General features: G+C 42.7%; 45 protein-coding genes (1 of these 45 cut by a window edge). 24 read left to right on the forward strand and 21 right to left on the reverse strand.

The features are described 5' to 3' along the window. The coding region (locus R8N49_RS05340) for a VWA domain-containing protein (protein WP_318189875.1) at positions 1 to 3726 on the forward strand (3726 nt) is incomplete at its 5' end. 52 nt (positions 3727 to 3778) lie between these two features. Here the strand turns inward: R8N49_RS05340 and R8N49_RS05345 are convergent. Beyond that, the gene (locus R8N49_RS05345) at positions 3779 to 4972 is read right to left on the reverse strand and encodes a class I SAM-dependent methyltransferase (RefSeq protein WP_054579311.1); all 1194 of its coding nucleotides are present in this window, start codon (positions 4970 to 4972) and stop codon (positions 3779 to 3781) included. 160 nt (positions 4973 to 5132) lie between these two features. Next, the gene (locus R8N49_RS05350) at positions 5133 to 6536 is read right to left on the reverse strand and encodes a methyl-accepting chemotaxis protein (RefSeq protein WP_017821867.1); all 1404 of its coding nucleotides are present in this window, start codon (positions 6534 to 6536) and stop codon (positions 5133 to 5135) included. Between the two features lie 90 nt (positions 6537 to 6626). Between R8N49_RS05350 and yccX the strand changes: the two genes are divergently transcribed. Further along, on the forward strand, positions 6627 to 6899 hold the full coding sequence (gene yccX / locus R8N49_RS05355; protein WP_017634611.1) for an acylphosphatase: 273 nt from the start codon (positions 6627 to 6629) through the stop codon (positions 6897 to 6899). 2 nt (positions 6900 to 6901) lie between these two features. On the opposite strand, the gene R8N49_RS05360 is transcribed toward yccX, so the two are convergent. Beyond that, on the reverse strand, positions 6902 to 7231 hold the full coding sequence (locus R8N49_RS05360) for a TusE/DsrC/DsvC family sulfur relay protein (protein WP_005377396.1): 330 nt from the start codon (positions 7229 to 7231) through the stop codon (positions 6902 to 6904). A 408-nt stretch (positions 7232 to 7639) separates the two neighbouring features. On the opposite strand from R8N49_RS05360, the gene R8N49_RS05365 reads away from it, so the two are divergent. Next, positions 7640 to 8014 carry a chromosome partitioning protein ParB gene (locus R8N49_RS05365; protein ID WP_005377398.1) on the forward strand — a complete coding sequence of 125 codons (375 nt, stop codon included), beginning with the start codon at positions 7640 to 7642 and terminating at the stop codon, positions 8012 to 8014. A 76-nt stretch (positions 8015 to 8090) separates the two neighbouring features. On the opposite strand, the gene R8N49_RS05370 is transcribed toward R8N49_RS05365, so the two are convergent. The 6 genes from R8N49_RS05370 to R8N49_RS05395 form a co-directional block, all read right to left on the reverse strand. After that, entirely contained in the window at positions 8091 to 8759 is a 669-nt protein-coding gene (locus R8N49_RS05370; RefSeq protein WP_186585018.1) for a Bax inhibitor-1/YccA family protein, read from the reverse strand. Between the two features lie 249 nt (positions 8760 to 9008). Continuing rightward, a complete protein-coding gene (locus tag R8N49_RS05375) occupies positions 9009 to 9758 on the reverse strand; it encodes an amino acid ABC transporter ATP-binding protein (protein WP_005377400.1) in 750 nt (249 codons plus the stop codon). A gap of 23 nt (positions 9759 to 9781) precedes the next feature. Beyond that, positions 9782 to 10879, reverse strand: coding sequence for an amino acid ABC transporter permease (locus tag R8N49_RS05380; RefSeq protein ID WP_005389988.1), 1098 nt, complete (start codon positions 10877 to 10879; stop codon positions 9782 to 9784). A gap of 1 nt (position 10880) precedes the next feature. Then, a complete protein-coding gene (locus R8N49_RS05385; RefSeq protein WP_005377402.1) occupies positions 10881 to 12086 on the reverse strand; it encodes an amino acid ABC transporter permease in 1206 nt (401 codons plus the stop codon). A gap of 19 nt (positions 12087 to 12105) precedes the next feature. Then, the gene (locus R8N49_RS05390; RefSeq protein ID WP_277987590.1) at positions 12106 to 12231 is read right to left on the reverse strand and encodes a hypothetical protein; all 126 of its coding nucleotides are present in this window, start codon (positions 12229 to 12231) and stop codon (positions 12106 to 12108) included. Between the two features lie 73 nt (positions 12232 to 12304). Further along, positions 12305 to 13333 (reverse strand): amino acid ABC transporter substrate-binding protein, encoded by a 1029-nt coding sequence (locus R8N49_RS05395; protein WP_005377403.1) that lies wholly within the window; start codon positions 13331 to 13333, stop codon positions 12305 to 12307. A gap of 460 nt (positions 13334 to 13793) precedes the next feature. Here R8N49_RS05395 and R8N49_RS05400 point away from each other — a divergent pair, with 460 nt between their 5' ends. Then, on the forward strand, positions 13794 to 14714 hold the full coding sequence (locus R8N49_RS05400) for a bifunctional precorrin-2 dehydrogenase/sirohydrochlorin ferrochelatase (RefSeq protein WP_005377406.1): 921 nt from the start codon (positions 13794 to 13796) through the stop codon (positions 14712 to 14714). A 102-nt stretch (positions 14715 to 14816) separates the two neighbouring features. Here the strand turns inward: R8N49_RS05400 and R8N49_RS05405 are convergent, their stop codons facing one another. Next, the gene (locus tag R8N49_RS05405) at positions 14817 to 15299 is read right to left on the reverse strand and encodes a YajQ family cyclic di-GMP-binding protein (RefSeq protein WP_005377415.1); all 483 of its coding nucleotides are present in this window, start codon (positions 15297 to 15299) and stop codon (positions 14817 to 14819) included. A 21-nt stretch (positions 15300 to 15320) separates the two neighbouring features. After that, a complete protein-coding gene (locus R8N49_RS05410) occupies positions 15321 to 16379 on the reverse strand; it encodes a 3-deoxy-7-phosphoheptulonate synthase (protein ID WP_005390197.1) in 1059 nt (352 codons plus the stop codon). Positions 16380 to 16751: 372 nt separating this feature from the next. Between R8N49_RS05410 and R8N49_RS05415 the strand changes: the two genes are divergently transcribed. Further along, positions 16752 to 17249 (forward strand): DUF4442 domain-containing protein, encoded by a 498-nt coding sequence (locus tag R8N49_RS05415; protein ID WP_005377418.1) that lies wholly within the window; start codon positions 16752 to 16754, stop codon positions 17247 to 17249. Between the two features lie 33 nt (positions 17250 to 17282). Here the strand turns inward: R8N49_RS05415 and R8N49_RS05420 are convergent, their stop codons facing one another. Further along, the gene (locus R8N49_RS05420) at positions 17283 to 18635 is read right to left on the reverse strand and encodes a hypothetical protein (protein ID WP_005377421.1); all 1353 of its coding nucleotides are present in this window, start codon (positions 18633 to 18635) and stop codon (positions 17283 to 17285) included. A gap of 192 nt (positions 18636 to 18827) precedes the next feature. On the opposite strand from R8N49_RS05420, the gene R8N49_RS05425 reads away from it, so the two are divergent. Beyond that, the gene (locus tag R8N49_RS05425) at positions 18828 to 19661 is read left to right on the forward strand and encodes a S1 RNA-binding domain-containing protein (RefSeq protein ID WP_054576876.1); all 834 of its coding nucleotides are present in this window, start codon (positions 18828 to 18830) and stop codon (positions 19659 to 19661) included. Between the two features lie 285 nt (positions 19662 to 19946). On the opposite strand, the gene rsmF is transcribed toward R8N49_RS05425, so the two are convergent. The 4 genes from rsmF to R8N49_RS05445 form a co-directional block, all read right to left on the reverse strand. Next, positions 19947 to 21383 carry a 16S rRNA (cytosine(1407)-C(5))-methyltransferase RsmF gene (gene rsmF, locus R8N49_RS05430; RefSeq protein WP_170890642.1) on the reverse strand — a complete coding sequence of 479 codons (1437 nt, stop codon included), beginning with the start codon at positions 21381 to 21383 and terminating at the stop codon, positions 19947 to 19949. A 150-nt stretch (positions 21384 to 21533) separates the two neighbouring features. Continuing rightward, positions 21534 to 24182, reverse strand: a complete 2649-nt coding sequence (locus R8N49_RS05435; RefSeq protein WP_017634276.1) for an MlaD family protein — start codon at positions 24180 to 24182, stop codon at positions 21534 to 21536. Next, positions 24175 to 25425, reverse strand: coding sequence for a paraquat-inducible protein A (locus R8N49_RS05440; RefSeq protein ID WP_005377429.1), 1251 nt, complete (start codon positions 25423 to 25425; stop codon positions 24175 to 24177). The genes R8N49_RS05435 and R8N49_RS05440 overlap by 8 nt, the downstream gene beginning before the upstream one ends. Positions 25426 to 25449: 24 nt before the next feature. Then, on the reverse strand, positions 25450 to 27246 hold the full coding sequence (locus R8N49_RS05445; protein ID WP_033905326.1) for an ABC transporter ATP-binding protein: 1797 nt from the start codon (positions 27244 to 27246) through the stop codon (positions 25450 to 25452). A gap of 92 nt (positions 27247 to 27338) precedes the next feature. Here R8N49_RS05445 and R8N49_RS05450 point away from each other — a divergent pair, with 92 nt between their 5' ends. The 14 genes from R8N49_RS05450 (at position 27339) to rmf (ending at position 48475) form a co-directional block, all read left to right on the forward strand. Beyond that, the gene (locus R8N49_RS05450) at positions 27339 to 27812 is read left to right on the forward strand and encodes a GAF domain-containing protein (RefSeq protein ID WP_017634278.1); all 474 of its coding nucleotides are present in this window, start codon (positions 27339 to 27341) and stop codon (positions 27810 to 27812) included. A gap of 97 nt (positions 27813 to 27909) precedes the next feature. After that, positions 27910 to 28536, forward strand: coding sequence for an RNA chaperone ProQ (gene proQ / locus R8N49_RS05455; protein WP_005377435.1), 627 nt, complete (start codon positions 27910 to 27912; stop codon positions 28534 to 28536). Positions 28537 to 28553: 17 nt separating this feature from the next. Beyond that, on the forward strand, positions 28554 to 30560 hold the full coding sequence (prc, locus tag R8N49_RS05460) for a carboxy terminal-processing peptidase (protein WP_062730581.1): 2007 nt from the start codon (positions 28554 to 28556) through the stop codon (positions 30558 to 30560). Positions 30561 to 30755: 195 nt separating this feature from the next. Beyond that, positions 30756 to 31421, forward strand: a complete 666-nt coding sequence (locus R8N49_RS05465) for a hypothetical protein (protein ID WP_186584239.1) — start codon at positions 30756 to 30758, stop codon at positions 31419 to 31421. Between the two features lie 223 nt (positions 31422 to 31644). Beyond that, positions 31645 to 34251 carry an aminopeptidase N gene (gene pepN / locus R8N49_RS05470; RefSeq protein ID WP_186584240.1) on the forward strand — a complete coding sequence of 869 codons (2607 nt, stop codon included), beginning with the start codon at positions 31645 to 31647 and terminating at the stop codon, positions 34249 to 34251. A 65-nt stretch (positions 34252 to 34316) separates the two neighbouring features. Continuing rightward, a complete protein-coding gene (locus R8N49_RS05475; protein WP_005377440.1) occupies positions 34317 to 34535 on the forward strand; it encodes a DUF2835 domain-containing protein in 219 nt (72 codons plus the stop codon). 201 nt (positions 34536 to 34736) lie between these two features. Next, positions 34737 to 39578: an NAD-glutamate dehydrogenase gene (locus R8N49_RS05480; protein WP_005377441.1), complete on the forward strand. Its 4842-nt coding sequence runs from the start codon at positions 34737 to 34739 to the stop codon at positions 39576 to 39578. A gap of 311 nt (positions 39579 to 39889) precedes the next feature. Further along, a complete protein-coding gene (gene pyrD / locus R8N49_RS05485; protein WP_017634281.1) occupies positions 39890 to 40900 on the forward strand; it encodes a quinone-dependent dihydroorotate dehydrogenase in 1011 nt (336 codons plus the stop codon). Between the two features lie 168 nt (positions 40901 to 41068). Further along, on the forward strand, positions 41069 to 41611 hold the full coding sequence (locus tag R8N49_RS05490) for a cell division protein ZapC (protein WP_005377444.1): 543 nt from the start codon (positions 41069 to 41071) through the stop codon (positions 41609 to 41611). A 486-nt stretch (positions 41612 to 42097) separates the two neighbouring features. Further along, complete coding sequence (gene rlmKL / locus R8N49_RS05495) at positions 42098 to 44218, forward strand: bifunctional 23S rRNA (guanine(2069)-N(7))-methyltransferase RlmK/23S rRNA (guanine(2445)-N(2))-methyltransferase RlmL (protein ID WP_186584245.1); 2121 nt, start codon at positions 42098 to 42100, stop codon at positions 44216 to 44218. A 21-nt stretch (positions 44219 to 44239) separates the two neighbouring features. Next, positions 44240 to 44482 carry a glutaredoxin family protein gene (locus R8N49_RS05500; RefSeq protein WP_017821808.1) on the forward strand — a complete coding sequence of 81 codons (243 nt, stop codon included), beginning with the start codon at positions 44240 to 44242 and terminating at the stop codon, positions 44480 to 44482. Next, the gene (locus R8N49_RS05505) at positions 44460 to 46379 is read left to right on the forward strand and encodes an ABC transporter ATP-binding protein (RefSeq protein WP_186584247.1); all 1920 of its coding nucleotides are present in this window, start codon (positions 44460 to 44462) and stop codon (positions 46377 to 46379) included. Before R8N49_RS05500 ends, R8N49_RS05505 begins: the two co-directional genes overlap by 23 nt. A gap of 7 nt (positions 46380 to 46386) precedes the next feature. Continuing rightward, positions 46387 to 48120 (forward strand): DUF3466 family protein, encoded by a 1734-nt coding sequence (locus R8N49_RS05510; protein ID WP_186584249.1) that lies wholly within the window; start codon positions 46387 to 46389, stop codon positions 48118 to 48120. 181 nt (positions 48121 to 48301) lie between these two features. Then, positions 48302 to 48475, forward strand: a complete 174-nt coding sequence (rmf, locus tag R8N49_RS05515; RefSeq protein WP_005377453.1) for a ribosome modulation factor — start codon at positions 48302 to 48304, stop codon at positions 48473 to 48475. A gap of 140 nt (positions 48476 to 48615) precedes the next feature. On the opposite strand, the gene fabA is transcribed toward rmf, so the two are convergent. Further along, entirely contained in the window at positions 48616 to 49134 is a 519-nt protein-coding gene (gene fabA / locus R8N49_RS05520) for a bifunctional 3-hydroxydecanoyl-ACP dehydratase/trans-2-decenoyl-ACP isomerase (protein ID WP_005390081.1), read from the reverse strand. A gap of 70 nt (positions 49135 to 49204) precedes the next feature. After that, a complete protein-coding gene (locus tag R8N49_RS05525; RefSeq protein ID WP_186584250.1) occupies positions 49205 to 50845 on the reverse strand; it encodes a S16 family serine protease in 1641 nt (546 codons plus the stop codon). Between the two features lie 210 nt (positions 50846 to 51055). Here R8N49_RS05525 and matP point away from each other — a divergent pair, with 210 nt between their 5' ends. From matP to R8N49_RS05540, 3 genes are all read left to right on the forward strand, one after another. Continuing rightward, complete coding sequence (gene matP / locus R8N49_RS05530) at positions 51056 to 51505, forward strand: macrodomain Ter protein MatP (protein ID WP_005396497.1); 450 nt, start codon at positions 51056 to 51058, stop codon at positions 51503 to 51505. Between the two features lie 15 nt (positions 51506 to 51520). After that, positions 51521 to 51832 carry a DUF3634 family protein gene (locus tag R8N49_RS05535; RefSeq protein ID WP_005377468.1) on the forward strand — a complete coding sequence of 104 codons (312 nt, stop codon included), beginning with the start codon at positions 51521 to 51523 and terminating at the stop codon, positions 51830 to 51832. A 114-nt stretch (positions 51833 to 51946) separates the two neighbouring features. After that, the gene (locus R8N49_RS05540; RefSeq protein ID WP_025766620.1) at positions 51947 to 52270 is read left to right on the forward strand and encodes a hypothetical protein; all 324 of its coding nucleotides are present in this window, start codon (positions 51947 to 51949) and stop codon (positions 52268 to 52270) included. Between the two features lie 614 nt (positions 52271 to 52884). Here R8N49_RS05540 and R8N49_RS05545 read toward each other — a convergent pair. The 3 genes from R8N49_RS05545 to R8N49_RS05555 form a co-directional block, all read right to left on the reverse strand. Continuing rightward, positions 52885 to 54606, reverse strand: a complete 1722-nt coding sequence (locus tag R8N49_RS05545) for an ATP-binding protein (RefSeq protein WP_132937252.1) — start codon at positions 54604 to 54606, stop codon at positions 52885 to 52887. Next, positions 54596 to 55777: an FIST signal transduction protein gene (locus R8N49_RS05550; RefSeq protein ID WP_017634895.1), complete on the reverse strand. Its 1182-nt coding sequence runs from the start codon at positions 55775 to 55777 to the stop codon at positions 54596 to 54598. Before R8N49_RS05550 ends, R8N49_RS05545 begins: the two co-directional genes overlap by 11 nt. Before the next feature lie 113 nt (positions 55778 to 55890). Further along, positions 55891 to 56247, reverse strand: a complete 357-nt coding sequence (locus R8N49_RS05555) for a hypothetical protein (RefSeq protein WP_005377473.1) — start codon at positions 56245 to 56247, stop codon at positions 55891 to 55893. A 257-nt stretch (positions 56248 to 56504) separates the two neighbouring features. Between R8N49_RS05555 and ccoN the strand changes: the two genes are divergently transcribed. Continuing rightward, positions 56505 to 57671, forward strand: the 5' portion of a protein-coding gene (ccoN, locus tag R8N49_RS05560; protein WP_005396488.1) for a cytochrome-c oxidase, cbb3-type subunit I. Its footprint extends 261 nt past the window's final position; only the first 1167 of its 1428 coding nucleotides appear in the window; it begins with the start codon at positions 56505 to 56507; the stop codon falls past the right edge of the window.

The raw sequence follows: 57671 nt of genomic DNA on the forward strand, positions 1-57671 counted from the left end.
GATGTGCGTATTGCTTCCATTGATGACGCGGTGTACGAAGGCCCAGAAGATTTCAGTGTGACGGTGACTGGCATTGGTGCAGTGCAAGGCAGCGATACCGGTACGGCAACGATAGTGGATGACGGCACGGGTCCGGGCCCTGATCCGGATGATGACCGTCCAAGCGTGACTATCTCAGACGCTGGCACCATCAATGAGGGGGATACAGCCAACTTCAAAGTGACGCTATCGAACGCCTCCGAGTCTACAGTACAAGTCGAGCTAGGCCTCAACTTAGGTGACACCGAAACCGGTGACTTAGGCACCCTAGAATACAACACCGGGAGCGGTTGGGTGGCAGTGCCAAACGATGGCATTGTGACCGTTTCTGCTGGGCAAACTGAGTTTGATGTGCGTATCGCTTCCATTGATGACGCCGTTTATGAAGGTCCTGAAGATTTCAGTGTCACGGTGACCGGCATTGGCGCAGTACAAGGCAGCGATACCGGTACGGCAACGATTATTGATAATGATGCTCCTCCTTCTATTTCAAATGTTGTGAATGCAGTTGTTTCGGAAGAAGGTTTAGCTAATGGTATCCCTGATAATACAGGATCACCTTCAGACACCACTAACTCCGCAAGTTTCTCAGGAACATTCACAGTTGCCGATCCAGACACGGCGAATGTTTCAGTGGTATTGGCAGGCCCTAACAACCTAACATCAAGAGGGGAGCCTATATCGTGGACGTGGGACAACAGTACTCAAACGCTGACTGCGAAAACTGCTCACCTGAGCGTTGTTGCTACTGTTGTGCTGAGCGAGCCTTCAGCTTCAGGTCAAGGCTCTTGGGACTATACTATTACTCTGTTTGAGCCACTTGATCATCCTGTTAATGATGTGGAAGACATCATCAACTTTGATTTACAGATTTCTGTAAGTGATGGACAAACAACAACATCTCAAAGCTTAAATGTGGCCGTTGAAGATGATTGCCCATACGTGCCTGTTGTTGTTCAACCCGTCGATGTGTCGCTTACTGGTGCACCTAACGTTCTGACAGGGCGCATAGATTTTGCAGGAAGTGAGGCAGACGCAACCAGTCGAACATTTGGGGATGTTGTTGTGACTGCAAACGGTTTTGTGTCTGACGAATCTGTGATGCTGGGAACAGCTGAAATCAATCAATCATCAGAAGGGGTTGGCGTTAAAAGTTCTGGTAACAACGGCTTCCAATTAGAAAACGAAGTCGATTATCGATTCGCGGGTAATGAGGGTGTATCAGAGCAGTTAATCATAGACTTAGGCAATAAAGTTGCTTACGGAGCAGAAATAGAATTTGAGAAAATGTTTGGTGGTGAACTTGAGAAAGGAATCGCATCTTTTTATAGAGATGGTGTATTAATTGCTCAGCAATCGTTCAGCTCTGACGCAAGCAGTGGTGATTACGCGGCAAATTTCAATGTTCAACAGGGAGGCTTTGATAAAATCATCCTCGAGGCGACCAGTAATGGCAATGGCCCGGATACTGAAGACAACAGTGACTTTACCGTTAAATCAATAACCTTTACAGGTGCGTACTCTGGCGTGCCAATTGCTAGTGCGGATGGGAACCTCGGTGCTGTATATGGAGCTGATGGCCCTGGTTCTATAGTCTTAAATGGAGGTGAGGCTGGTTTAGAGACTCTAGATGGTAAAGACGTGTTGATATACGTCGATCCACAAAACTCTAATAGACTGATTGCAGAGGCTGATGGAGAGCTTGCATTCGAAGTTCAACTTACACCTAGCACTGGAAAATGGGAGTTCTTCCAATACTTACCTTTGACCTCACCTTATGGCGATGGGGATATCGATTTTAACTACACGATTACTGATAATGATGGAGACAGTAAAACGGGGTACTTTTCTGTCAACCCTTACGCCCCACCAATCGTAGAAGGTGTAACTCTAAACGTTTCTGAGGAAGGCTTAAGCAACGCCATTGCTGATGACTCTGCTCTAAACGGCTTTGATGACACAACTGACTCGAGTACTGATGTAGAACAATTGACGCTGGGTCAAACCGTTGATTCTGTTACGCTCAGTGAACCATCTACAGCTCTTACTAGTAACGGTATCTCTGTAACGTGGACGTTATCAAATAACGACCAAATGCTTATCGGTTCAGCGAACGGTGAAGAGGTTATCAAAATATCAGTCAATGATACTGGAGTGGTATCTACGGAGCTTCTTGGTCCGATTGATCACACCAACCCATCTGGAGAAGACACCTTAAATATTGAGGTGCCTGTGCTTGTCTCGAAAGCTCGTGGTCTTACTAACTCCACAACGGTCAACGTTATTGTGGAAGATGACTCACCAGATTCTGCATCTATTATTCACGATGTAGTTGCAGAAACTAAAGAAAGTGCCAACGTTCAGCTCATAATGGATGTCTCGGGTTCTATGCGAACGGATAATCGCTTGCAGATAATGAAAGATTCGGCAACTCAGTTATTGAATCAATATGAGTCTATCGGTCAAACGCGAGTTCAAATTATTACTTATAGCAGTACAGCATCCACTTACGCTATAGGTGCTGCGACGTGGCTGACGGTCGAGGAGGCCAAAGCGTATATTGAGACGCTAACTGCGGGTGGCGCGACTAACTATAACAACGCGCTAAATGAAGCAAAACAGTCATGGGATGATGTAGGTAAGTTAACCAGTGCGTCGAATGTTAGTTACTTCTTGTCAGATGGTCAGCCAAACCCTGCGTCATCATTTATAAACGACGCTCGCGAGCAGAGTTGGATTGATCACCTAACCGATCCTGATAATCAGATAACAGCCCTAGCGTATGGTATGGGCGTTAATCTTATGCCGGAGCAATTAGATCGCGTAGCATATGATGGCTTTTTGAATCAAGACCTTGATGGTGTTGTGGTTCCTGACGTAACTCAATTACCTCCGGTTATGTTGCAGTCAGTGATTCAACCTGTTGGGGGGAACTTGATGTATACCACTTCTCCAGATACAGGTATTGGTGCAGATGGTGGTTATATTAGCGAAATAGAACATGACGGTGTCACTTATTCGTTTGATGGTACAGACCTAATAGTAACTGACAATAACGATGGTATTTCGCATGCATTTGACGACACAACGATGCAGCTTACTATCTATATCGACAGCAAACATACTCTGGAAATCGACCTAAACGATGGTGCGTATGCATTTTATGGTGCAGTGGGTGATACAGTTGAAACGTTAGACTTCGATTATGTATTGACGGATAACGATGGCGATCAAAGTGAGAATACCCTGCAATTCGTTATTGATGAAAACGGAGGAGTAAATGCTTCAAGTAATGGCTCTGCAAATATTATTGAAGCTGAAGTAGACGTAAGTCATGACATCTTGATCGGTAATGATAACGAGGCAGATGTCTTTAAATGGGTCAACGACTCCTTGGATACAGGAACAGATCTAATTAGAGGTTTTGAGAGAGATTTGGACACCTTAGATCTGAGTGAAGTCGTTGAAGATGCAGGGCACAATACGATAGAAGAACTTCTTAATAGTATTGACTTGAACATTGATGGCGATGACTTATCTCTAGAAATAACCCATAACGATGGAAACTCAATTCAAACTATCGTAATAGAAAACGGGGCGACAGAGTTTAGTGATTTAATCGTGGGAAATGCGGACTTTGAGAGAGATGTGTTATCCGCACTAACTAAGGTTAACTTAGAGCCATAATGAAAAGGGCCAGTAGGCCCTTTTCTTCTGCTTTGTCTTACTTATTCGTAGCCTAAAGCACTTTACATGCAAAACCTTTTAAGTAGAAGCCTTCTGGATATGCTGTATCGGTTGGGTGGTCAGCGGCTTGCTCAAAACGCTCCACAAACTTTACTTGGCGGTTAGCGTCTACGGCTGCATCAGCGATGATTTTCTGGAACAGAACTTGATCCATCAAGCCAGAGCACGAGTAGGTCAGTAGAGTGCCGCCCGGTTTTAGAATTTGCATTGCTAGCATGTTGATGTCTTTGTAACCACGACATGCACCGTTTAGTTGTGCTTTGCTCTCTGCGAACTTCGGTGGGTCCATAATAACCACATCGAACTGAGTTCCTTGATCACGATACTCACGAAGCAGCTTAAACACGTCTGCATTTAGGAACACGGCACGCTTCTTCGAAATATCAAAATCGTTTAGCTCTGCGTTGAATTTTGCGGTATCTAAAGCAGGTTGCGACACGTCAGCGTTAATCACACGCTTTGCATCACCTTTTAGAGCGTAAAGTCCGAAGCCACCTGTGTAAGAGAAGCAGTTAAGAACTTCTTTGCCTTTCATATATTTCATCGCTTGCTGGCGACTATCACGTTGATCTAGGTAGAAACCTGTTTTGTGTCCGCCAACGATATCTACACTAATCTTTACGCCATTTTCTTCGATGACGACCGATTTAGGTGGCTCTTCGCCATGCAAAACGCCCGTGCTCTCTTTTAAACCTTCTTTTTTACGAACGGCCACGTCAGAGCGCTCGTACACATTACAATCAGGGAAGCACTCAACCAGAGCGTCAACAATAGCCTGCTTATTGTGTTCTGCGCCAGCACTGAGAAGTTGGCACACAAAGAAATTTTGGTAACGGTCGATCGTAACGCCAGGTAAGCCGTCAGACTCTGCTGCGATAAGGCGATAACCCGTAAGGCCATCACGTTTGATAATGTCTTCACGAAGAAGTTGTGCGTCTTTAAGTCGTTTAACGAAAAACGCGGTGTCGATTTCTTCTTTATCAAAACTCCAAATACGAGCACGAATTTGTGAAGCTGGCGAATATGCCGCCTTAGCTAGCCATTTACCGTCGTGAGTGAATACATCAACCGTTTCGCCAAGAGCAGGTTCGCCCTCAACTTTGTTGATGCCTCGAGAGAAGATCCAAGGGTGCTTGCGCTTGACCGATTTCTCACGACCTTTAACCAAATAGATAGCAGCTGTCATTTCATTAGCTCTTGTTGAATTTTGAAAGGGGCGTATTGTCCGGGATGTAAATGGTAAAAGCAATATCCCTCGGCAATCCAGTACATTGTAGTGACTTTTAAATACAAAAAAGGTCACTAAAGTGACCCTTTTATTGAATTTGCTGTAATAGATTCCGTTGCTATGCTTTAAGTCCAGTAAGTAGTGCTTCCATTGTGTCGCTTTGCTTACGCAGTTGATCAACGTTTTGTGAAGTCGTGCTTATCATATTGCACACGTTATCTGCTTGAACTCGAATTTCTTCAACGCTTGAGGCGATATTGTCCGCGACTACACCTTGCTCTTCAGCTGCTGTTGCAATTTGAATGCTACTGTCGGAGATAGTTTGATTTTTATCTGCCAAAGAGCCGATTTCGTGATTCACTTCCGTCATGAGGTTTTGTCCCTCATTTGCGTTATTAACTGTCACTTCCATCAGCTTAGTAAGTGACTGACTGTTACGCTGTAACGATTCAATCATCGTTTGGATTTCCACTGTCGCTTGCTGAGTGCGTCCCGCAAGAGCGCGAACCTCATCCGCAACGACCGCAAATCCACGACCTTGTTCTCCAGCACGTGCAGCTTCAATAGCCGCGTTCAGAGCAAGTAGGTTGGTTTGCTCGGAGATCCCATTGATGGTTGTCACGACTTCATCAATTTGTGCTGCATTGGCATCTAACTCGGCAACGGCTTGAGACGCAGATTGAATCTCATTAGAAAGGTTCGAAATCGAGTGAAGCGTATTCTCAACTTTCACTTGTCCAGACTGAGCCACGTTTCGCGCATCATCGGTTTGCGTGCTTGAATCGTGAGCTAGTGTCGCGACTTCTCGAATCGTTGATGCCATCTGTTCAGTTGCACTCGCAAGAGAGTTGAGGTGTTCCTGCTGAGTCGCTGAAATATCTGAACTGTGATGAATCGATTGATTCAGGTCTGAGCTAATTTGTTGCATTAACGCCACAGACTCTTGAATCGACAGCACCATTTGTTGCTCTCGTTCTGCAACTTTGTCTATCGTAATAGCAATTTCACTAAACTCGTCGCGAACAGGGAAGAAGTTCATTCTCGCAGTTAAGTCGCCACCCGCAAGGGTGTTTAATGCTTTGTTCATCGTGAACATCGCGCCGCCAATAAACGTCATGATGTAGTAAACGCCAAGAGCGAGAATAAACAAGCTCACACAGATGATGCTCACTTGAGTCGTTGATAGGGCAGTCCATAAAGAAAGTTCATGGTTCGCAACCAAACTGTACGCACCATTTAAAACAGACACGGATTGCGAACCAGAGCCAATAGAAACGGTTTCTGAACCCGCTATGAGGCTTGCTACTTGAGATTGAGAAAGGTTGCCTGCCTCTATCAGACCTTTCATAAGCATGAGCTCTTCTTGGTACATACTTGAGATCAGTGTATTAGCCGCGCTATTAAGGACGAGAGTGAGAATGACTAAAGCAAGAAGAGGGAGAACGAAGAGCAAATAGAACTTTTCTTGAATCTTTAAGTGAATGAGATACTTATCAATCCAGCGGAATGGAATTTCTTTCATAATTATAATAACCGTGCAAAAACCCACTATCCTTAGTGGGGTGAATAGACGAAAAGAATATATCACTCAGTAAAAAGAAGCGGTACAAAGATGAACGTAAAGTGTGAGAGATTTATAGTAAAAGGTCATGTTCAAGGCGTGGGCTTTCGTTACCATACTTCCCATCAAGGATTGAAGCTAGGGTTAACAGGTTATGCGAAGAACCTAAACAATGGTGATGTTGAAGTGATGGCGTGTGGAACAGACGCGCAAATAGTTGCGTTTTCGGAATGGTTACAAGAAGGACCGCGAACGGCAACAGTAGAGCATGTGATGCAGGAGCCTGCGTCGTATAAGCCGTTACGCGGTTTTAAAATTTTATGAATCTACAAGCATTTAGCTGGCTTTGGTAGGCCGGCTAATTTGGTTGCTTGTTTGGCTGGCCCCTTTTTAAACAGCTTGAATAGATACTTACTGTTACCTTTTTCCGGGCCGTGCGCTTTTTCCATCGCTTTCACAAGCATACGCACTGCAGGGGAGGTATTAAACTCTTCATAAAAGTCTCGCACAAAATGCACAACTTCCAAATGAGCATCCGTAAGCTCGATGTCTTCTTCTTTTGCTAAAAGCTCAATCATACCTTCTTCCCATTGAGTATGATCCAATAAGTAGCCTTGAGCATCCGTTTCAATTTCTTTGCCGTTGTAAACGAACATAACGTTTTATCCGTTAAGTAAACATGGATGTTTATAGATTAGCGACAGCCGAGAATGTTCTCAACAAAAGAATCTCGAAGTAGTGCCGAGCGAAGCAAAAGCGTACAAAATGGTGAGTGTTTTTGACTGAGCTAGGCACTTTGATATAAATGCTCTTTTATTCAAATAAATAGGAAACTATTCAGTTTGTTAGAAATTTTACGGGGTGAGTACCAACGAAATTGCATGGATATCCAGGCTTATTCATTTTTGTTTTGGTTTTTTCTTGGCTACTTGTCTGATTATGGGATTTTATGGGTGAATGAATAGCTGACAACGTTGTGTTTGTTTTCATAGACCGATATTCTCATTGGATTAATGAAAGCCTGTATTCAGGTTAGAAACAACAATGATGACAAGGAGTTAGTCATGTCGAAACAACGTTACATTGAGATTAATGACAATGTAAAATCCACTTGGTCCATCGAGCGTATTTGGCAACTTGCAGAATCCTTACCTGTAGAAGAAATTTCGATTGATGATATCAAAGGCCCAAATGAAGTGACTTGGTTTAGTCATGAAGGGCCACAGCCAACCTGCCGTGAAATTGCAAAACATTGCCAACGAATCAACAATGCTGATTTGTCGTATCCGGTAATCTTAACCAGTGACTATCGTGTTTTTGACGGTATGCACCGAATCGCCAAGCAAATCATGTTAGGAGAGGAAACGATCAAAGTGAGACGCTTTAGAGAAAATCCAGAAGCTGACGAAGTTATCGAGTTGTCAGTAGAGCAGGCGTAATACACTGAATTGCACACAAAGAAAAAGCCCGAAGGAATTACCTTCGGGCTTTTTTATTCTACTTAACGAGAAACGATTAATCGTCGTTCATAATACCTAGAATGCTTAGTAGACTAGTGAACAAGTTAAGGATGTTTAGGTACATCGAAATTGTTGCACTGATGTAGTTTGTCTCTTCGCCACGAACGATACGACTTGTATCGAATAGGATGAAACCAGAGAACACGAGTGCAGAAACACTGCTGATTACTAGGTGAGCCATTGTTGAAGCAACGAAGATGTTAATCAGCGCTGCAACGATCACAATGATCAAACCCGCCATCAGGAAGTTGCGCATGAAAGAGAAATCTTTCTTGCTTGAAATGGTGTAAGCCGATAGGCCAAGGAACACCATACCAGTCAAACCTAGAGCTTGAGCAATGATAGTAGGACCGTTTGGAATTGATGCGTAGTAGTTAAGCATTGGACCTAAAGCACCACCCATTAGAGTCGTGAAAACGAATGTCCAAACGATACCAGATGATGAGTTGATTGCCTTTGGCATAACAAAGAACAAAATACCAATCGCTGCAAGCTGCATCACAATTGCCATGATTGGTGAAATTTGCATTGCCATAGTCGCGACTGCTGCGATAGCACTGGTCATCAGTGTCATCGACAGTAGGAAGTAAGTGTTTTTCAGTACTTTGTTAGTTTCTAGTGTATTAGGAACACTTGTTGAACGAGTAAACATTGGACTGTTCATAATTATCCTCAATAAGGGAGTTTACTATTGGTACATTTATGGGGCTGAAAGTTCAAAAAATCAAGCCCTTTTCATGCATATCCTAGATAAAATGATAATGGAAATAAGATGTTATGTATTTGGCAACTTGTAACACAATATTACTGCCTAGCATAGCTATGTTGATTCTCACACGGATTTTTGAATTTAGTAACAAAAAGCACTGGCTTCATAGAAACCAGTGCTTTTTTATGTCGATTCGGCTAAATCTTAGTGGTGTAAGATTTGCGCTAGGAAGTTTTGGGTCCTATCCGATTGAGGATTCTCAAAGAAGTCGACCGGGTTGTTTTCTTCGATGATCTCTCCTGCGTCCATGAATATCACGCGATCGGCAACCTCTTTAGCAAAGCCCATTTCATGTGTCACACATAGCATAGTCATGCCTTCCTCGGCGAGTTCGACCATTACATCCAGTACTTCGCGAACCATTTCCGGGTCGAGTGCAGATGTTGGCTCATCAAAAAGCATGACTTTAGGGTTCATACACAAAGAGCGAGCAATCGCCACACGTTGTTGCTGGCCACCAGACAGCTGACCGGGATACTTCTCCGCTTGGTCTGGAATTTTTACACGTTCCAGATATTTCATCGCAACTGCTTCTGCCTCATCTTTTGGCATCTTCTTCACCCAGATAGGCGCGAGCGTACAGTTTTCCAGTACGGTTAAATGAGGGAAGAGATTAAAGTGTTGAAAGCACATGCCCACTTCTCGGCGTACTGCTTCAATGTTCTTTAAGTCTTCAGTTAATTCCGTACCAGAGACGTAAATGCTGCCTGCTTGGTGTTCTTCAAGGCGGTTAATACAGCGAATCATCGTTGATTTTCCCGACCCAGATGGGCCACAGATAACGATTTTCTCGCCGCGCTTAACGTCGAGGTTAATATTTTTTAGTACGTGAAACTCACCATACCATTTATTCATGTCCTTCAATTGGATCATGTAATCTTGTTGTTGCGTCATAATACGTCCTTGATCTTGATGAGTTATCGTTTGTGACCGGTATGAAGTTTGTTTTCAAGCCATATCGAATAGCGTGACATGCCAAAACAAAATACCCAAAACACTAACGCGACAAATACATAACTTTCAGTAGCAAAACCTAACCATTCAGGGTCGGTATTTGCTGCTTGTCCTATACCGAGTACGTCAAACATGCCAATGATGAGTACTAAACTGGTGTCTTTAAACAAACCGATAAAGGTGTTCACGATAGAAGGAATAGTAATCTTTAGCGCCTGTGGCAAGATAATAAGCCCAGTCTTTTTCCAGTAACTTAACCCAAGCGCATCAGCGGCTTCATATTGACCTTTCGGAATGGCTTGTAGACCACCGCGTACCACTTCTGCCATGTAAGCGGAGGCAAACATAACCACACCGATAAGGGCGCGAATCAGTTTATCTGTCTCTGAACCTTCAGACATAAACAATGGAAGCATAACCGAAGCCATGAACAAAACCGTAATAAGCGGAACGCCACGCCAAACTTCAATGTAGACGGTACAAATGCTGCGAATGATCGGCATCTCTGAACGTCTACCAAGCGCAAGCACCACACCAATTGGCAGTGAAACTACGATACCAACTAACGCAATAATGAGCGTAACGAGTAATCCACCCCATTTGTGTGTATCGACCACTTCTAGTCCAAAGACACCCCCGTATAACAGCCCAGCGATGATGAATGGATAGATGTTTACGAAGAAAAGCCAAATCCACATCCGTTTCGGTGTCTTCTCATACGCGAGTAAAACGGTAAATATGGCTAATGTGATATAGAAAAGGCGAGGGCGCCATAGTTCGGACTCTGGATAAAAACCATACATGAACTGCTCCCAGCGCACGCTGATAAATACCCAGCAAGCACCATCTCGGCTACAGTCGTCACGCGTTGAGCCAATCCAGTCTGCGTTAATAAACGCCCAATCCACGATATACCATATTGCAGTTACGACAATATACGCAAGAATGACAGTAACAATGGAATTGATAGGGCCATTAAATAGATTTTTCCGCATCCAACCAACGAAGCCTACAGTATTGGCGGGTGGTGGGAGATCCGGTTGAAATTGATGAGTACTCATATTATCTCTCCACCAGCGCGACTTTACGGTTATACAAGTTCATTAATGCAGACGTAATCAGACTTAATGTCAAGTACACGCCCATCGTCATCGCAATGATCTCAATCGCTTGTCCCGTTTGGTTCAGGGTAGTACCAGCAAACACAGAGACAAGATCTGGGTAACCAATCGCCATCGCTAACGATGAGTTTTTGGTGAGGTTGAGATATTGACTGGTTAAAGGTGGAATAATAATTCGTAACGCTTGAGGAATGACAACAAGCTTTAAAGTTTTCGAGCGTGGTAAGCCTAGCGACATCGCTGCTTCGGTTTGACCATGGCTAACCGCATTAATACCAGAGCGCACAATCTCAGCAATGAAAGAAGCTGTATAAACACTCAATGCCAAAAGTAGCGCAGCCAATTCAGGAATAATGCTAATACCACCTCGGAAATTAAACCCTTTTAGTTCAGGATAATTCAGTGAAATTGGCATACCAGCAAGGAAGTACACAACCAATGGAAGGCCAACAACTAAACCCAAAACTATTCTTCCCATTGGGGTTTGTTGCCCAGTGAGACGTTGCTTATTATTCGCCCATACATTAATTAATAAGCTTGCGATTACCCCGAAGATTAACGCGGCAATAACGTAGCTACTGCCAGGTTCCATAGTCGGTGCAGGGAAATATAAGCCACGAACGTTCAAGAAAATAGCTTCACCAAGACTTAAGCTTTGGCGTGGTGAGGGTAATGCTTGAAGAACAGCGAAATACCAGAAGAATATTTGCAGAAGAAGGGGGATATTTCGGAAAGTTTCGATATAAACTGCCGCTAAACGACTAACTAACCAGTTAGAAGAAAGGCGGGCAACCCCCATGGTAAAGCCAATCACAGTAGCCAGAATAATACCTAATACGGAGACTAACGCCGTATTAAGAAGGCCGATGATAAATGTTCTACCGTAAGAGTACGTTTCATCGTATTCAATTAATGTTAACCCAATACCAAATCCGGCTTCTTGATTCAGAAAACCGAAGCCCGTTGCAATACCACGAGCATCTAAGTTATTGAGAGCGTTGTTTACAATCGTGTAAAAGAAAAATACCAGTGCAGCAATGGCAATGATCTGGAAAATAGCAGAACGAAAGGCAGGATTATAAATCAGGCTCTTGCTTCCGCTTGGTTTGGACATCGTACTTGGCGATGCATCTTGTGTCGGTTTCATACAGCGATAACCTCAAACCTTAGTTATAGATATCGGCCTGTATAAAGAAGTTTCGTCCTTGCTGGCTAAAGAATAACGCTCCCATGTCTGGTGACTTACGAACCTTTAAAGCCGTTCCACCAAGCGAGCGCTTTTCGCCATCCAATGAGCGATCCTTACTCATACAGTGAGATATAATCAAGAAAAAGGGCGGCATGAACCGCCCTGATTAACTCTTTCTATCGGATTGGTGGCGCGTACATAAAGCCGCCTGCATTCCATAGCGCATTAACGCCACGAGAGATTTCTAACGGCGAACCAGTACCGACTGTACGTTCGAAGCTTTCACCATAGTTACCAACTTGTTTGATAACCTGGTAGCCCCAATCGTCGCGGATACCCAACCCTTTGCCTTTAGGGCCATCAACACCAAGGATACGCTTGATGTTTGGATCTGTTGACTTCAGCATTTCATCCGCATTCTTCGAACTAATACCGTATTCTTCAGCGTTAATCATCGCAGACAATGTCCACTTAGCGATGTTAAACCATTGATCATCGCCTTGACGAACGACTGGACCTAGTGGCTCTTTAGAGATGATTTCTGGAAGAACGGCCGCAGAGGACGGATCTTTCAAATTCAAACGTAGTGCATAAAGGCCAGATTGGTCAGTTGTTAATACGTCACAGCGTCCCGCATCAAAACCTTTCGAAGTTTGCGCCGCTGTGTCGAATACCACTGGTTTGTACGCCATGCCTTGGTTGCGGAAATAATCTGCAAGGTTTAGCTCGGTTGTTGTACCTGATTGAACACATACCGACGCACCATCAAGCTCTTTAGCACTTGATATACCAAGCTCCTTCTTCACCATAAAACCTTGACCGTCGTAGTAGTTCACACCTACGAAGTTTAGGCCCAGTGCAGTGTCGCGGTGGAGAGTCCAGGTCGTGTTACGGGAAAGCACATCAATCTCACCAGATTGAAGCGCAGTGAAACGTTCTTTTGCGGTTAGGGGTACATATTTAACTTTCGTTTTATCCCCAAGAACAGCTGCAGCCAGTGCTTGGCAATATTCTACGTCGATACCTTCCCATTCGCCTTTTGAGTTAGGGTTAGAGAAACCAGGTAGACCGGTACTTACGCCACAAGTAAGAAAGCCTTGTTTTGTGACTTTGTCCAGAGTAGTGTCTGCTGCTTGAGCTGATGTTGCCATCATCGCAGTAGAAGCCGCTACGACGGAAGCAAGAACTGTGAGTTTATTTGCCATTTGTATCCTTCCTGTATGATCCATGTTTAATCAGGAGTGACCTGAAATAACGTGTCCAATTCGTTAGAGTTATCGTCCTACGTGATTGATTTTCGAAGAAACGGCATTCGATAGATCAACCAGTTATAAGCGTAGGAAAGGATCTGTTAATTCTCAAATATATAATTTAAATGAAGTTTTGAGAGAACTTACAAAGTGCCTTGAGATTTAGAATGACGAAATGTTAATTGTTTGTAAATAGTGCAATTCATGGACAATTTGGTGCATCAGAACAATCAATAGAAGAGTGAACAATACAAAAGAATAAAAAGTTGTTATTAAAACTGTCATTAGCTGAGCAAGGTGAAGTTCAGTAAAAATTCAAACAAAAATTATTTGTGATACCGAAACAGGGTGATGAGCTTGCCCCATTTTTGGTAGCATGGTCTACAACAGCTAATTAGAGTAATCATGGATTGAAATGCGATATTTTCCTCTGTTCTTAGATTTAATTAATAAACCCGTTCTCGTCGTGGGTGGCGGTGAGGTGGCAAGCCGAAAGGTGGAAGCGTTGCTAAAGGCTGGGGCGGATGTGACTATCGTTTCTCCGACGTTGGTTGATTTTCTGTCTAAGCTTGCTTCTGAGCATCAACTGCGCTGGGTACAACGTTTCTATTCGAGTGACATTGTCACTAAAAACTTTGTTCAAGTGTGGGCGACGACAGACAATCCTGAGCTAAATCACCAAGTGTACAAAGATGCCAAAGAGCTAGGCATCTTGGTTAACGTTGTGGATGATAAGCCTTATTGTGATTTCATCACGCCGTCTATGATTAATCGTGGCCGCATCCAAATCGCTATCTCTAGTGGTGGAGCTTCGCCAGTTTTAATTCGAAACATCCGTGAAAAACTTGAATCGATACTGCCACAAAACATGGGGTTGATGGCGGATTTTGCTAACTCAAAGCGAAACTCAATTAAAGAGGCGCTGCCTAGTGTCGATTTACGCCGCAAGTTTTGGGAGCAATTCTTCTCGAATCCCGAGGTGGAAAACGCGCGAGATAATCGTGAGTTAGAAGCAATTTACCAAGCGACCATGGCAACACCCTTAGATGAAAAGGGAAGTTGTACTTGGGTTCATGTTGGGAAAGATGTTGAGATGTTGCCAATAAAAGCCGTACGCTATATGCAACAAGCGGAGCTGGCTCTGTACTCAACTCGATGTGAAGCGAATGTGTTAGAACTAATACGAAGAGATGCAGAAAGAGAAGCTTTCTCGAGCGCTGCTGAGCTTTCGGATATGCTGGCCAAGGCTAAAGCTGAAAAGCTTCGAATTTGCGTGTTCATACCACAAGGAACGAGCGAATTCGTATTGCTGCAAGGGCAGGACTTGGTTATCTAGCAATGCCAAATGCTAAAAGTGGATACGTAGTTCGTTACACAAAAGCCAATAAAAAACGCCAGCGGATTATGCGCTGGCGTTTTTACTTACTTCTCAGATTGATTAATCACGGAAGTTGTTAAACTGGAATGGGATACCCATCTCTGCTTCACGAATCGCTGCCATTGTCGCTTGCAGGTCGTCGCGTTTCTTACCAGTAACACGTACTTTGTCGCCTTGAATAGAAGCTTGTACTTTTAACTTTGCGTCTTTGATAAGTTTCACTACTTTTTTCGCCGTTGGAGTATCAATACCTTGACGGAAAAGCAGAGTTTGGTGCCAGTTTTTACCAGTAACGTCTGGGTCTTGTGCATCCATTGCGTTCGCGTCAATGTTACGCTTCGCTAAGTGGCCGCGTAAAATGTCGCGCATTTGCTTAAGTTGGAAGTCACCTTCCGCAGACATTTTTACGTTTTCTTCTACTAGCTCAAAGCTCGCATTTACGTTGCGGAAATCGAAACGAGTAGACAATTCACGGTTAGCGTTATCAACGGCGTTACGTAGTTCAACCGTATCGATTTCAGAAACAATATCAAACGATGGCATGAAGATTCCTTGATTATTTTGTTATAGGGACTTTCGGGACTTAACAGCGCTTGCCAGCATATCTAGCATTGTAGCAGTGTCTTCCCAACCTAGGCATGGATCTGTAATAGACTGACCATACGTTAGGTTATTGATGTCAGTCATTGGCTGATTGCCTTCAAGAATAAAGCTTTCAGCCATGATACCCGCAATACGAGTGCTGCCTGACTTAATTTGGTTACAAATGTCTTGAGCTACGTCGATTTGTTTTCTGTGTTGCTTCTGACAGTTTGCATGGCTGAAATCCACAACCAAACGTTGTGGCAATCCAAACTCAGCTAAAGCATCACATGCTTGTTTGACTGATGCTTCATCAAAGTTAGGGCCTTTTTCTCCACCGCGCAGAATAATATGACCGTAAGGGTTGCCACTTGTGCGGTAAACCGTCATTCGACCGTTCTTATCTGGCGAGTAGAAGTAATGCGATGCTTTCGATGCGCGAATTGCATCAATTGCAATTTTTACGTTGCCATTTGTGCCATTTTTGAAACCAACTGGGCAAGATAGTGCCGACGCCATTTCACGGTGAATTTGTGATTCCGTTGTGCGAGCACCAATCGCGCCCCAAGTGATCAAATCCGCGATGTATTGGCCAGTGATCATATCAAGAAACTCAGTAGCAGTCGCAAGACCAAGCTTGTTGATATCCAGTAGTAGTTTACGAGCTTTATGAAGACCAGCTTCAAGTGCGTAAGAACCATCTAGGTTAGGGTCCGTAATCAAACCTTTCCAACCAACTACTGTACGAGGCTTTTCAAAGTAAGTACGCATCACGATAAACAGTTCGTCTTTGTACTTGTCTTGGATTTCACTCAGGCGAGTGGCGTAATCAATGGCAGCTTCAGTGTCGTGAACAGAACACGGACCTACAATCGCAAGAAGGCGATCGTCTTCACCCGATAAAATGTTTTCAATCTGACGACGAGATTGAGCGATACGGTCTGCAACGTCATCCGTAATAGGATGTACACTACCTAGCTCTGCTGGGGTAGGCATTGGACCCAAAGGTTGGGTTCTCAATTCATCTGTTTTTATAGGCATGTTATAGCTTTATTCTCTATTGCGAAGGGGTAAAGATAACGGAATTACAGGCAGGAATAAACCGTTTCACGGGAATCTTCGCCAGGAAATACCGAATTGTATACAAAGGTGTAGGTATTCATTTAAATGACTTATGTATAAATGACAAAACTTGATCATTAAATCAATATATATACATTTGAATTTATAACCATTTTATCTATCTCGCTGTAAGGTAATCTAAGTAACTGCGATAAACTTCATACCTCACGGGTGACGCCGTCACTTCCTGAAGGTTAAATAACTCGTGAGATCGAGCTTTTGTTAACATTTCTTTGACATCTATTTCTTTCGTTGATTAACTGGTCTGACTAGATTGGTAAGGAGACCAAAATGTTATCAGCTCTACGTCGTGCGAATTTGTATCTAAATCTGTTTGGCTTTTCAAAAGTGCCGCTGATTTGGCTTTGCCACCCTAAAATCATTGCGATAGATAGCAAGCATGTTGAGGTTCGTATCCCATTGCGCAGAAGGACGAAGAACCACCTGAATAGCATGTATTTCGGTGCTTTAGCGGTTGGCGCTGATGTTGCTGGTGGTTTTCTTGCTATGAGTAAAGCGCAAGAAAAGGGAGAAGCGATCTCGCTGGCATTTAAAGGTGTGAAAGCCGAGTTTTTAAAGCGCCCGGAAGCCGATGTGCACTTTGTTTGTAACGATGGTCATGTCATTGATGAGATGCTCGAGCACACCTTGGCAACGGGTGAACGAGTAAATCGTGACGTAAAAATTGTCGCGCTGTGTCCTAACTTACATGGTGACGAGCCAATGGCTGAATTCTCGCTTACTCTTTCGATAAAAAAAGCAGCCCAACAAAGAAAAGAGGCTGCCTAGTGGTTTGTGGCTCGCTTGTTTAAAGGTGGTGGCTTAATTGAGTTCAATCTTCTCGATAGAGACGATTTTGGAGCGATTTAAGACCACTTTCCAGCGGTAATAAACAGGCTCATCGGTGTGGTTGTCCTCTTTGACAATCACATTGAGCAAATGACGTTTCTCTACTGACTCTTTGGTTACTTGACCTTCATTTAAACGGTAAACTCGGTTTGAGCTTTTATCCATCAAGCGGATGATAGGGCGCAAACTGATGTTCAATGTTTCTCTCGTTTGTTCGTAACCACTCAAGAAAAGAGAGGTCGCCATTTCGGTTTTCTCGTGATAATGAAGAATCTGCTCTTCACGTTGCACGACGCGTTTTTTACGTATTCTTTGAATCTTATCCGGCAAGCTACTTAAGGTACGATAATCGAGCCACTCCAATTTTTTGCCAACCACTTTTTTCGTCGTTGGATCAACATACTTCTTACGCCATTTTGGCTTGCCTTTACGGATCCATCGCCACATGGCATCGCGTAAATCATCTTTAAAGATTTCTCGTAAAGCGTAAATAAAAGACATCGCGATAATGAATGAGGCAGAAATTTCCCCCAGATAATCGCGAGCGAGAATCACTGTCGAGGTCACGACAACCATCACTAAACCGGTTGCAATACCTTTGATAGCGCGCTTAATGTTGTTACCCATCGATATGGTTTCTTCACGAAGCACGATAGGGTGTTCAATCAATCGCCTTAGCAAGCGCATTTTGTTAGATAGGCGAGTAACGTCTTCAACGACTCTTGATGAGTTGTATTTGTTGAGTTTACGATGGGCTTGCTCTTTCTCACATAGCGTGATCAGACGCTTTTTGATCGTGCCATAGTCGCCTTCACGTGGTAGATGGGCCACCAGTGACAGGAACTTTTGCTCGGTATACCAAGACAGATAGTTATCGATGTTAACGTAGTAGCGTTTTAAGTTCTCTTCATAAGGAATAGAACGCCGCAAGCGCTTTAAGATCTCAAGCGTGAGCTCGATAACTTCGTCCACTTCATCTTCCGTTACGGAGTTGTTCTCATGCTTGTTTAAACTTGCTACCGCTTTGTCTAGCGCGATAACGTATTGGTAAGCGAACAAACTCAAACTTACTCGGTATTGCTGATTCGACAGGCGTCCACGTTTGGCAAGTCGACTGTGTACTAGCGGAAGAAGGATTTCAGTACTGTAATAAGATCGTTGCTGTGTGATTGAGGTGTAATAAAATTCGGATTCACTGATGATATCGGCGTTTAAACCAAGCTCACCAGGTATAAAAAAGTAAATATCTAGGTCGACACTTTTGCTCTTTGCGAGTGCATGACTGATTTTTAATGTTATTGAGTCTTGTTTATCGACGGTGACCAAAGAAAGCTCCTGACTTTGCTAAAGCATTCTTAACTTATGCGTTCCGTTGAGCAGGTAAGTATAAGAGTGCTAAAAGAGTGACTGGGGCATATAGCTGAACGACAACAGCATAACAGAGCACTATGCTTTTCTCTCTGATTTTCTTGTTAGTTTAGGTATAATTCCACGTAAATTTAAAAAGAGACAAAATCAATGATTAAAATTGGTCAAATTAACAGCTTAGAAGTCATTAAAAAGGCTGATTTTGGCGTATTTCTGGATGGCGATGATTACGGTTCTGTTCTACTACCTAGTAAGTATGTACCAGAGGGTACTGAAATTGGTGAGTATGTAGACGTATTTCTGTACTTCGATTCAGAAAGCCAACTTGCTGCGACCATTGAAAGACCAATTGCCCAAGTGGGTGAGTGGGGTTTAATGAAGATTGAGGGTGTGAATGCGACAGGTGCTTTTGTAAATTGGGGCATCAAAGAAAAGGACTTACTGATTCCTTTTAGTGAGCAACGCACTCGCTTCTCTGCCGGACAAACCATTTTAGTGTATGTTTATACCGACAAAGCGTCAGGTCGCATTGTTGGTACGACTAAGTTCAATAAATGGTTAGATAAAACTCCAGCGAATTATGAAGTTAACGAACAAGTTGATTTGATCATCGCAGAGCGTAGTCAACTTGGTTATAAAGCTATCGTTAACGGTAAGCATTGGGGCATGATTTTCCCATCGGATGTTTTTGGTAAGCTTTACATCGGTAAAAAGCTGAAAGGCTTTATTAAGCACATTCGTGAAGATGGTAAAATCGACCTTGCTCTACAAAAAGTAGGTGTGGCGAAAATGGACGATCTTTCTAGTAAGATCCTTGACCTGCTAGAGAAGAAAGGCGGATTTTTGCCTTTGAATGACAAGTCGTCTCCTGAAGCGATTTTTGATGCTTTCCGCACAAGTAAAGGGACTTATAAAAAGACCATCGGTGGCTTATACAAGCAGGGTAAAATTGTCATTGAGAAAGACGGTATTCGTCTAGCGTAGTCCAAACTCACGTATAGCGGATCTACAGCCAAAAAAACGGCCCAAACTTTTCCTTTTTTTGGGCCTAGGGGAAACGGCTCCGCAGAGCCTGCGCTAAACTTGTCCAACAATAATTTTGTTGGTGAACATAGAGAGAAATGCCACATCAAAGCATTACTTTGATACAACTAGTTTAGTACAGCGTGTCCGGATCGCTAGCGAGCCCACTTGCTTTCATACTTACGAATTAAAAAGCCATCGCAAATACGATGGCTTTTCATTTATTTATGGTTCGTTTTACGTCTTTTAAAATAAGTTCTTATCTCGTACTAATTCGCGAGGGAGACCATTCTTTATTCGGTTGCTTACCCACTTGCCAAGGCCAATAACTGCGCCTTGATAGGTGACAAGCACTTCGCCTTTACCTGTTTTCATTCCCTCAGGAATGGTTTGTGGGCGAACATCACGCCCCATGTACCATTCGCGCGCTTCTTCAATACTGAGTTCAATGGCGTTGCTTTCAGAACCTGTCGCCAGGGCAGTCGCGACTTGGTGTTGCCAACGGTAGCCATTTTTATGTGCTTCCGCGATCTTTATACCCATACGGGAGAAGCGTAATTCGCCGATCATCGCTTCTAAAGCATTAGGGAATAACCAGACATCTTTATCGCGAAGCCATACAGAACTGTCATTTGGAAGTTTAATACCTAACGCGCTTTGGAGTTGTTGAGCAATTTCTGTCGATTCTTTTTTTGAAGTTTTAGCAAAGGGGAATTTCCCCATGCGCTTTTTGACTTCTGGCGCCTCAACAGCAGCCTGTTTGCGAATTCTTGCAACAAAGAACCCTTCACAGTCGTAGACCTGCGGGAAAATATGCAAAAAGCCTTCTTCAGTTAGAGCTGCCTCTGCGTTTTCAAACAAGTTCTCAAGGCTTTCAAACTCTACAGCATCCCCAAAGGTTTCTTTCAAGTGTTGACAAACTTGTTGGTTTTCTTCTGTACTGAGCGTACATGTTGAGTAAACCATCACACCACCGGGCTTTAATGCATGGAAGGCGCTTTCAATAAGATCTTTCTGTGTGTCAGCGATGTCGAGTACGGAAGCTTGCGTCCAGTTTTTCATCGCATCTTCGTCTTTGCGAACGGTGCCTTCTCCAGAGCAAGGCGCGTCGAGCAAAACCGCATCAAATTGTTCTGGTAGCCAACCGCCAAAAACGCGCCCATCGAAGTTACTTAGTGCGGCGTTACGTACTCCACAACGTTCCACATTAGCGTGCAGTACTTTTACACGACTTGCGGCGTATTCATTGGCCACAAGCACACCTTCGTTGTTCATTAAAGCTGCAATTTGAGTGGTTTTTGAGCCTGGAGCGGCTGCGGTATCTAACACGGCATCGTAAGATTCATCATTCATAAACAGAGCAGATACCGGCATCATCGAACTGGCTTCTTGAATGTAGAATAAGCCAGACATGTGTTCTGCTGTGTTGCCTAATGGTACAACTGACTCGTCCGCTTCAATCCAAAAACCTGTGTCACACCAAGGCACGGGAGAAAGCTTCCAGCCTTTTGCTTCTGTTCGTTCTAGAAACGCTTCAACACTGATCTTCAACGTATTAACTCGAATACTTTTGCGCAGTGGCTTTTGGCACGACGCGATAAAGTCTTCCATGTTGAGGTGAGCAGGAAGAATAGTTTGGATTTTTTCCAGAAACGCGTCTGGGATGTAAACATTAGGATGCAATGTGGGATCTCGTTTGCAGAATTTGTGGCAAATAATATACGAAAGCGAAGCAGAAACGAATAGTGACAAGGGCCGAGCAATAAAAAAGAGCAGCGATTGCTGCTCTTTTAAAATGATCAAACTTCAATTGTACGTGAATTGAGCTTTATTCTACGGCTTCGGAATTGCTGTACGCCATTGAGTCCAACCTTCTTCAGCTTGTGGATACAAAAAGAAAGATTGCCCACTCTTTGCCGCTGGTGGAATAGTCGATTGCTCTGGCGTTGAAAACGCAATTCCTCCGCGAACTAAACTATCAAAGGTTCCCGCTTTGATGTTAGCGCCGGTAAGCCCGATGGAAACATCTACTCCTGAAACATTCCAGAACACACTGTTTTGACGAACGAGGTAAGCATATTCAGGCTGTATTTTGATAGTCGTGACGATGCGATCAGCAAATTCTCCTAGGCTTACGTCGGTCACTTGGCCAACTTCCATCTGGCGGTAAAGAATAGGGGTACCGACTTGTACTGAGCCTCTTTGTTCACTTTGTAACGTAAACATGATTCCATGCACGCGTTCTGAACTATTTTCTAATTGAAAATCAAATTTAGCTTTACCTTTACCTGGTTCAACACTGATGGATTTCGACACCAACGCCCCGAGGTTTTTAACGCCACCTAAACCAATTTCTGGTTCAGTTAGCCAAAAATGTGAGCCTTCAACTGCAATGTTTTCTACGTATTCAGGTAGGATCCTTGCAGTGACTTCAACCATGTTACGACGAAAATTCGGTACAACCAGAGTGATTTCACCAACTTTAACACCTTGATATTCAATCGGCATTCCTTTAGCAATCTCTTGCGAACCGTCGGTTTCTAAAGCAATGACGCGCCCAAACTTGCGAGCGGTTTTTTGATCAGAATACAGCTTCCAGTTTTCTCCGATTTTGTTTTCAACGCCTGGTACGGAGTCAAAAGCGATGCCACCTTCGATTAACGACTTCAAAGGGTGCGCTTTCACACTGACGCCAGCTAATGATGCATCTATCTCAATCCCTGAACGATTCCAAAAAACGGTTTGTGGCGTTACAAGATAAGCGAAGCGGTTTTCGATAGTAGCCTTAATTAGTACTCCGCCATCAACTAGTTGGAAATCGGAGACGTTACCAACTGGAAGATTACGATAGAGTAGAGGGCTGCCTTTGGAAATCGGCGGCAATTCAGAAGCAAATAGTGTTAGCGCCCTAGAGCCACTTTGATTGTACTGCGCCAATTCAGCCAATGATTCATTTTGGAACAGTTGATACTCTTTTTGAATATCCTGCTTGCCTTCGCTCACAAAACTAATTGACCCGGTTAACAACTGCTTTGCTGGAGGAACGGTAACGCTGAGCCCCGATTCAGTTAACTCTGCTGATGCACTGCCGGTTACATAAAAACGATTGTTTGATTTGATCAGATGTTTGTATTCATGGTCAATCAATACATCCATAAATACTTCGTGTTGTGATTTTTTATCTTCCTTAACTAGGCCCACTTTGATGATTGAACCAACAACGATGCCTTTATAAAGTACATTGGCACCGCTATCTAGGCCAAACGAATTGTCGGACACCAACCGAATCGCGATAGACTTTTCTTGCTGTTGGTTAAACACGTTTTTACGAATCGCAGTAAAGCGGCGAGAGCGTTCACCCGCGCCCGGTACGATCGTTAAGAAGTTTCCTCGCACTAAATTAGCAATGTTTTCAACACCAGAAAGGGACACCTTTGCTTCTTCTAAGACAAATCGAGTACCTGTCGTCAGCATGTCACTAAAAGCGGGTTGAATTGCCGCTGACGCCAATATCACTTCTCGGCCTTCGGAAAGGCTCAAGTCCGTAACTTGGCCAATTTCGATTCCGCGATACATAATTGGAGCGCCTTCTCCGCTGATCTTGCTGTCATCAGGTAGGACGATTTTAACCGCGATGCCTCGACCAGCAGTTTTCAAATCTTTATACAAACGGAACTCGGTGTTCTCTTCTACAGGCTCACCATCATCCGGAGAGTCGACGGCGATGGCGCCACCTAGTAAGGCACTCATGCTTTCTAGTCTTACATCGACACCTTCAAAACCGATGCTGGCACCAATTCCACTGACGTTCCAGAATCGACTGCGGTTGTTAATGATATGTCGGTATTGATCCTGAATGTTGGCTTGAATAGTGATAGATTTTGCATCTTCATCTAGCTGGTAACTGTACACTTCACCGATTGGGATTTTCTTATAAACAATTTGAGAGCCAACCGATACACCACCTAAATCACGGCTTTTGAGCTTAATATTCAAACCTTGAGAAACGCGTAAATCTGTTGGGGCAGAGTCTAACGCATGGAATGTTGTCTCAAACTCTTGACCATCTCCGGGTTGAATCGAGATGTAGTTACCTGAGACGAGCGCATCCAGTCCGGAAACTCCCGTTAGGCTAGCTGTTGGTTTTACTAACCAAAAGCGTGTTTTATCGTTCAGTAACTTTGCAGCTTCAGGATAGATATCAGCATCGACATAAATACTGCCGAGATCTTCGGTGAGGTTAATGTCTCTTACCATGCCGACTTCTAATCCTTGGTAACGGATAGTGGTTCGGCCGGCGACAAGACCAGCGGCATCAGAAAAATAGATTTGCACTCGTTGTCCTGCATCGTGTATCGACTTCACAACAAGCCAGCCAGCTAAGACCATGGTCAAAATTGGCAACAGCCAAAGAGGAGATATGCCTTTACTCCGCTTTACATCTGGTACGTATGACGTTTGAGAACTGTTCTGATCACTCATTCATTGACTCTTTTTCTGATTGTTTTGGGCTTGTTTGGTCCCAGATTAGCCTTGGATCAATACTTTCTGCTGCAAGCATGGTCAATACAACGACAACACCAAATGCTACCGCGCCATATCCTGGTGTGAAATCCAGTATCTGACCACGATCGACTAACGTCATCATGATAGAAATAACAAACAAATCCATCACAGACCATTTACCGATCCATTTAACAACAAAGTAAACCATCATTCGTTGTCTCTTAAACACCGAACGTTTGAATTGGATGCAAAGCATGATGTAGGCGAGCCCAAGTATTTTAATCACCGGGACAACGATACTGGCAACAAAAATGATCGCAGCGATTCCATACATGCCGCTTTTTACCAAACCAGCCACGCCTGAAAAAATAGTGTCCTCCAAACGCTTACCATTGGTAAGCAAGATGGAAATAGGGATCAGGTTAGCAGGGAAGATGGCGACCGTTGCTGCGATGAGGTAAGCCCATGTTTTCTGAATGGAGTTTGGCTTGCGATGATATAACTCGTGATGACAACGCTGGCAATGGTCACCTTCAGGTTGGGACAAGTGGCATTCATGGCAATGCACATCTTTATGCTCAAAAGCATATAAACTTTCTGGCTTCCAAGCTTCCCAATAACGACGGACGCTGATTCTTGAAACTAACAAAACGGTAAATATCTGCAAAAGAACCAGACCAATTAACCCTGGACCGACGAAAATGTCGGAATAATCTTGGAGTTTAAAACAGGAAATGGCGATGCTAACTAAGAACACATCCAACATAACCCAATGCTTCAAATGTTGAATTAGCCACAGTGAGATACGAAGCCCACGGAACCATCGTTGATGTAAAGAAATATGTGCCGTTACCACTGAAACACAAACCGTCAGTGGCGCAAGAGAGCTACAAAATAGAATGAGCAATGAAAGAAGAACAAATCCTTCTTCCATCAATGTGATCATCCCTGAAGGTAGGGTTGCCGGAATCATCACACCAAAGAGTCGGATGCTAATAAAGTTAAAAAAGTGCGATGGAATAAATAGTAGGATGCAGGTTATCGCGACGGCTAGATTACCAGAGAGGCTAGGGCTACCTCCGCGATATAATTGTGTACCACAACGAGGGCAGTGTGCATTTTTGCCATGGGGTAAGTCGACGATGTCGACAGGCAATTCACAACCTTGGCACAAACGTACGTTATTGGGTTGCATGGCGTGCTTAGACAGAGAGGTCATAACGACCTCTCTAGCTTGAACGATTTAAGCGTGGGACTGTATGCCCCCATATAAGGTTTGATATAAGCCTTCTTGCTCAACTAACTCACCATGAGTACCTGTTTGCGTCACTTTCCCATCTTCAAGCACGTAGATCAAATCGGCTTGTTTAACAGCGGACAGTCGGTGCGCAACGATTAATGTTGTTCTACCACGTAAGAACTCGGTCAGTGCTTTGTGTAAAGCCGCTTCAGTAGCGGTATCTAGCGCAGACGTGGCTTCGTCTAAAATAACAAATTGAGGATTACTCAGCACCATTCTAGCAATGGCCAGCCGTTGTCGTTGACCTCCTGACAAACGAATGCCATTACGACCAACTTGAGTATCCAAGCCGTGGTTCAGTTGAGAAATAACATCTTGCAGCTGAGCCACTTCAAGCGCACGCCAAAGTGACATTTCGTCAAAATCCCCACCAAGCGTTAGATTATGCCTCAAGGTGTCGTTAAATAGTATAGGTTGCTGTAATACCACGGCAATTTTGTCGCGAATTACTTCAAAACCAATATCTTCTGTTAATTCATCATTAAAGCGAATGCTACCGGAGTTTTGACGGTAAACCCCAATAAGTAATTGTATCAAGGTTGACTTACCACCGCCGCTTGCACCAACTAACGCCACTTTCTTTCCTGCCGGCATATGTAAAGAAAGATTATCTAGGACTTTGTTTTCATTATTGTAAGAGAAATTAATGTTTTCTACTTTAACATCAACTTCTCTACCTTCTTTGAAAGGATTTACCTTAGAAACCGGTCTCTGCTCTTCTTCTAACTCTAATAAGTCGTTGATGCGTTTTAATGCCGCTTTAGCGCTATACCAAGAAAACTGAATCCCAAGCAACTCTTGAACAGGAGACAGCATGAACCATAGGTAACCAAAAACGGCAAATATTTGGCCAATAGTAAGGTCACTGAACATGACCATTAACATTGCTACAGCTCTGAATAATTCAAAGCCGATCAAAAAGAGAAGGAAAGATACGCGACCAGCAGCTTCAGATTGCCAAGCATACTTGTCTGCATCAACGCGAACTTGGTTCGCACTGTCTTTGAGTTGCTGGAGAAATTCTCGTTCTTTATTGGCCGCGCGTAGTTGGTAGATTCCATCTAATGTTTCAACTAAACGGTTTTGGAAAATTTCAAAAGAATGATTTTCCTTCCGTTTCAGATGTTTAACCATACTGCCTAGTTTACGTGAGAAGTAAATGACAATAGGGTTAACTAACAGGATAAACAGACCAAGTCGCCAATCGAGCCAAAGTAGAACGATAGCAGTACCAATAACAGTCAGAAAACTGATAACGAATTTTGCTAACGTAGAACCAATAAATTTATCAATGGTCTCAATGTCAGTGATAAGGTGTGCGTTGATTCCTCCGCTACCTTTGGTTTCGTATTGTCGGATGCTGATACGGCCGAGTTTGTCGATCATTTTACTGCGCATCTCAAACGTGATGGTTTTTGAAACAAGCGTAAATTGTCGGCTTTGAAGGATATTTAATCCTTGGCTCGCAGCTCGCATAAGAACAACCAAGAACAGGGTGAAGAAAATATAGCCTGTCGGAGTGTGCCACGCTTCAGGGAGAATGGCATTCATGGCATCTAAACCTTTTGCAGGTTGGTCCAATAAGACCTCATCAACCATCAAAGGCATGAGGAGGGGAATTGGAACACTAATCAAGGTTGCAAGCACCGCTATCAAGTTCGCTATGATCAGCTTGGACTTGTGCTTTTTTACTTGTGTTATCAACCAAGAACGGCTAATAGTGTCATTTTTCAGAAGCATTGTAATTGAGAATAAGTCCTATTATAAAGTAGGGCTGCATTTTAGCGCCATACATTGAGAATGGAAGCTTTTATAGTAAGTAGGAAGTTAATATGAACTTAGAACAATACCAAAGACTAACCAAACAAGCTGTTGCTCTAATTGAGTCTGAACCAGACTTTATTGCGAACCTAGCAAACTTGAGCTCATTGCTTTTCATGGAACTTGACGATCTTAACTGGGCAGGCTTTTACCTAACAAAAGGTGAAGAGCTTATTCTTGGTCCGTTCCAAGGAAAACCAGCTTGTGTTCGTATCCCAATGGGTCGAGGCGTCTGCGGTACTGCTGCACAAACTAATACTATACAAAGAGTATACGACGTTCACGAATTTGAGGGGCATATTGCGTGCGATGCAGCGAGCAATTCAGAAATTGTGATTCCATTTTCTATTAATGGAAAGGTGGTTGGTGTACTTGATATTGATAGTCCAAGTATTGGCCGATTTAATGAAACAGACGAAGAAGGTCTCACTCATTTCATGGTTGAAGTAGAAAAGCTGCTTAATTCACACGCGAACGACGCATAAATTAGCCTTCGAGTGTGGTTTTTCCTTGGCATGTCACTATAATACGAGAATATTTTTTCTTAATGCTCGCGGAAATCCGCTCAAATCAGGACCCCTCATGACTGAAAAGTTAAAAAACAGCAAAGAAGTTATTGCATATATTGCTGAATGTTTCCCTAAGTGCTTTACTTTAGAAGGTGAAGCAAAACCTCTGAAAATTGGTATTTTTCAAGATCTTGCGGAACGTCTAAATGAAGACGAAAAAGTAAGCAAAACACAGCTTCGTGCAGCGTTAAGACAGTACACTTCATCATGGCGTTACCTACACGGTGTAAAACCAGGTGCAGTACGTGTAGACCTAGATGGCAACCCTTGTGGTGAGCTAGAAGAAGAGCACGTTGAACACGCGAAAGCGACACTTGCAGAAAGCAAGGCGAAAGTTCAGGCTCGTCGTAAAGAACAAGCACAAAAAGCTCGTGAAGAGGGTAAGGCGAAAGCGAAACCTGCGGCTAAAAAGCCTCAACAGCCTCGTCGTACTAATAAACCAAAAGTACAAAAACCAACTAAGCCTGTAGAAACGCGCGCTCTAAATGCTGATGAAATCACAGTAGGTAACGCAGTTAACGTGAACATGGGCAAAGGAAACATGGCAGCGACCATTGTTGAAATCAATAAGGATGATGTACGTGTTCAACTTGCTAACGGCCTACAAATGGTTGTGAAAGCGGAGCACTTGCGCGCATAAAGGAGATACTCCTACGCATGAATTGCCGTTCAAAAGTGACCCTGATTGCTGCTAGCTTATGGCTAGCAGCATCAGCTCAGGCTCTTGAAGCCAAACTACATAAAGATGACCTGCCGGTTCTTTCTCCTGAAGTTCAGCATGAAACAGCTAGCAAACGAGTCACCTCGCGATTTACCCGCTCTCATTATAAGCACTTCAGCCTCAATGATGATTTCTCTAAAGCGATATTTGAACGCTATGTAGAGTTGCTTGATTACAATAGAAATATTTTCACTCAAGCAGACATCGATTCATTTAAAAATTGGTCAGTCGAGCTTGATGATCAGCTTAAATCGGGCAACAACCAAATTGCTTTTGATGTTTACAACCTCTCAATGCAGAAGCGTTTCGATCGTTTTGCTTATGCGTTAACTCTACTCGATGAAGAGATCAAGTTTGATACCGATGACGAGATAGAGTTAGACCGCTCTGAGGCCGCATGGCCAAAAGACGAAGCAGAGCTCAACGAGTTGTGGCGCAAGCGTGTGAAATATGACGCGTTAAATCTGAAACTGACTGGCAAAGAGTGGCCAGAGATTAAAGAAGTTTTAGAGAAGCGTTATAACAACGCGATGAAGCGCATCACACAGACCAACAATGAAGACGCATTTCAGTTGTATATGAATGCCTTCGCGCGACAGGTTGACCCTCATACAAGCTACCTTTCTCCACGTAATGCCGAGCAATTCCAATCGGAAATGAACCTTTCTCTAGAAGGCATCGGCGCCGTTTTGCAAATGACAGACGATTACACAGTAATTCGTTCACTTGTTGTTGGCGGTCCGGCATCAAAGAGTAAGCAACTTGGTGAAGGGGACCGAATCACTGGTGTTGGACAAGACGGTGAAGAAATTGTCGACGTGATCGGTTGGCGTCTGGATGATGTTGTTCAGTTAATCAAAGGCCCTAAAGGCACAAAGGTTAATCTACAGATCTTGCCAGAAGGTAACGATGCGAAGAGTTACATTGTCACAATTGTTCGTGACAAAGTTCGCTTAGAAGATCGTGCGGTTAAGTCAGAAATCATCGAAAAAGACGGTAAGAAGATTGGTATTTTAGAAGTACCAAGTTTCTACGTCGGCTTATCGAAAGACACCGATAAATTACTAGCTGAGTTGAAAACCAAAAACGTTGACGGCGTAATCGTTGATCTACGTAACAATGGTGGTGGTGCGCTAACAGAAGCGACGGCATTGACAGGTTTATTCATTAAAGAAGGTCCTGTAGTTCAAGTTCGTGACAGCTATGGCCGCATCAAGGTGAATGCCGATACCGATGGAAAAGTGAGTTATGATGGCCCATTGACGGTATTGATTAACCGCTACAGTGCTTCAGCATCTGAAATTTTTGCAGCGGCAATGCAAGATTATAATCGTGCAATCATCTTAGGTGAAAACTCTTTCGGTAAAGGTACAGTTCAGCAACATCGTTCACTGAATCATATTTACGATCTTTTCGATAAAGAGCTAGGTTATGTTCAGTACACGATTCAGAAGTTTTATCGTATTGACGGTGGAAGTACGCAAAATCGTGGTGTTGCACCAGATATTTCGTACCCAACGCCAATTGAGGCTTCTGAAACAGGTGAAAGTGTTGAAGACAATGCTTTACCTTGGGATCAGATTGATAAAGCACAATATCAAACGTTTCCAAGTAACGACGCCTTAGTTGAAAAACTTACTGCTCTTCATAACAAGCGTATTTCTGATGAAATGGAGTTCCGCTTTATCAATGAAGACATCGAGAAATATCGTAAAGAAAAAGACGATAATACTTTGTCTTTGAACGAAAAAGTTCGTAAAGCTGAATCGGATAAAGCGGAAGCACTTCGTTTACAACGCATCAATGAGCGTCAAGCTGCTTTAGGTAAGGAAGCATTCAAAACATTGGATGATATACCTAAAGATTATGAAGCGCCTGATGTTTATTTAGATGAGTCTGTCGCGATTATGGTTGATCTACTCAAGCAGAAAAATCAGTCATAATAACTGGCAATTCAAAGTAAAAAGAGTGAGTCTTTCAGGCTCACTCTTTTTTTATGTCTTTTCATCTTTGTTTGTATTGAGTATCAAGTAAGATATTCGCTTATTTTTTCCCAATAATTTACGTGATCTACATCTAAAATTTCGCGAAAGTGAAGACTACTGGCTAAGCTAAAAGAAAACGATAAGGATGCCGATATGAAGTGGTTCTTTATTTTACTTAGCTTTTGCTGCTTTAGTGTGGTTGGTGGAGAAAACACCAGAGAAGATGAATTAAGTCACTTTGACACGCCGTTTCTCATCGGAGACTGGTATTTAATGAACCCAAACCCCGAAGAGTCGGCTGAAAACTTTCGCGCGATCAAACTCTCATTAGGTTCGGACTACAGCTTTTCTATTGATATTCAAAAGAAAGACTATTCCGTTGACCATTGGGAAGGGCTGTATAACGCAAATGAAGACACCATCGTTCTTGGTTTAAACACCGACGAGCCTCAAATTTATGCCTATCGCAACAACCATAATACGCTTGATCTTAATGGTGTAACATTCACTAAGGGATTATCCAATTCACTTGCAGGTATTTGGTCTAGCTCTCACGTATCTGGCGACGGTCTTGTGGCAAACAACATTAATCAGATGGATTTGATACTTCAACCTGATTTCGTGTTCATGTTTAGGATTTCGAACGAAGAAGGGGATGAGTCCATCAAACAAGGTGTGTTTTACACAGAAGATGAGTTTCTGGTTCTGTTGTATGAAAATGGCGAGCATGGAACCACGTATAAGCTCAACAAGAATGAGCTAACGATCGAAGATTCCAATGGTGATATGTACGCCGTACTCAATAGAGTTACGCCATGATGCCTTCATGCGCCAAATTACGCGTGCGTACGGTAAGTCATTAATGTTGTTTAAATGTTAATCAAAAAACGGAGCTAGAGCACTAAAAGCTCCGTTTTTTGATGGAAAGACTTGTATTCTGATACCACAACCCCTACAAATAGCTTATATAGTGATACCAGAACTGCATTTTTGATCATGCAGTCTGGTATTTTTGTTGTTCGACATACAAGGATTTATGCTCATGTCTCAAGCTCCCCTGGCCAAATATCGTAAAGATTATAAAGAGCCATCTCATGCGATTACTGATATCGATCTTACTTTTGATCTATATGACAATGACACAATCGTTACGGCGGTATCAAAAGTTGCTCAAAAAGGCGATACAACAACGCTAGAACTCGATGGCGAAGGGCTTGAGCTACGCGCTGTAAAAGTAAATGGTGAGGATTGGGCTCATCACGAGGTGAAGGAGTCATCGCTGGTACTGACCGATCTTCCATCCGAGTTTGAACTTGAAATCGTCACCAAAATTGATCCTGAAGCGAATACAGCACTCGAAGGTTTGTACAAATCAGGCGGCGCATTTTGTACTCAGTGTGAGGCTGAGGGCTTCCGCCGTATCACGTACTATCTAGACCGTCCGGATGTTCTAGCAAAATACACAACAAAAGTGATCGCAGATAAAGCGGCTTACCCATATTTGCTGAGCAATGGTAACCGAATTGCAGAAGGTGATGCAGAGAACGGTCGTCATTGGGTTCAATGGCAGGATCCGCATCCAAAACCAGCTTACTTGTTCGCCCTTGTTGCAGGCGACTTTGATGTATTGCGTGACAAATATACAACGATGTCAGGTCGCAGTGTTGATTTAGAAATCTTTGTTGATAAAGGTAACTTAGATCGTGCAGGTCATGCGATGACATCTTTGATCAACTCGATGAAGTGGGATGAGGAACGCTTTGGCCTGGAATACGATCTGGATATTTATATGATCGTTGCTGTTGATTTCTTCAACATGGGTGCAATGGAAAACAAAGGCTTGAACATTTTTAACTCAAAATATGTTCTGGCGAACGATCAAACTGCGACAGATCGTGACTATTTAGGTATCGAAGCTGTGATCGGTCATGAGTACTTCCACAACTGGACTGGCAACCGTGTCACTTGTCGTGACTGGTTCCAACTAAGTCTAAAAGAAGGCTTAACCGTATTCCGTGACCAAGAATTCTCTTCTGACTTAGGTTCTCGTGCTGATAACCGTATTGATAACGTACGTATTATTCGTGGTCCTCAATTTGCGGAAGATGCAAGCCCAATGTCTCACCCGATTCGTCCTGACAAAGTCATTGAGATGAATAACTTCTACACGCTAACGGTGTATGAAAAGGGCAGCGAAGTTATTCGCATGTACCATACACTCCTTGGCGAAGAGGGCTTCCAAAAAGGAATGAAACTTTATTTTGAACGTCACGATGGTACCGCCGCGACGTGTGAAGACTTTGTTTCTGCAATGGAAGATGCCACCGGTGTTGATTTAAAACAGTTCCGTTTGTGGTACAGCCAATCGGGTACACCAACGCTACGCGTAAATAGCGAATACAACGCTGATGCAAAAACTTACGCACTAACGGTAGAGCAATTTACGGAGCCGACGCAAGACCAAGCAGAAAAACAAGCGCTGCATATTCCGTTCGATATCGAGTTGTATGATTCGAAAGGTCGAGTTATCCCACTGGTAATTAACGGTGAATCTGTTCATAACGTGCTGGATATTAAACAAGATAAGCAAACGTTCGTATTTGAAAATGTCGAAGAACAGCCAGTGCCATCTTTGTTGCGTGAATTCTCGGCACCAGTCAAATTAGAATACGATTACAGCGATGACGAGTTAGTCTTCTTGATGAAGCACGCAACGAACGATTTTGCTCGATGGGACGCTAGCCAAATGCTATTGGCTAAATACATTCGTCAGAATGTGAAAAACGTTCAAGCGGGACAAGAAGTATCGCTTTCTGAAGGTGTGATAGATGCTTTCCGCGGTGTGCTGTTGGATGAAACGCTTGAGCCAGCTTTCATTGCTCAAGTTTTCTCTATGCCTTCAATCAATGAGATTACTGGTTGGTACCAGCAAATTGATATCGATGCCGTAGACAAAGTGCTAAACAGCATTACAGTGTCACTTTCTAAAGAGTTAGAAGATGAGCTAAGTGCAACTTATCACACGCTTAAGCAAACAGAGTATACGATCGACCATGCTGCTATTGGTAAGCGTGCTTTACGTAACCGTTGCCTTCAGTACCTAGCACATACGGAAAAAGGTAATGATTTAGTCAACGCGCAGTACGCATCTGCAAATAACATGACAGATACGATTGCTGCGATGAGTGCTGCAAATAACGCTCAGCTCGAGTGTCGTGAAGCACTTATGGCTGATTATAGCGATAAATGGAAGCACGATGGTTTGGTTATGGATAAGTGGTTTGCACTTCAAGGTAGCAATCCTGCAGAGGATGCTCTTGAAAAAGTAAAAGCAACCATGAACCACGAAGCATTTAGTTTGAAAAATCCGAACCGTACGCGCAGCTTAATTGGCTCGTTCTTAAGTGCGAACCCTGTACGTTTCCATGATAAATCCGGTGTAGGTTACCAGTTTGCCGGTGAAATTCTTCGCCAACTAAATGATTCGAACCCACAAGTAGCTTCTCGAATGATTGATCCTTTGCTTAAGTTCCGTAAATACGATGAAGCTCGCCAAGCAATGATTCGTGCAGAACTTGAAAAGCTCAAAGCAATGGATAATCTTGCTAAAGATCTATTCGAAAAAGTGACTAAAGCACTAGACGAATAGTAAACAACACAATAGGGTGGTCATTTAGACCACCTTATTTGTTTATGTCACTTAGTTTTCACTTCATGAACTATTACTACTTCAATCTCAACATTTCATATCAAACGTTTTTATCTCATTATTCTGGTGCGGCAAGTGTTGTTCAAGTTGTCACACACAACGGTTTGCGTTTGCAGTTACCCGCCGCGAGATTTAGACCATTTCTTAGTCAATTGGGCGTTAGAGGCCAGTTTAGACTAACAACTGACCAAAATAATAAGTTTCTTAAGTTAGAAACTCTGTGATGTATTGTATTTGCAGAGAGTTAAATAGGAATCTTAGTCACAGAATCGGACATTTCACCTCTTACCACTACGATTAGTTGTTAAACATTTGTAATTATGCTTTTACAATGGGCACATGCATTACCTATGCTTAGTTTCTAAGGTAACAACCTAGCTACTAAGTCCCCCTACAAAACAACAATTCTAATGTGGAGTGTGAATATGACCGCGCGTGAAAATGTAGTGCCGGTTCTGCTTGAAAAGGTTTACCAACTGATTCAAGACAAACTCGAGCTTTCTCACCAAACGCTTGTAACTAAACTTGCTCAACACTTATTCAGTAACATTGCTGATGATGATCTAATTCAGCGAAACGAATCCGACCTTTATGGTGCTGTCGTTAGCCTTTGGCACCATATCAATGAAAAAAAACCAGAAGAGATTTCGGTTCGAGTATTTAACCCGACCGTAAGTCGTCAAGGCTGGCAATCCACACACACAATCGTAGAAATTGTTGTTCCAGATAGTCCATTCTTAGTGGACTCAGTCAAAATGGCTTTAGCACGTTTGGATCTTGTTTGTCACCTAATGTTGAATAACCCAACACAGATTCAGCGTGATAAAAAAGGCCAAGTTACAGACGTAAACGGTGAGGGTGGTGTTCTTCAATCACTTTTCCACATAGAGGTAGACCGCCTTACTAGTAAAGACGAGATGCAAGCGCTTAAAGAAGAGCTGTTAAGAATTCTATCTGATACTCGCTTAGTCGTTGATGACTGGAAGCAGATGGTTGATAAGCTTAAGTTTGTTACTGATGAACTTGAGAAAAATAAAGATCGTGTTTCTATCCAAACTGATCGTATGGATGAAACGATCGCATTTCTTCGTTGGCTAGAAGATCATAACTTTACCTTTATGGGTTATAAAGATTATGACTTAAAAGAGGTCAATGGTGATACCGAACTTGTTCCTGCTAAAGAAAAAGGACTAGGTCTGTTTGCTGATGACAAGCGCGTGCGTAGCGTCAAGCTCTCTGAATTATCAGATTCAGCGCGATTAGAAGCGAAAAAACCATACGCTCTGATCATCACCAAAGGTAACAAAGCATCTCGTATCCACCGTCCAGCTTATACTGATTACATCGGTATTAAGAAGTTTGATGAAAACGGTAAAGTAATAGGTGAGCATCGCTTTACTGGTTTATATACCTCCGCCGTTTACAACCAAGCGGTACAAAGTATTCCTTTGATCCGTGAAAAAGTTGACCGTATCCTTGAAGCAAGTGGATACCGTCACGGATCATACTCATACAAAGCATTGCACAATATCTTAGAAAACTACCCACGCGACGAGTTGCTTCAAGCTAATGAAGAAGAGCTGCTTGAGGTGGGAATGGGTGTTGTACAAATGCAAGATCGTGACTTGCTGCGTTTGTTTGTTCGTAAAGACCCATTTGGTCGTTTCTTCAGTTGCATGGTTTATGTCACTAAAGATCGTTACAACACAGAATTGCGTCGTCAAACTCAACGCATTCTTAAGCAGTACTTTGGTTGCGAGCAAGAGGTTGAATTTACAACGTACTTCTCAGAAAGCCCACTAGCGAGAACACATTACATTGTTCGTGTAGACAATAACAACATTGACGTAGACGTGAAAAAGATCGAGCAAAATCTAATGGAAGTTTCTACCTCTTGGGATGACAGACTAAAAGAATCCATCATTGCTAACTTTGGTGAAAGTAAAGGCCTTCCTCTTTCAAAAGAATATATGAGTGCGTTCCCTCGCTCATACAAAGAGGACATGATGCCAGGTTCTGCGGTTGCAGATATCGAGCGCTTAGAAGCGTTAAGTGATGATAATAAACTTGGTATGTTGTTCTACCGACCTCAAGAAGAGGGAGCAGATTCCAAAGCTGTCCGCTTAAAGTTATATCATCGCGATGAACCAATTCACCTTTCTGACGTAATGCCGATGTTGGAAAACCTTGGTTTGCGTGTGATTGGCGAATCGCCATATGAGATCGAGAAAAACAACGGTCAGACTTTCTGGATCCTTGACTTCTCTATGCTGCATAAGAGCGAGAAAACCGTTGACCTTCGTGAAGCTCGTGATCGTTTCCAACAAGCATTTGCTGCCATTTGGGCGGGTAATCTTGAAAGTGATGGTTTCAACCGATTGTTATTAGGTGCGTCTTTATCTGGCCGTGAGATTTCCATTCTTCGCGCTTACGCACGATACATGCGCCAAGTCGGCTTCCCATTCAGTCAGCAGTACATCGAAGACACGCTAAGCCACTACCCAGACTTAGCGACAGGTCTAGTCAAGCTGTTCACCAAGCGATTTGATCCGAAACACAAAGGCAGCGAGAAAGGCCAAAACGATCTAATTAAAAAGCTAACAGAGCAGTTGGATCGTGTAGAGAGCTTGGATGATGATCGTATTATTCGTCGTTATATTGAAATGATCATGGCGACGCTTCGTACCAACTACTACCAAGTAGACGAGAATAAGCAGCCTAAGCCTTGGTTATCTTTGAAAATGAAGCCAAGCGATATTCCTGAGATTCCGCAGCCTGTACCTGCATTCGAGATCTTTGTTTACGCACCAGATATTGAAGGTGTTCACCTTCGTGGTGGAAAAGTGGCTCGTGGTGGTTTGCGTTGGTCAGATCGTCAAGAAGACTTCCGTACGGAGATTCTTGGCTTAGTAAAAGCGCAACAGGTTAAGAACACTGTAATTGTACCAGTTGGTGCAAAAGGCGGCTTCGTTTGTAAACGCCAGCCATCTCTCACCACTCGTGATGAAATTTTTGCGGAAGGTCAGCGTTGTTACAAACGCTTTATCCGTGCACTGCTAGATGTGTCAGATAACATCATTGAAGGAGAGGTGGTACCACCACAAAACGTTGTTCGTCACGATGAAGATGACCCATATCTAGTAGTGGCTGCCGATAAAGGCACAGCAACCTTCTCAGATTTGGCAAACTCTGTTTCTGCAGAATACAACTTCTGGCTAGGTGACGCATTCGCTTCAGGTGGTTCAAACGGTTACGATCACAAAGCAATGGGAATCACCGCAAAAGGTGGTTGGGAATCTGTTAAACGTCACTTCCGTGAAATGGGCATCAACTGTCAGACCACTGATTTTACTGCAATCGGTGTAGGTGATATGGCAGGTGACGTGTTCGGTAACGGTATGCTGTTATCGAAGCATATTCGATTGCAAGCTGCGTTTAACCACATGCACATCTTTATTGATCCAAATCCAGATTCAGCCAGCAGCTGGGAAGAGCGTAACCGCTTGTTTAATTTGCCAAGATCAAGCTGGGAAGATTACAACAAAGACTTGATCTCTCAAGGTGGTGGCATCTTCTCTCGTCGATCAAAATCGATCCAGTTGACGCCAGAAATTCAGAAAATGTTAGGTACGAAGAAAGCATCTTTAGCGCCTAACGATCTGATAAAGATGATCTTGAAAATGAAAGTCGATCTTCTTTGGAACGGTGGTATCGGCACTTACGTTAAATCATCAACAGAAACTCATACAGATGTTGGTGACCGTGCTAACGACATGCTGCGCATTGACGGCCGTGACTTAAGAGCCAAAGTGGTTGGCGAAGGTGGTAACTTGGGTATGACTCAGCTTGGTCGTATCGAATACGCACTAACTGGCGGTCGAGTGAACACGGACTTCGTTGATAACGTAGGTGGCGTTGACTGTTCGGATAATGAAGTCAACATCAAGATCTTCCTCAATGGACTGGTTTCAAATGGCGATCTTACGGTTAAGCAACGTAACCAAATTCTAGAGTCTATGGAAGACGAAGTGGGTGAAATTGTCTTGGATGATGCTTACCGTCAGTCGGAGTCGATCTCTGTTACTGAACAGCAAGGTGTTGGCATTGTTAAGGAGCAAATTCGATTCATCCACACTATGGAGAAAGCAGGGTACTTGGACCGTGCTCTCGAATACATTCCTGATGATGAAACGCTAATCGAGCGTGAAAAACAGGGACTAGGTCTGACTCGCCCTGAGCTATCAGTGTTAGTTGCCTACGGTAAAATGGTACTTAAACAGCAACTTGTTACGGATGAAATCGCAAATGATGAATTCCATGCAAAACAACTTGTTGAATATTTCCCAAGTGCGTTACGACGTAACTATAAAGATCAAATGGTTAATCACCCACTGCGAGCTGAAATTATCGCTACAGCATTGGCTAACCAGATGGTTAATGAAATGGGCTGTAACTTCGTTACTCGTTTGCAAGAAGAAACTGGTGCAAGTGTTGTCGATATTGCCAACGCTTACAGTGCGGCTAGAGAAATCTTTGATTTAGAAGAAATCCTCAAGCAAACTCGCAAACTTGATAACGTTGCGACAGCGCAAGCTCAATACGAAATTATGTTTTACGTGCGCCGAGCACTGCGTCGAATTGCACGCTGGTTGCTTCGTAACCGTAGCGGCAAATGCACGGTCGGTGAGTTGATTGCTATCTACAAGCAAGATGTCAATGTTATCACTGAAACCCTAGACACTATGTTAGTTGAGTCTGAAGTTGAAGAACACAATGAGTTGGCTCAAGGTTGGATAGAGAAAGGGGTTGAAGAGAAACTCGCTCACCAAGTTGCCCGCTTATCAAGCTTACAATCTGCACTGGATATTTCATCAGTAGCAAGTGAAACAGGTAAAACGGTTGAGCAAGCATCGAAACTCTACTTTAACTTGGGTGACCGTTTATCGTTGCATTGGTTCTTGAAGCAAATTAATAGCCAAGCCGTTGATAACAACTGGCAAGCACTTGCAAGAGCGGCATTCCGTGAAGATCTGGACTGGCAACAACGTCAACTTACCGCTCAGGTACTGACTTGTGGCTGCTCAACCGAAGAGCTTGACGTGATGGCTGCGTTAGAAGATTGGATTGAAACTAACGAGCAATCGTTGCACCGCTGGGAGAGTATCTTAAACGAGTTCAAAGTTGGCTCAGTACACGAATTTGCTAAGTTCTCTGTAGCACTTCGAGAGCTAGTACTTTTAAACCTCAACTGCTCATCGAAAGAGTAGTGGAATAATCAAGTCATAAGTAAAAGCCTCGTTATTTAACGGGGCTTTTTATTATCTATTATTCACATTTGGAACGAAAATAGTTACATTGTCACATTGAGTTGAAATTAAAACAGAGTGAAATCGATTGCTTTTAAGCGGTTAGTTACGATTTTTATCGCAGAAACTTGATTGTAATTGTTTGTTTTATATTTGAAAATCTTATAAAGATATAGGTTTTTACTTATTACGTTCATTTTCATTGAATTACGATGAAAAACGGTAAATAATATTGTCCCGTTTATACGGGGCTTTTTTCTTTCGGAGGCACAATGCTTTACCGTCTAGCCAGAACTGGCTTTTTCCAACTCGATGCCGAGAAGGCACATGATCTTGCAATCAAGAACTTCCAACGCTTTAACGGCACACCACTTGATCTCTTTTACCGCCAACAGTTACCAACTCGTCCAGTTGAGTGTATGGGTCTAACATTCCGTAACCCTGTTGGTCTTGCGGCTGGTTTAGATAAAAACGGCGAATGTATTGAAGCATTTGATGCCATGGGCTTTGGCTTTGTCGAAGTCGGCACTGTAACGCCACGACCACAACCAGGTAATGATAAACCACGCCTATTCCGTTTAGTGGAAGCAGAAGGGATCATCAACCGCATGGGCTTTAATAACCTAGGCGTTGATAATTTGATCGAGAATGTTAAACGAGCAAAATTCAATTGTGTTCTCGGAATTAATATCGGTAAAAATAAAGATACGCCAATTGAGAAAGGGGCAGAGGACTACCTGATTTGTATGGAAAAAGTGTATGAGTATGCTGGCTATATTGCAGTAAACATCTCATCGCCAAACACTCCAGGTCTTCGTTCACTTCAATATGGTGAAGCCCTTGATGAACTGCTTTCCGAATTAAAGGCGAAACAAGCGGAGTTATCAGAGAAGTACAACAAGTACGTCCCGTTAGCATTAAAGATTGCGCCAGATTTAAGTGACGATGAAATCTGCCAAATTTGCGATTCTTTATTGAAAAACAATATAGATGGTGTGATCGCGACTAACACAACTTTGGATCGCACGATCGTAGAAGGGATGAAACACGCCAATGAGGCAGGTGGCTTGAGTGGTCGCCCTGTGCAATCACGCTCTACGGAGGTCGTACGTAAGCTTCATGAAGAGCTTGGAGACAAACTTCCAATTATCGGTGTTGGTGGTGTAGATTCCTATGTTGCAGCCAAAGAAAAGATCATGGCAGGCGCTAAGCTTGTTCAAGTCTACACTGGCTTTATTTACCACGGCCCAGGTCTCGTACGTGATATTGTTAAGAATCTTTAACATATACATCAAAAACTACTGAAAAATCAGTACCTGTTACATAAAAAAGAGGACTTTGTTTCCTCTTTTTTTTTATCCGTTCGTTTGTAGAATTTAAAAATCACGAGTAGGTAATTAAGCGTCTTACCTCTTTACCACTGATTTAACTAGTCAAGAGAGAACGGAATAATGCTTAAACCCAGCGACAAATGGAATTGGTATTTTGACGAGCAAAAAGCTTGCTTAATGCTGGATCTGGGGGAGGAAATGATTTTCCAAACCAATCTATCCCGAAAATTGTTGGTTAACTGTGCCTTCTCAAACAGTGAATTTACCGTTGATGACGCCAGCGCATTTCAAACGTTTAATGAGCGCATTCGCTGTCTCGATATCAGTGAATATCGCCAAGCTGAATTAACACTGTATTGTGTTGCTGCAAAGCGTTTTCATAAACCTGTACAGCCTAAGAGCTGGTTCTTCGATGCACAGTCCTCTGATTATGAACCTCAAGAAGGGGACATGGTCTTTCTCACAAATCAATATTCTGATGGTATGTTCATCGTTCTAGAACCAGGCGAAACATCGAGCTTATGTGCTTATGTTAACCAAGAAGCCTTCGTTCTTGATGGCAATAAGGCGCTTCAATTTGGGCAGCCGATTAAAGTAATGCATGATCGCATGGCTTGTGCAAATCACCTCTTTGCAATGACCCCTATGGCAATGGTGGGTTAAAGCGGTTTAATTTTTCTTTATTTCGTTCCTTTGTTTGCCTTAATCGACCTTATTGGGTCGATTTTTTTTGTCCTTTCCTCTGACACTCCAATCCGAAAGACCATGAAACTGTTTGTTTTCTATGCATGCAAACATGAAGCTGGTCACTTTTATTTTACTTATTTCAATTTGATTACTCCTTTAATTAGGCAACCTAGCGCCTAAAACAACCCTATTTATTCCCCTATAAAGGGCATTTGTAAGTAATTTACATCAACCAATCACGACTGGTATATACCAAAATGCATGTAAATAAGTATTCACTTCTTCTAAAGGAAACAAAATACGTTCATGAATGAAAAACATTCAAACTAAAGATGTTGAAAGTTTTAGATCATTTGAGTGGTGATGATTTGAACTAACGGGTGGGAAAATACCTTTAAAAACGAGGCATTGATCGTAAAGTCAGGTATAATTGAAGCCATTTTTTATCAGCGAAAGAACACTATGAATCAATATCTCGCGGTAACTTCAAATGGCATGGAAAATTTGCTTGTTGAAGAACTGACTAAACTAGGCATTGAAAATGCGAAACCAGTACAGGCAGGCGTAAAATTTAAAGCGACAAACGAACAGGTTTATCGCTGTTGTTTGTGGAGCCGTTTAGCGTCTCGATTTGTACGTGTTTTATCTGAGTTCACGTGTAACAACGACATGGACTTGTATCTATCCACTTCCACTATTAACTGGGTTAACCAATTTCATAGCTCTAAACGCTTTGTTGTGGACTTTAACGGCACAAACCGTGAGATTAGAAATAGCCAATACGGAGCTATGAAGGTCAAAGATGGCATCGTAGATTGCTTTGAGAATAAAGGCTTGCCACGTCCTAATATCAGCAAAGAACGCCCAGATATTCGTATTCACGTTCGTTTGCATAAAGATAAAGCGTTGCTTGGGATAGACATGGTAGGTAGTGGTCTTCATCAGCGTGGTTATCGACCAGAATCGGGTCGTGCGCCATTACGTGAAACGCTTGCTTCTGCGATTATCATGCGTTGTGGCTGGGATGGGCATCAACCATTACTCGATCCAATGTGTGGTTCTGGTACTTTGCTTATTGAAGCGGCAATGATGGCAGCCAACATGGCACCTGGCGTTAAGCGCAAACAATGGGGCTTCGAAGTTTTGGAAGATTTTGAACCGGAGACCTGGGCTGAGATTAAATCAGAGGCTAATGTTCAAGCTAGACGAGGTGTCAAGAAAGTTGACGCTAAGTTTTTTGGATTCGATAACGACTCCAAAGTATTAAAAGTTGCTCAAGAAAACGCCCGCAGAGCAGGTGTTGAAGAGTTGATTGAGTTTGCGCAAGGTGATGCTGCAACTATTACTCGTCCCGCAGGATTTGAACACGGTGTTATCGTTTCAAACCCACCTTACGGTGAGCGTCTAGGAACTGAGCCGGGGCTGATTGCGCTATATACCGCATTCGGTGGACAGCTAAAATCTGAGTTTGGCGGATGTAAAGCATCTATCTTCTCTAGCTCAGACGAGCTCTTGAGTTGCCTTCGTATGCGCGCTGATAAACAGTTTAAATTGAACAACGGTGCGTTACCGTGTCACCAAAAGAACTACAGCATTGCCGAGCGCAGCGCTGATGAAGTTAAAGGTGCAGATACTAACGTTCAAATCGCACCAGACTTCTCAAACCGTTTGAAGAAAAACATTGGCAAGATTGGCAAGTGGGCGCGTAAAGAGAAACTAGACTGCTATCGTATCTACGATGCAGACCTTCCAGAATACAACGTAGCGATCGACGTGTACGGCGATCAAATTGTGATTCAAGAGTACGCAGCACCTAAGAACATCCCTGAAGAAAAAGCCAAGCGTCGTCTAACGGACATTATCCGTGCGACGATTCAGGTGACCGGTGTCGAAGCGAACAAAGTTGTACTGAAAGTTCGTGAGAAGCAGAAAGGTCGAAGCCAGTACCAAAAATTAGGTCAGGTATCAGAGACGCTCGAAGTAAACGAGTACGGTGTGAAGCTGATCGTGAACCTCCATGACTACCTAGACACAGGCCTGTTCTTGGATCATAAGATCACTCGTCGTCGTCTTGGCGAAATGGCACAGGGTAAAGATTTCCTTAACTTGTTTGCTTACACTGGTAGTGCAACAGTGCACGCTGCAGTTGGTGGTGCGCGGTCCACTACAACTGTCGATATGTCAAACACCTACTTGAATTGGGCGAAAGACAATATGCAGCTTAATGGCTGTGTAGGGCGCCAACATAAATATGAACAAGCGGACTGTTTGCAATGGCTAGAAAACGCAGAAGGTGAGTACGACTTGATCTTTATTGACCCACCTACGTTCTCTAACTCTAAGCGTATGGAAACATCATTCGATGTACAACGTGACCACATTAAGCTGATGAAGAATCTCAAACGTTTACTGAGAAGTGAAGGCACAATCGTATTTTCAAATAACAAACGTCATTTCAAGATGGATGAAGAATCACTCGCTGAATTGGGTTTGAAGGCTCAGAATATTTCTTCTCAAACGTTACCATTAGATTTTACGCGTAATAAACAGATTCATAACTGTTGGCTAGTAACGCACGCGTAGTATAAACAAAAGGATTAATACGTGCTGATATTGTATAGCACGGAGGGATGCCATCTTTGTGAGATGGCATTTGCTCTAGTAGACCAAGTCGGTTTGGCCGAGCAAACAGATATCATCGATATTGCGTTCGATGATGTACTATTTTCTCGTTACGGCGTCACAATACCCGTATTAAAATATCAAGATTCTGAGTTGAACTGGCCGTTTGACTTAGAACAACTCACACATTGGTTGGATAATAATGGCATTACTTACCATTCATAACGCACAACTTGCATTTGGTGACCACCCATTGCTAGACAAAGCGGAGTTCGCTCTTCAAGAAAACGAACGCGTTTGTTTAGTTGGTCGTAACGGAGCAGGTAAGTCCACGTTAATGAAAGTGCTTGCCGGCGACATTTTGTTGGATGATGGCAAGATTCAAATAACTCAAGACGTAGTAGTTTCTCGGCTTGAACAAGATCCACCGCGCAATCAAGAGGGTACGGTTTACGAATACGTATCTGGCGGTTTGGCTGAAATCGGCGAACAATTGAAGATCTATCACGATTTTCTCGATCTTGTTGCTCAAGACCCAAGTGAGAAGAACATTAACCGTTTGGCGAAAGTTCAAGAGCAACTTGATCATTCTAACGCTTGGCGCTTTGATGACCGTGTTAAGAACGTACTTGGCGCTTTAAAACTAAGCCCAGAAACCAAACTGACCGATCTATCCGGTGGCTGGCAACGTAAAGCTGCTTTAGCTCGTGCGCTGGTTTGTGATCCTGATGTATTGCTTCTTGATGAACCAACAAACCATCTCGATGTGACAACGATCGAATGGTTAGAGAACTTCTTAAAAGACTTCAAAGGCTCGATCATCTTTATTTCTCACGACCGTGCATTCATCAAGTCGATGGCGACACGCATCGTTGACTTAGATCGCGGTCAATTAGCTTCTTTCCCTGGTAATTACGAACAGTATTTGAATGACAAAGAAGAAATGCTTCGCGTCGAAGAAATGCAAAATGCTGAGTTCGATAAGAAACTAGCTCAGGAAGAAGTGTGGATTCGTCAAGGCATTAAAGCACGTCGTACTCGTAATGAAGGCCGTGTTCGAGCCCTTAAAAAACTTCGTGAAGAGCGTCGTGACCGTCGTGAAGTTCAAGGTAAAGTTAACCTAAATATCGATGATGCTTCTCGTTCAGGTAAGATTGTATTTGAAGCAGAAAATGTATCTTTTGCTTACGAAGGTAAGACAATTGTCGACGACTTTAGCTTTAACATCATGCGTGGTGACCGTATTGCACTTATCGGACCAAATGGCTGCGGTAAGAGTACGGTACTTAAATTGCTACTAGGGCAATTGGAAGCGCAGTCTGGTCGTTTACACTGCGGAACAAAATTAGAAGTCGCGTACTTTGATCAGTACCGAGAGATTTTGGATCCAGAAAAGACAGTGATCGATAACTTAGCGGATGGGAAACAAGAAGTAATGGTTGGGGGGCGTCAGCGTCATGCGCTGAGTTACCTTCAAGACTTCTTATTTGCACCTAAGCGCGCCAGAACCCCGGTTAAGGCACTTTCTGGTGGTGAGAAAAACCGATTATTGCTAGCCCGTATCTTGTTGAAACCAAACAACTTACTTATTCTTGATGAACCAACTAACGATTTGGATATCGAAACGTTGGAACTTTTAGAAGAAATGCTTGCCAATTATCAGGGTACATTATTGTTAGTGAGTCACGACCGTGAGTTCGTAGACAACACAGTGACAACCAGCTGGATTTTTGAGGGTAACGGTATAATCGAAGAGTTCGTTGGTGGTTATCATGATGCTAAACAGCAGCGTGACCAAGTTCTTGCTTCGCGCAGTCAGGTTGAAAAGCCAACGAAGAAAGAGAAAGTGGTTGAGGAAACTCCCAAAACTACGCAACCTAAGAACAATTCGAAGAAGTTATCGTATAAGCTGCAAAGAGAATTAGAGGCTCTACCAGCTAAACTTGAACAATTAGAGTCGGATATCGAGAGCCTTCAGGAGCAAGTGAACGATCCAGAGTTCTTTGCTAAACCTGTAGAGCAAACTCAGCCGGTATTGGAACAGCTTGCTGCACTAGAGCAGGAGTTGGAAATCGCATTCGAGAGATGGGAAGAACTCGAAGCAATGCAACAGGATAGTTAAGAATTCAATGAATTGTAGTAATAAATTCAAATTGACCGCCATTGCAATGATGGTTGGTACCACAATGAACGCACAGGCGGCATTGTATCAAGTTGTTGAGGTTTCACCTCAGGATCATGGTTCAAACGGTGACTACCAAACGGCTTACGGGGTTGCAATTCAACAGGGCGATGCAGGTACAGATCCTTCAACAGGTTCACCTTTCGCTTTAGGCTGCTTTGATGCAGCAGCAAACTGCACGCCAGAGCAGTTTAAACTTGCAATGGAAACTCGCACTACACCGATTTCAGCGACACAAGCCGTGGATGGGAACAGCTATCGTGAAGAAATCCCATTCGGATTAGACGCTGGCTTTTATTACATCCAAGAACTCAAAGACTTTGAGCGTTACTGTTACAACCAGCTTCGCTATTCCACCTGTGACTCTTGGGCTTCAGTAAACTGGACGCCGTGGAATAAAGAACGTAGTAAAGACTTTACTTCTAATGCGTTAGCGTTCATAGAAGAAGATTCTGCTGCTTATAAAAATGAATATAACAATGTTATCAACCAGCTTACCGAGGATGGTGCAGCTGTCGGTAATCAGAGTAAAGTTAGCACAGAAAATGCTTCTACATTAGAAACACGAAATACCGTAGTTGCACCAGTAGAGCCAAATATTCTTACTGGCGATAATGACGCAAGTGTTGTGCAAAGCCATGCTTGGAGCACAGACGGCATTTTTACTGTTGGCAGTGTTTCTCGAACAGCAAGCAATACCAATGGATCTCACCACACATCAAAAGCAGCGATTTGGGATCAAAGCGGAACCGTCAGTGAATTGGCTTGGCCTAGTGGCACATCTAAAGATGGAGAAAGGTTAGCTCAAGGGAGCATGCGTGACCTTGTCACTGATGGAACAACGGTCTATGGCGTAGGTTACAACACTTACAGTGATGATAACTACCTGAATGCGACCGTCTTTGTCGGAACTCTAGAAGCCGAAGGTAGCGTTGAAAACGCAACTTGGAAAAATAAAGTTGTTGTAGGAGCTAGACAGCGCGAAGGTGATGATACGGTTCATACAAACTCACGCTTAACCGACGTTAACTCTAATTTTGTTGCTATTGGTGAAGCGAAACGTTCGGGCGGATACTTAATGCCAACGGGCTCTGCTCCGAATCGTCTCTTTATCGTAGATGATGTTCGTAAGGATTCTATTAGCGCTTTTTACCCAACTACTGGCATTTTCTTTAGCGGTGCGGGCGGTAAGATGGGCGGTATCAACTCTTACAATGAGATCGTCGGGCAACTTGATGCAGAAACGACTCGTGAAGACGATGGCAAGCCACGTCGTAAGCGCGGTTTTATCTATCCATATAGCCTAGGTGGCGAGACTAGTGAACGTGCTGCAACATTGTTTAATGGAAAAGCTTGGTTCCTAGACAGTTTGACTAATGGCGGTGATTACTCTGAACAAAACAATCAGTTTCGTATTATCGACGCAACTGATATCAATGATGCAGGTGTGATCTCTGGTACTGCTATGAAATGTGCAGGTGGTTATAGCACAACAGCAAACAATGCGACATGTAGCTCTGAAGAGCAAATTGTAGCCGTCAAACTAGTACCTATTGCTGACGCAACGAAGGACGACATCGTATCTCGAAGCATTGACTCAACGACGACAGAGCGTCAAGGTGCAGGTCTTGGTTGGTTAGCTTTGACCATGCTTGGATTGTTTGGGTTCCGTAGAAAATAGTTAAAAATCGTCAGTAATTTTTAAATCAAGCAGAGGCTCACACATTTGAGTCTCTGCTTTTTTTATGCCTTGAGAAATTGCCTACTTTGATCGATTCTTATAAGTGGAGTCATAAAAACTCCATCAAAGTTTCACAATAACAGCTGTACGTTAGTAAATGGACCTGTATGAGGAATTAACTATGAAGAGACAAAAGCGTGATCGCCTAGAACGAGCTCAATCTCAAGGCTACAAAGCTGGGTTGAATGGAAGGTCTCAAGAGGCTTGCCCATATCAACAAGTTGATGCTCGGTCGTATTGGTTAGGTGGTTGGCGTGATGCCAGAGATGAAAGACAATCTGGTCTCTACAAATAAACTCTCCACATACAAAAAGAAGGATTCGAAAGGGCTCTACGGAGCCTTTTCTACATTATAGGGACATAGGGAAGTAGGTTAACACTCGATAACAAAAAGGCTCCTAACTAGGAGCCTTAATAAATCGATTAAAATCGTGATTAGAAGCTTGAAGTATCTTGGAACAAGCCAACTTTCAAATCTTTTGCTACGTAGATTTCTTTGCCGTCCACACATACACGACCGTCAGCCAAACCCATCACAAGCTTACGGTTTACAACGCGTTTCATGTGGATTTCGTACGTCACTTTTTTCGCTGTTGGCAGGATCTGACCTGTAAACTTCACTTCGCCAACACCCAGAGCACGACCTTTTCCTTTGCCACCAACCCAGCCAAGGAAGAAACCAACAAGTTGCCACATCGCATCAAGGCCAAGACAACCCGGCATTACAGGGTCGCCAGGGAAGTGGCAGTCAAAGAACCACAAATCTGGAGTAATATCCAATTCCGCCAAGATCAAACCTTTACCAAAATCGCCTTCAGTCTCAGACATTTTAGTAACACGATCCATCATTAGCATGTTTGGCGCAGGAAGCTGAGGGTAACCAGGCCCAAACAGTTCGCCTTGGCTAGAAGCAAGTAGATCGTCACGGTTATAAGAATCACGTTTGTTTTGCATTATCAATTACTCCAATTTTTGATAGCTGCATCTTAGTGAACACGTGTACGCTAAACAACTCCGATCAGTACTAGACAAACCAGTTTTTGATGCGCTGCACAATTCCTTCTGGATGCTCATGTCTTTCAAAGTTTTCAATACGTTCCGCTATTTTGCCAATAATGCTATCGTCTTCACCTCTAAAAGGTTTATTCATTACAATCGGAATAGCTTCATCTACGGTAGAAACGGACCAAATATGGAACTCACCATTTTTAATGCTTTCTATTACATCTTTATGTAATGCAAGGTGTTTAAGGTTTGATTTTGGCATCACAACACCTTGATTTCCTGTAAAACCTTGATGTTTACAAACCTGATAAAAGCCTTCAATTTTTTCGTTCAAGCCACCGACGGCTTGCACTCGACCAAACTGATCAACAGCTCCTGTAACAGCAACTTGTTGATTAATTGGAGATTCAGATAAAGCACTCACCAAGCAACAAAGTTCTGCAAGAGATGCGCTGTCACCATCAACTTCACTATAAGACTGTTCAAATACGATGGAGGCAGAGTAAGGCAGTGGTTCATCCAGTTTCAGAGCAGAGCTCAAGAAAGCTTGCATAATCATCATGCCTTTTGCATGTAGATTGCCTCCAAGCTCAGCTTTGCGCTCAACATCGGAAACATCGCCATCACCAAAATGAATCACACAAGATATTCGTGCAGGCTCACCATAGCTGACAGGGTGCCCAGCCATATCAATAACGGTTAGGCCATTGATTTGACCAACTTGTTCCCCAGTTGTCTCAATGATGACTTGGCCATCTAAAATATCGTACACGGCACGCTGAGGAAGGTAAGATTCTCGGTAATACTTGTCGTCAATCGCTTTATCTAACGACTTGTAATCTAATGCGTGACCATCACTGAACTGGCTGGCAAGCGTTAGAAGTTGAGAGTGCCACATTACTCCTAAAGGCAGATAATGTTGATCTTCAGTAAATCTCATACCGGCTAGCAACAATCTTCTAAAACCACATTCAGTTAAGTGAGGCAGCTTATATTGAGAACATATCCAGTTCACTAAACCAAAGTAATCTGTCAAATTCTGCTCTGACAGATGAATATCTTCTTCAACTTCCGTATACATGGCAAAGCCAGAACAGAAGTCTTCATCGATGTATTCTAGCTCTGCTAACTGACTTCTTTCTCCTGTTACAATCAGTTTTACTTCATAAGCTTTAGCTTGCGGTACTGAAGTAGGTAAACGAGTAGGGCTTAGGTTCAGTGGCTCGATAAGGTTTTGTTGAATTGCAGACTTTATATTTGGCCAAAACCCTGGGTTAGCCAAAATTAGATTAGCCGGTACAATTAAGTAACCGTTATCTGCCTGTGAAATTAAACCAGGTTGGAAGGCAATATCACCACTTACATCAACACTGTAACGGTCAAATAAACGTTTGGCATCAAGTGATTCCGAAAAAACTATCGCAGCGTTAGACTGGCTCTGAAGAGCTTTACTGATGAACTCTCTATATACAGAATTATCTACGCAGTTAATGAGTAGTACTCGCGTCAATCCGGAAATTTTTGAAAAACGAGATATCGTTGCCGACATTCTCGGTTGGAGATCAGTAAAAGACTTCTTTGGTAACGAAGGTGCAGACTTTAAAAGTGCTTCGTACTGCTCAAGTGAAGGTGTTACGTCTTGCCAATTAAGTTGGTTCATTAAAATTCATCGTAATTCAATCTTGCCGACATTATAACGAAACGGACTATAACACCCTAGCACCAATTTGGTTTGCTCTCGGCATTCATCTCTCAATGAACAATACTTAGACAAATGAGTGATCAACATCGATACTTCTAAGAGTTTTATTTGCCCAAGTAAACCATCTGGGTTACGCTGTCACTAGGTTATGTTTATGGGTCGGAACAAATGAAATATCAGCAGCTTGAGAATCTAGAATGTGGGTGGAAATGGAAGTATCTCATCAAAAAATGGAAAGATGGTGAAGCGATTACCCGACATATTGATACAAGCGAAGCAGATGCAGCGGTCGCAGAACTAAAACGCCTTGAACACGAGCCTACACTTGTCTTAGCTTGGATAGAAAACCACATGTCAGAAGAGTTAGATAATAAACTCAAGCAGGCTATCCGAGCGAAACGGAAACGTCACTTCAATGCAGAGCAAGTCCATACAAAGAAGAAATCCATTGATTTAGATTACCGAGTTTGGGAAAAGCTTTCTAGTAGAGCGAATGAACTTGGTTGTACGTTATCTGACGCAATTGAATATTTGCTTTCCGAAGCGTCGAGAAGTGAAAAAGCGAGTCAAAAAGTTACCTCAATTAAAGAGGATTTGAGTAAATTGCTATCTAGCTAGGATAGGGAGTGCCAAATGTTATATGTAATCTTAATTGCAGCCATCGTGATCTTTTGGTTGATCGCAGTCGATAGGCCGGTGTTAAAAGTAAAGTTCGATAATGGCCATATTAGTAACGTAAAAGGGCATCTACCTCCTTCTTTCAAACACAACTTACAGGATATTAGTGAGCATAACCCGTTTACTGGTGAAATGAAGGTGTATAGCCAACGAACAGGAATGCGCTTAAGCTTTTCCAAAGGCATTCCCAAAAAAGTTCAACAGAGGATTCGTAACGTTTTTCCGCACCAGGGCTTCAAAGCAAACAAAGGCAAGAAGCGCGCTTAATTACATATCAGTTACTTCATCATGTTAAATGGGACGCAATGTGGCGTCCCATTTTCGTATCTACAGAAAAATTACTTATCATCGAACAATCAACAACATAAACGGACCAAAACGATGAGATACGTTGTAACTTTAATGGTATTGATCTTTGCAAGTAATTCAGTTTTTGCTGACGATTCAGAAACGAACCTGTTGGCTAAAAAGATTAAGACTAAGCTTCAAAAGAAAGTAGACAATAAGTTTGATGGCTATCAAGGTTATTGTGACGTCATGATAGAAATGGAGCACAAAAGTAAAAACGCAGTAATAAAAAGAGTAACCAGCAGTGGTGACCAAAAAGTGTGTAGGTACGTTAAGTCCAACTTGAAGAAAGGAAAACGCTATCGTTACAAATACCCCGAAAAGTACATTCGCCTCCATATAACCACAGGCTTATAAATGTTTCAGAACGCAACTGAGCTCGTGATTTTTGGCAGATTTCGTTGCGGAGCGATTAGAGCGTTTAGCTGATTTTTGCTGTTGTACGAGGCGAGTATGAAAGGCTTTTTTGTTTGGTAGCGCTTAAGTTAGTAATCGTGATGCCATTGAATGGCAAATTCAGTGAGTTGGCCATCATCACCATACATAGATTGATTCAGGTGCTTACGGAAGGACACGCCAGTAAGTCGGGGACTAAGCGCGCATCAATTTTCAATAAGAGATTTGATTTGCTTCGTAAGCATAACCACAAACCAAACTAGCGATTGCAAGTCCACAGGAACCTCGGTTAAAGCCTCAAAAGCAAACAATGTTGTTAATCTTAGGAGGACATTTTAAAGTAGCTAAAACCGGACATTATTGCTTTGAGATCTCACTCCTTGGTGCGCATTATATGTGTTATGTTAAATTATGTATTGCTGTACGCTAAATGTTGTCTGAGTATGCTCCTATTCCCTTGCAGATTTTAAATTTAAGGGCTTTAGCATTAAACATAATGGTTATTTACCATAAAATACTTAATATAGATCTTAATAATCTATCGATTGTTAAGATCTATATTAACGCCTTTTTACTTATTGAAATGACTGTATAGCTTCAAAGATATCTTGTCTTCTAACTGGCTTGGAAATGAATCCGTCCATACCGGCATCCAGGCATTTATCTCTATCGCTTTCTAGCGCATGTGCAGTTAACGCTATAATTGGGGTCCTGAGACCTTTATCTCGAATAAGTCTTGTTGCGGTAATTCCATCCATCACTGGCATCGAGACATCCATGAGAATCAAATCGATTAAAGCCTCATTCTCTTCTAAAAATGTTAATGCCTCTGCTCCATGGCTTGCGATATGAACATTATGGCCAAGCTTATTTAAGATAAGCTTTATTACGAACTGATTCGATTCGGTATCTTCTACGACGAGAAGTTCCATTGCTTTTGTCGGTTGATTGGTTTCGATTCTAACTGGACGATTTTGATTACAACGAGTCAAAACTGGAATCGAAATCGTAAAGGTTGAACCAACATGCTCATCACTTTTAACGGCAATCTTTCCACGCATCATTTCGACTAAATGCTTGGTTATTGCGAGCCCCAGTCCTGTACCACCGAAGCGTCTCGTGATGGAACGGTCTCCTTGATGAAATGCCGTAAACAAGTGCTCTTGCTTTGCTTTAGATATACCAATTCCAGTGTCAGATATTGAGATCACAAGTTCAGCATCTTGCTCAGATACAGAAACTTTTACTTCACCTTCGTCTGTAAACTTTATTGCATTCCCTATTAGATTAAACAGAATTTGAGATAACCGCGTGGAGTCAATCCAAAATTGTTTGTCATTAGTGACAGTACAGTTGAGCTTGAATTTAAGATTTTTCTTCTTAGCTATTTGTTTTTGCTGAGAAATAACAAAAGTGACAGTGTCTCTTAAGTTAATCCATTGTTCATTGAGCTGAAAGCGACCTGACTCGATTTTAGAAAGATCAAGAATGTCACTGATTATCGCGAGAAGTAACTCTGCAGAGCACTCCATTTGGCTCAAAGCATCAATTTGTTCTTCTGACAAGGTTGATTGCTTCAGTATATCTAGCATTCCAAGAACGGAATTTAAAGGGGTTCTTATTTCATGACTCATCATCGCTAAGAACTCCGACTTAGACCGGTTCGCAAGCTCTGCTTCTTCTCTTGCTTTAGCGAGCTGAGTTGTTCTTACTTCAACGATACGTTGTAACTTCTCTTTCGTCTCGATATCAATGACCGCCCTTTCAATTAAGGGACGAAACCGCCTCAAGGTTTCCTTATTCTCTATGCTAAAGTGCCCTTTCTGAGCTCCAATAAGTAGGATTACGGTTTGCGTTACTTCTGAACGTATACCAGTTAAAACGACCGAGTTTACATGGCTTTTTATAAAGCTGTTTAAGTTAACAAACTCAGCGAGTTTATCTGGCTCGAACAGTAGAATGCATTCACCATTGAGAGCTCTTTGATAGGTGTTACCGTGTAACCAGGATACATTATCAAATACGCTATTAGTTGATATCAATGTCTTGAAGGGATATCGTTCACCATCACGAGTCAGTACAATAAAATCATCGAAGTTGATGTACTTTTTGAGGACATTGTTTAATCCCGTAAATATCTCATGCCGATTCTTTGCCTCACTCATCGCAGATATCGCGGAAAGAATGGCCTTGTTTTCATCGGCGAGTAGTCGTTCTCTTTGTCTAGCCTGCTTTAGCTCAACTAACGCTTCTTGAAGCGCTTCCTGTTGATATATGTCTAAGTATTTATCTTTCATAAGGTTTATGGAATATAGCCGATGAAATCATCAGGTTTCCATGTCCATTCTCACCACCAATAAATCTACCTTGCTCGCCGAAAGTAAAAGGGCAAATAAAAGGCAAATGTTCTAGTTCTTGGTTAATTTGTTCACAAACGCTATTCATGTCTTGCATTAAGTGCAACATGGGACCTGCGCAAAAGATATTTATCACTCCAATTTTTCGAGACTCTTCTAATTTTTGGTTAAAAGCGGCATTGACGACTTTTGCAGCGCGCGCAACGAGATGCTCACGACTTCCTTTCATTAATGTGAGCTCGTCACCCTCTTCTATTCGTGTAAACAACTCGATTCCACCATCTGGCGTCTCACGGATCGGATGGGATAACTTGTAATATGGGCGATCATAGAGATGACCTGCGATCCGCCCTAATGGATAAGCACTCGAGTTTGTAAACAGCATATTATCTTTACCTACTTGGTTATCCTGGTGATTTGTCCACCTTCTATAAACATTGAGCGCAGGTTCATTATCAATTTCAAGTAAGCATCTATCGTTGGTCTTGGTTGCAACACCTTTGATATTAGTTGGTGTATGCCCAGCGCTAAAAGCGATATCAACAGGTTGAGAGGAGTAAAAGAGAGTTAAGCTTAAACCTGAAGTTTGAGAGCCTTGGGCGGTTATCACAGACCATTTCCCAGCGATGTTATTATCAGCGGCCGAACCACCAATAATTGGAATTAGAGTTCCAAATCTTTCATCTATAGACGCAATGATTGATTCCTCTTGCCCTGGTGTAGCATGAAGTAGAATTAAGTTTGGTACCTCTCCTACACGGTTTGCGTTCTCAAGGGCCATATCCAAAGCCTTGGTGACGCTGTCACCTGAGTTGTGATTAGAAATACCAGTACCATAAGCATGAGGACCTGTATCATAAACAGCAAGTGCCGCAATTACTGGTCCTGTATGAAAGCCCTGATCTGTCATTACGGCTTGACATGAACTGGCGCCATGAAAAGGCACACCAGGAAAATGCGCAAGAAACGCTTCTCGAATCAACTCGAAATTGTATTCTTCCGTGTAGTAACACATCACGTAAGACAAGTTCTGTTGTGTCAATTCGGACCTGAGCGTTTTTATCGCTGAGTCTTCATCTTTAATATGAGTAAAAACTGATTGGCAATGCATACGATTTTATAATTGGATATCACTCTGCTGTTATACCATTCCAACCAATTTTCTCTAGGTAAGAAGGTGTTAATTTCATTAATAAGTTACGATTATCTCGTGATAGATCGTATTTATAATTGAACTACAACAATGTTTTCACCTTTTTTAAAGGTGATTTTTTTCGATTCAGGCATGATGTCCCATTCTACTGACTTATGCTTTTCGTTGAGATTGATAAAATTACCAGATTGATTTAGATCAATTTTTAGAGTGCTACTTTCTGTCGTTTCGAGCGAAATTCCCATTGAGTCACGATTAATCGTGATTATTTCTCCTTCAATTGTTACATCGCATCGTTCTTTTTGTGAACAGTCAACGCTATTAACACTCTCGTGTGTAAAGGTACGCCAGAAAAATGCGCCTATTAAAACACTGAGCATGATTAAGATTTGTGCAAGTCGCGCCTTTGTTAACTTTTGTGCAGGCATAATTACTAATATCCTTGTTACAAACTTCAAACTTTTTAAATAAAAAATGATTTCCAGAGGTCCAGTAAGGTTACTACCCTGTCATTGAATTGTTAATTCAAGTATAGTGTCACGCTGAAAATGCCACTTTTTATTAAAGTCAGCAATGGAAATAAGGTGATGATAACACTTGAATTCTAGAGTTTACTTGGGTGGTGTTACGACGCAAGTCGTGTTGGAAGTAAAAGTGTAGTTAATTAGAAATTGGAAGCATGCAAATGAGCCAAGTAAAGCAGCTTGAACAAAACTACAACTATACAGTCGTTCGCCAATTTACCCTTGTGACCATTTTATGGGGCATAGTTGGTATGGCTGTTGGTGTTTTGATTGCCGCTCAATTAGTTTGGCCACAGCTAAACTTTGATACGCCGTGGTTGACGTACAGTCGCTTACGTCCACTGCATACTAATGCGGTAATTTTTGCGTTTGGTACCAGTGCTCTGTTCGCAACGTCTTATTATGTTGTACAGCGCACATGTCAAACACGTCTTTTTGGTGGCCCACTCGTTGCCTTCACCTTTTGGGGTTGGCAAGCAATCATCCTGGCAGCAGCCATTACTTTGCCTCTCGGTTTAACATCGGGTAAAGAGTATGCTGAGCTAGAATGGCCTATTGATATCGCAATTGCGCTAGTATGGGTATCATATGCGGTGGTGTTCTTCGGCACACTAGTGAAGCGAAACACGTCACATATTTATGTGGCAAACTGGTTCTTCGGTGCCTTTATTATCACAGTAGCAGTACTTCACATCGTGAACAGCATGGCTATTCCTGTGTCACTTGGTAAATCTTACTCGATTTACTCGGGCGCAGTGGATGCGATGGTTCAGTGGTGGTATGGACACAATGCGGTAGGTTTCCTACTGACCGCTGGTTTCCTAGGTATGATGTACTACTTCGTTCCTAAACAAGCTGAACGTCCTGTTTATTCTTACCGTCTATCTATCGTTCACTTCTGGGCACTTATTTCTCTATATATTTGGGCAGGCCCTCACCACCTTCATTATACAGCGCTACCAGACTGGACTCAGTCTCTAGGTATGGTTATGTCGCTGGTTCTATTTGCTCCTTCTTGGGGTGGTATGATCAACGGTATTATGACGTTATCTGGTGCATGGCATAAGCTTCGTTATGACCCTATCCTACGTTTCCTAATCGTTTCACTGTCGTTCTACGGTATGTCTACCTTTGAAGGCCCGATGATGTCGATTAAGACGGTTAACGCACTTTCTCACTACACAGACTGGACCATTGGTCACGTTCACTCTGGTGCGTTAGGTTGGGTTGCGATGGTTTCTATCGGCTCTGTATATCACTTGGTACCTCGCCTATTTGGCCAAGAGCGTATGTACTCTGTTGGTCTAGTTAATGTGCATTTCTGGCTA

This window comes from Vibrio sp. 1978 (genome assembly GCF_033344345.1).

What these genes read in the sequence shown, in the direction of transcription:
- R8N49_RS05345 (WP_054579311.1), bottom strand. Translation starts at nt 4,972, where the DNA reads ATGACAGCTGCTATCTATTTGGTTAAAGGTCGTGAGAAATCGGTCAAG.
- R8N49_RS05350 (WP_017821867.1), bottom strand. Translation starts at nt 6,536, where the DNA reads ATGAAAGAAATTCCATTCCGCTGGATTGATAAGTATCTCATTCACTTA.
- yccX (WP_017634611.1), top strand. Translation starts at nt 6,627, where the DNA reads ATGAACGTAAAGTGTGAGAGATTTATAGTAAAAGGTCATGTTCAAGGC.
- R8N49_RS05360 (WP_005377396.1), bottom strand. Translation starts at nt 7,231, where the DNA reads ATGTTCGTTTACAACGGCAAAGAAATTGAAACGGATGCTCAAGGCTAC.
- R8N49_RS05365 (WP_005377398.1), top strand. Translation starts at nt 7,640, where the DNA reads ATGTCGAAACAACGTTACATTGAGATTAATGACAATGTAAAATCCACT.
- R8N49_RS05370 (WP_186585018.1), bottom strand. Translation starts at nt 8,759, where the DNA reads ATGAACAGTCCAATGTTTACTCGTTCAACAAGTGTTCCTAATACACTA.
- R8N49_RS05375 (WP_005377400.1), bottom strand. Translation starts at nt 9,758, where the DNA reads ATGACGCAACAACAAGATTACATGATCCAATTGAAGGACATGAATAAA.
- R8N49_RS05380 (WP_005389988.1), bottom strand. Translation starts at nt 10,879, where the DNA reads ATGAGTACTCATCAATTTCAACCGGATCTCCCACCACCCGCCAATACT.
- R8N49_RS05385 (WP_005377402.1), bottom strand. Translation starts at nt 12,086, where the DNA reads ATGAAACCGACACAAGATGCATCGCCAAGTACGATGTCCAAACCAAGC.
- R8N49_RS05395 (WP_005377403.1), bottom strand. Translation starts at nt 13,333, where the DNA reads ATGGCAAATAAACTCACAGTTCTTGCTTCCGTCGTAGCGGCTTCTACT.
- R8N49_RS05400 (WP_005377406.1), top strand. Translation starts at nt 13,794, where the DNA reads ATGCGATATTTTCCTCTGTTCTTAGATTTAATTAATAAACCCGTTCTC.
- R8N49_RS05405 (WP_005377415.1), bottom strand. Translation starts at nt 15,299, where the DNA reads ATGCCATCGTTTGATATTGTTTCTGAAATCGATACGGTTGAACTACGT.
- R8N49_RS05410 (WP_005390197.1), bottom strand. Translation starts at nt 16,379, where the DNA reads ATGCCTATAAAAACAGATGAATTGAGAACCCAACCTTTGGGTCCAATG.
- R8N49_RS05415 (WP_005377418.1), top strand. Translation starts at nt 16,752, where the DNA reads ATGTTATCAGCTCTACGTCGTGCGAATTTGTATCTAAATCTGTTTGGC.
- R8N49_RS05425 (WP_054576876.1), top strand. Translation starts at nt 18,828, where the DNA reads ATGATTAAAATTGGTCAAATTAACAGCTTAGAAGTCATTAAAAAGGCT.
- R8N49_RS05435 (WP_017634276.1), bottom strand. Translation starts at nt 24,182, where the DNA reads ATGAGTGATCAGAACAGTTCTCAAACGTCATACGTACCAGATGTAAAG.
- R8N49_RS05440 (WP_005377429.1), bottom strand. Translation starts at nt 25,425, where the DNA reads ATGACCTCTCTGTCTAAGCACGCCATGCAACCCAATAACGTACGTTTG.
- R8N49_RS05445 (WP_033905326.1), bottom strand. Translation starts at nt 27,246, where the DNA reads ATGCTTCTGAAAAATGACACTATTAGCCGTTCTTGGTTGATAACACAA.
- R8N49_RS05450 (WP_017634278.1), top strand. Translation starts at nt 27,339, where the DNA reads ATGAACTTAGAACAATACCAAAGACTAACCAAACAAGCTGTTGCTCTA.
- proQ (WP_005377435.1), top strand. Translation starts at nt 27,910, where the DNA reads ATGACTGAAAAGTTAAAAAACAGCAAAGAAGTTATTGCATATATTGCT.
- prc (WP_062730581.1), top strand. Translation starts at nt 28,554, where the DNA reads ATGAATTGCCGTTCAAAAGTGACCCTGATTGCTGCTAGCTTATGGCTA.
- R8N49_RS05465 (WP_186584239.1), top strand. Translation starts at nt 30,756, where the DNA reads ATGAAGTGGTTCTTTATTTTACTTAGCTTTTGCTGCTTTAGTGTGGTT.
- pepN (WP_186584240.1), top strand. Translation starts at nt 31,645, where the DNA reads ATGTCTCAAGCTCCCCTGGCCAAATATCGTAAAGATTATAAAGAGCCA.
- R8N49_RS05475 (WP_005377440.1), top strand. Translation starts at nt 34,317, where the DNA reads ATGAACTATTACTACTTCAATCTCAACATTTCATATCAAACGTTTTTA.
- R8N49_RS05480 (WP_005377441.1), top strand. Translation starts at nt 34,737, where the DNA reads ATGACCGCGCGTGAAAATGTAGTGCCGGTTCTGCTTGAAAAGGTTTAC.
- pyrD (WP_017634281.1), top strand. Translation starts at nt 39,890, where the DNA reads ATGCTTTACCGTCTAGCCAGAACTGGCTTTTTCCAACTCGATGCCGAG.
- R8N49_RS05490 (WP_005377444.1), top strand. Translation starts at nt 41,069, where the DNA reads ATGCTTAAACCCAGCGACAAATGGAATTGGTATTTTGACGAGCAAAAA.
- rlmKL (WP_186584245.1), top strand. Translation starts at nt 42,098, where the DNA reads ATGAATCAATATCTCGCGGTAACTTCAAATGGCATGGAAAATTTGCTT.
- R8N49_RS05505 (WP_186584247.1), top strand. Translation starts at nt 44,460, where the DNA reads ATGGCATTACTTACCATTCATAACGCACAACTTGCATTTGGTGACCAC.
- R8N49_RS05510 (WP_186584249.1), top strand. Translation starts at nt 46,387, where the DNA reads ATGAATTGTAGTAATAAATTCAAATTGACCGCCATTGCAATGATGGTT.
- rmf (WP_005377453.1), top strand. Translation starts at nt 48,302, where the DNA reads ATGAAGAGACAAAAGCGTGATCGCCTAGAACGAGCTCAATCTCAAGGC.
- fabA (WP_005390081.1), bottom strand. Translation starts at nt 49,134, where the DNA reads ATGCAAAACAAACGTGATTCTTATAACCGTGACGATCTACTTGCTTCT.
- R8N49_RS05525 (WP_186584250.1), bottom strand. Translation starts at nt 50,845, where the DNA reads ATGAACCAACTTAATTGGCAAGACGTAACACCTTCACTTGAGCAGTAC.
- matP (WP_005396497.1), top strand. Translation starts at nt 51,056, where the DNA reads ATGAAATATCAGCAGCTTGAGAATCTAGAATGTGGGTGGAAATGGAAG.
- R8N49_RS05535 (WP_005377468.1), top strand. Translation starts at nt 51,521, where the DNA reads ATGTTATATGTAATCTTAATTGCAGCCATCGTGATCTTTTGGTTGATC.
- R8N49_RS05540 (WP_025766620.1), top strand. Translation starts at nt 51,947, where the DNA reads ATGAGATACGTTGTAACTTTAATGGTATTGATCTTTGCAAGTAATTCA.
- R8N49_RS05545 (WP_132937252.1), bottom strand. Translation starts at nt 54,606, where the DNA reads ATGAAAGATAAATACTTAGACATATATCAACAGGAAGCGCTTCAAGAA.
- R8N49_RS05550 (WP_017634895.1), bottom strand. Translation starts at nt 55,777, where the DNA reads ATGCATTGCCAATCAGTTTTTACTCATATTAAAGATGAAGACTCAGCG.
- R8N49_RS05555 (WP_005377473.1), bottom strand. Translation starts at nt 56,247, where the DNA reads ATGCCTGCACAAAAGTTAACAAAGGCGCGACTTGCACAAATCTTAATC.